The organism is Caulobacter sp. CCG-8, assembly GCF_037402475.1.
In the GTDB taxonomy this organism is placed as follows: domain Bacteria; phylum Pseudomonadota; class Alphaproteobacteria; order Caulobacterales; family Caulobacteraceae; genus Caulobacter.
In genome coordinates, this window is sequence record NZ_JBBEUD010000012.1 from 1 (window position 1) to 56,776 (window position 56,776).

Sequence of the window (56,776 nt, forward strand, 5' to 3'; positions counted from 1 at the left end):
TATCGGCATGACCACGACGTCGACCTTCACGACCGCCGCGGCCGCCAAGACCATGATCGACACCGTCGGCAAGGCCATCGGCACCGCCACCAACAAGCTGGCTTCGCTGGGCACCAGCTCGACCGGCCTGGACACCCACCTGACCTTCGTCGGCAAGCTGCAGGACAGCCTCGACGCCGGCGTGGGCAACCTGGTCGACGCCGACCTGGCCAAGGAAAGCGCCAAGCTGCAGTCGCTGCAAACCAAGCAGCAGCTGGGCATCCAGGCGCTCTCGATCGCCAACCAGTCGACCGGCTCGATCCTGAGCCTGTTCCGATAGGGACACCTGGGGGCGGGCCTTCGGGCCCGTCCCCGCCTTCCGTCGGCCTTGAGCCGGGAGGAGGGTTCACCAGAGGCGCCGCCGTGACCCGGCGACGATAGGAGTAATGGAAACCAAAGCCGCACTGACACAGCCGATACCAGAACCGACCGCGCCGTCTTCGGCCGCCAATGCCTACACCGTCCCGGGCCAACCCGCGGGCGGTCCTGTCGTTTCGGAGGCTCCGGAGAAGCCGGCCGCCGCCGCGGGCCCCCAACCGGGCGACCTGCGACTGGTGATCGAGCAGGATCCCGTTTCGGGTTCGTACGTCTACAAGACGGTCGATCGCCGGACCGGCGACGTCCTGCAGCAGTTTCCCCGCGAGGACGTGCTCCGCTTCAAGCAGGCCGAGCACTACGACCCGGGCGAGGTTTTCGACGGCCTGACCTGAGAGGGCGCTCCGCCCCCTAGGACCGTGTTCGCCGCGACCTGGCGTCGCAGGCGGAACATGGTTTACGCGCGTTAACCATATTCTTACTCCCTGAGCCTCAAGTTCACGGTCGACCTGCTCGGCCGCCGAATCGCGTTCCGAGCCACATTGGCAAGAACCGCCGTTCGGAGACCGTGATGACGCTGAGCGTGAACACCAATCAGCCTGCGCTGATCGCCCTGCAGAATCTGAACAAGACCAACGACGAGATGGGCGGCGTGCAGTCGCGCATCAACACCGGTCTCGCGATCTCCAGCGCCAAGGACAACGCCGCGGTCTGGTCGATCGCCCAGGATCAGCGCGCCGACCGCTCGGCCCTGAACGCGGTGAAGATGAGCCTGGACCGCGCCACCTCGATCACCGACGTGGCCCTGGCCGCGGGGGAATCGGTCTCGGATCTGCTGACCCAGATGCGCGAGAAGGTGGTCGCCGCCAAGGACACCTCGCTGTCGACCCAGTCGCGCAACTCGCTGAACGCCGACTTCCAGAGCCTGCTGAAGAACATGACGCAGGTGATCAACAGCGCCACGTTCGACGGCGCCAACATCCTGAACGGCAGCGAGCCGAGCAACATCACGTTCCTGGCCGACGCCGACGCCGCCACCGTGATCACGCTGAACCTGCAGAACCTGTCGCTGAGCAGCACGATCAACACGCTGTCGCTGAACGACAAGATCAACACCCAGACCCTGGCCGCCAGCGTCCTGTCGCGCCTGGACGCGACGATGACGGCGGTGAACCAGGCCGTCGGCTCGATCGGCTCGCAAGCCAAGCAGATCGAAGCCCACAACACCTTCGTCTCCAAGCTCAACGACGTGCTCGAGACCGGCGTGGGCAACCTCGTCGACGCCGACATGGCCAAGGAAAGCGCGCGCCTGCAGGCCTTGCAGGTCAAGCAACAGCTCGGCGCCCAGGCGCTGTCGATCGCCAACCAGGCGCCGCAGATCATCCTGTCGCTGTTCAACGGCGGCAGCTAGGCCTGAGGCCCCGCGCGGGGTAGACTCTCCGCCACGCTAGTTGGGAGAATCGACCCGGTATGATCGAGCTTCGCGATTTGACGGACGGCGACGAGGCGGTCCTGTTCCAATGGCGGGGCGAACCGGAAGTCGACCGGTGGATGTCCGACGCGGCCTTTCCGAGCCGCGAGGCCCACGCCGCCTGGTTCCAGGCCCTGCGTTCCGATCCCGACATGCGCGGCTGGATGATCGTCCGAGCCGGCGAGCCGTCGGGCCTGCTGACCTTGACCGGCCTGCTCAGCCACCATCGTCGCGCCGGCTGGAACTGGTTCCTCGGTTCGGCCGAGGCGCGGGGCAGGGGCGTGGGACGCGCCGCCCAGGTGCTGGGACTGGACCGCGCCTTCGGCGAGCTGGGCCTGCACAAGGTCTTCGCCGAGGTCATGGCCGACAACGACGCGGCGCTGAAGGCCCAGGCGGCCTCCGGCTTCCGTCGCGAAGGCTATCTGCGCGGCCACGTGCTGAAGGACGGCGAGCCCCGGGACGTGGTCCTGCTGGGCATCCTGGCCGAGGAATGGCGCGAGCTGCGGGGCGAGGTCCGGCGCTCGCTGACCGACGCCCACCTGATCGCGGCCTGATCCCGACTTCGATTCATACGTCTTAACGAAACGTCAGCGATCATCGCGGACAATCGAATCGTGGGGCGTAGTGCGTCCCGATGGGACCCGCTGTGATCACTTTCGATTCCAGTCTGCTGCTCGGGTATTATCAGGCCAAGAACGCTGGCCTGGCCGCGAACGCGACCGCGTCGACCAACCAGTCCTCGTCGTCCGCTCCGTCCTCCTCGGGCGGCAAGACGGTGCCCAGCTCGCCCTGGACGACGATGACCAGCGAGCCCAGCGACCTGGTCAAAGCGGCCCTGAACGGCCGTAAGTTCGTCGACGAGGCCGCGGCCGTCGCCGCGTCCCCGACGATCTCGGGCGACTACAAGAAGCTGTTCGCCGCCTATCAGGCGCTCAACACCCTGTCGGCGATCGCCAACCGCTCGGCCGAGAAGGGCGTCACCGACAGCGAGATCAAGCGGCTGCAGGCCGTGTTCAGCAAGGGGCTGAACGAGGTCAACAGCTACGTCCAGAACCTCAGCACCGACGGCATGCGCCTGACGACCGGCACGGTCATGACCAGCGACAAGTCGACCGTCGGGGTGCCGAAGAACAACTACAACTACGTCACCAACACGATCTACAGCGGCCAGGTCGACGACGAGGTGCCCACGTTCAAGGGCAACGTCAGCTTCACGATGAACGTCAAGAAGTTCGGCGTGGCGACGGACGTGACGATGGACCTGTCGGAGATGGGTTCGACGCCGCGGACGATGGCCAACGTCGTCTCGTTCTTCAACCAGAAGCTCTCGGACGCCGGTTTCGACACCCAGTTCGCGGTCAACCGCACGGTGGGCCAGGAGCGCACCACCACGGTCAACGGCCAGACCGTCAAGCTGCCGGCCACCGGCGACGACTTCGCCCTGCAGATCAAGGGCGACCTGACCGAGACCCTGACCTTCTCGGCCCCGGCCGCCAAGCCGGCGGTCTACATCACCACGGCCGCCGGCAATCCGGATCCTGACAAGGACACCACCACCGACGACGCGGTGATCGAGAACACCCTGACGAAGTACGGCCCCGGCACGGCCGGCCAGCCGGGCACCAAGGTGTTCTCCGACACGCTGGAAGGCACGATCAGCACGGTCCACAAGACGATGACGGGCCCCGATGGCTCGCTCTACGTCCTGGCCGATGTCGACGGCACGACCAGCACCCAGACGATCAAGGGCGACCAGGACGTCGCCCTGCTGAAGTACGATTCGTCGGGCAAGCTGCTCTACGCCCGCACCCTGGGCGCCTCGAACACCGCCACCGGCTACAACATGGCCATCTCGGACGACGGCCAGGTGGCCATCGCCGGTTCGGTGGCGGGCAGCCTGGCCGGCGCCACCAACGGCCCGATCAATTCGGACTCGGCCGGCACGCTCACCGACAGCTTCGTGACCCTCTACGACGCCAAGGGCGACGAGACCTGGACGGTCCGCCGCGGCGGCATGCTGGAGGACGAGGCCACGGCCGTGGCCTTCGGCGAGGACGGCGTGGTCTATGTGGGCGGCCGCACCAAGTCCGACATCCCGGGCTCGGCGACCGGCGCGACGGAAGGCGGCTACGACAGCTATCTGAGCGCCTTCGCCACCGACATCGCCGGCACGCCCAAGGCGCTGTTCACAACCCATTTCGGCAGCGAGAACGACGACACCGTCTCCGGCATCGTGGTCAACGGCACGCAGGTGGTGGTGGCCAGCAAGGAAGGCAGCGAGGCGATGCTTCGCAGCTTCGACGTCTCGACCACCATCGTCACCGAGCCGCGCACCTATCTGAACGACAAGGAAGTCTGGGTCACCGAACCGACGACCTACACCAAGGCCGTGACGTTCACCGAGGGCGCGACGCGCGACCTGGGTTCGCTGAAGGGCGGCAACATCGCCGGCCTGACCATCGACAACGGCCAGCTCTACATCGGCGGCTCGACCACCAACGGCGCGCTGGACGTCGACAACAAGACCAAGGCCGCCTCGGGCGGTTCGGACGGGTTCGTGGCCCGCCTGTCGCTGGACCTGGCCGACAAGAGCCAGGACACCCTGGCCTATTACGGCGGGACGGGCGACGACACGGTCACCGGCATGGCGGTCTCCAACGGCCAGGCCTGGCTGGTGGGTTCGGCCGGCAAGGACCTGGCGGGCGAGGCCACGGTCGGCACGAAGGACGGCTACGTCGCCCAGATCAACGTCGCCACCGGTCAGGCCTCCTGGGAGCAGCGGCTGACCGGCAAGGACGGTTACGCCACGCCGACCTCGATCGCGGTCGACGCGTCGGGCTCCAGCACCCTGGACGTCTTCGGCATCCCGCGCGGCAAGATGGACTTCACCCAGTCCGACAAGATCGTCTCGGCGACCTCGGCGCGGGCGGGGGACACCTTCCAGGTCCGCACCCGGGCGCGCGGCACCCTGACCACGATCAAGATCGAGCAGGACGATACGCTCGACACCCTGGCCGACAAGATCCGCAAGGCCACGGGCTACGCGGCCAAGGTCGAGTTCAGCAGCGTCGGCAACAACCGCACCCTGCGGATCAGCCCGTCCCAGACCACCTCGACCGTCGAGATCCTGCCCGGCAAGGGCGGCACCGACGTGCTGGAATCGCTGGGGCTGAAGCCGGGGATCGTCCGCAACACCAAGACCGATCACGGCCAGACGGTCTCGGCCGACGGCAAGGGGCCGATCTACGGCTTCGCGCTGGACACGGGCCTGGACCTGACCACCGACGTCGGCCGCAACGCTGCGGTGTCGGCCATGACCAAGGCCCTGTCGGCGGTCCGCAACGCCTATCGCGAGATGGCCGACACCGCCAACGGCGTGAAGCGCACCGACGCGACCGCCTCCTCGAACAACAACGCCACCGGCACGGTGCCGACCTATCTGACCAACCAGATCGCCAACTACCAGGCGGCGTTGGATCGCCTGACCGGCGGCGGCTAGGGCGCGCGCCGCGACGGCCCTGGAAGCCGTCTTGAGCCTTGGACTTGAAAGCGTCATCACCGCGTCGTAGCCAGGGATCATGGAACTTCTCAAAGATCGACGCGTGTTGCTGGGCGGCGGAGCCGCCCTGGCCCTGATCGCGGGCCTCGGCATCGCCCTGACCGTGATGCACGGCAACAAGTCGCCGACCGCCGATCCGCCGGCCTCGCGCGCCGGCCTGATCGTCGAGACCGGCCGCGCCGACGACAACAAGCTGGACGCCAACCGCCCGCTGCGCTGCTTTGTCGGCGGCCAGTTCGTCGGCGAGATCACCCTGGCCGAGTGCGCCAAGAAGAACGGCGTGGCCACCGGCGCCCTGGACGTGGGCGTCGACGAGACCGGCGCCCTGGCCGCCGCCGACCAGGCCGGCACGGTCCTGACCCCGCTGCCGCCGCCGCCCGAGGCCCTGACCGTGCCCGCGCCGGCCGCGACGCCGGCCGCCCCGACGCCGACCGCGGCCAGCACGCCCCTGGCGGTCTGCTGGCGCTACGCCGGCGGCGAATGGCGCAAGCTGCCGGGCGAGATCACCGTCAACGCCTGCGCCCAGCAGATCTCGGGCGGCAAGTGCGAGAAAGCGGGCGGGGCCACCTACGGCCGCTGGGGCGACGAAACCCTGCGCATCGTGCCGGGCAAGGTCGAATCCTCGTCCGACAACCGCACCTTCCATTCGATCATCGACCTGGGGCAGGGCTGCTCCATCCCGTCGGCCTAGAGAGAGTCCAAGACCCATGCGCCTTCCCGTCGTCGCCCTCTCGCTCGTCGCCGCCGCCGCCGTTGTCGGCCTGAGCGGTTGCGAGAAGCAGACCAAGGCCCCGTTCGAGGCCGGCGTCTGCATGCACGTGATCGAACAGAAGGACGGGACGCTGAAGTTCAACCCGGTGGCCCGCAACGTGCCCAGTCTCGAGCTCTGCGCGGCCGAGTTGGAGGGCATGCGCCTGCGCTTCGTGCGCCTGGGCAGCCCCAGCCGCGAGATGACCGGCGCCTACCAGGGCAAGTTCATCTTCCTGCAGAAGGAAGGCATCTATCTGGGCGACACCTACGAAGGCGCCCGGTTCATGTCGCTGGTCCGCACGGGCGATGGCCGCCTGGCGGTCCCGGGGGCCATGCCGCCCCAGTAACGGGGAGGGCCGGAGGAAGAGGGCGGTGGATAACCGCTCTTGTTCCACAGGAACATTTGTGGAACAAACCTTGCGTTCGGCGTTGATAGGTCGTTAACGTCCGGGCCAGATTCCGGCGCGTTGGGTCGCCGGGCGAGAACGAAGGTCTTCCCATGGCGGGCAGCGTCAACAAGGTCATTCTGGTCGGCAACCTCGGCGCCGACCCCGAAATCCGCTCCCTCGGCTCCGGCGACCGCGTCGCCAACCTGCGCATCGCCACCTCGGAGAGCTGGCGCGACCGCACCAGCGGCGAGCGCAAGGAAAAGACCGAGTGGCACCGCGTCGTGATCTTCAACGACAACCTGGTGAAGGTGGCCGAGAGCTACCTGCGTAAGGGCTCGACGGTCTATATCGAGGGCTCGCTGCAGACCCGCAAGTGGACCGACCAGTCGGGCCAGGAGAAGTACTCCACCGAGATCGTGCTGCAGAAATTCCGCGGCGAACTGACCATGCTGGGCGGTCGCGGCGACGGCGCCGGCGCGTCGGCGGGCGGCGGCTATGACGAAGGCTACGCCGCCGGCGGCGGCGGCGGCGGTGGGTTCGGCGGCGGCGCGCCGCGCAGCCAGCCCAGCGGCCCGCGCGAAAGCTTCTCGGCCGACCTGGACGACGAAATCCCCTTCTAGGCGTCGTCGCGACGCCAGAGCTCGAACAGCGGCCGGTTCCCGGGAGCCGGCCGCTTTTTCTTGTGCGCTTTCTCACGACCGCGCGGTGGGCTGGGCCACTGCTGGAACCGGTCCCCCTGGTGATCCTGGCTTCCGGGGACGCGCCAGGCCTGTCGGCCTGACCCGCGGGCTCCCCTTGCGAGGAGATCAGGGATGGCCGAGTCCGCGGGGCCCACCGACGAGGAGGTCCTCGTCGTCGGCGTCGCCCTCTTCGTGCGCGCGCGCGACCTTCGGGAGGATCCGCCGGGCCCTGACGAGACGCTGGCTCAGATCGGCGTGGGGGCCAACAGCCTGGACCTCGCGATCCGCGACTGGATCAACGACCGGTTCCGCGCGCCGCCCAAGCGCAAGCTGATGAGCGGCGATCTCGAGCCCTCCATGACCTGGGCGGCCTTCGTCCTCAAGGCGCTGGGCTGACCAAGCCTTCAAACCGGGCGATCGGCGCCGCGTCCGGCTGCGACAACGGTCGGCGTTTCGGCGCCGGCCGTTTTGGTTTATCCCTGGCGGACGCCTTTCGTCCGTATGGCCATTGAATTTCGAAGGGCGGCGCGCCACCTCGGGGGCGCGGAAGGCAAGCGCGTCGAGGCGCTCGAGTCGGAATCGGGGATTGAGAAGACCGTGGGACAACCCCAGAAAGACGAGGGCGGCCTGGTGCGCCAGGCCCACGGCCTGACCGCCGACCTGACGGCGCCCGACCGCCGGATCTACTGGCTGGACCTGGCCCTGACCGCGACCGCCGCCTGGGGCGGCCTGTGGATCGCCGCCACGGCCGGCCACCCCGGGATCGTCCTCGCCGCCGGCCTGGTCGGCCTGCTGGCCATCTATCGCGGCCTGTCGTTCATCCACGAGATAAGCCACCTGCGGCCCAAGGACGTGCCGGGCTTCCGCCTGGGCTGGAACCTGCTGGTCGGCGTGCCGCTGATGACGCCGTCGATGATGTACGAGGGCGTGCACAACCTGCACCACGCCAAGCATCGCTTCGGCACCGCCAAGGACCCGGAATACCTGCCGCTGGGCCGCTATTCGCCGTTCAAGCTGGGCCTGTTCACGGCGATCTCGCTGCTGGCCCCGCTGGGCGTGATCCTGCGCTCGGGCGTCCTGGTCCCGCTGTCGTTCGTGATCCCGCCCGTGCGCCGCTTCGTCAGGACCAAGCTGTCGGCCCTGGTGATCAATCCCGACTTCGTGCGCGAGGACAACGATAGGACGCGGCCCGACTGGCTGGCCCAGGAGATCGGCTGCTGGCTGTGGTGCTGGGGCGTGGCCGCCGCGACGGTCGCCGGTTTCGTGCCGGTCCGCGTGGTCGCGACCTGGTTCGTGCTGTTCTCGCTGGCCACCTTCGTCAACCAGCTGCGGACCCTGGCGGCCCACTACTGGCACAACGACGGCGAGATGATGAGCTTCGAGGAGCAGTTCCTGGACTCGGTCAACGTGCCGCCGCCGGCCCTGCTGCCGTTCCTTTGGGCGCCGGTCGGCCTGCGCTACCACGCCCTGCACCACCTGCTGCCGCGCCTGCCGTACCACAACTTGGGCAAGGCCCATGCGCGGCTGTCGGCCCGGCTGGCGGCGACCTCGCCCTATCACCGGGTCGAGGAGAAGGGCCTGTTCGTGGCCCTGGCCAAGCTGTTCGCCCGCGCCGGCGGCGCGCCGGTCCTAGCGGTCGAGGCCGACACGGTCGAACGCAAGAGCGCCTGACGGCTGCGACGGCGGCAAGGCCTGGCGCAGGGCCCAGGCCGCGCCGGTCAGCGACAGGGCGACCGCCGTCATCGTCCATTCCAGATGGCTGCCGGGCGAGGCCATGACGCGCGGGATGTGCAGCATCACCACGAAGCACGCCATCATCGCCGTCAGCGCGGTGGCCGCGGGCCGCGACGCCACCCCGAACAGGATCGCCAGCCCGGCCGCCAGGTGGCCTGTCCCCGTCGCATAGGCCCAGAACAGCGGGTAGGGGATCCAGCCCGGCACCATCTTGGCGGTGAAATCGGCATAAGCGAAATGGCTCAGGCCGAAGATCAGCGGACAGACGCCGTAGATCAGCCGCACGGCCAGCCGCAGCCGCAGCCGCAGCCGGGCGTCCGGCGTCCCGCCCGACATCGCGAACAGGGCCAGGCCGCCGGCCGACAGCGACAGGGTCTCGGCCACGCCCAGCCACGAGGCGACCCGGGCCGGGGCGGCGGCCACCTCGGGGCCGTGCAGGGCGACCCAGCCCAGATAGACAACGGCCAGGGCCGCCGAGGCGAGACGGGCGGTGCGCGACCACAGGACGCCGGCGCCCAGGACCAGCATCAGCGCCGCGCTGGCCAGGGCCAGGACATGCCGGCCGGGCGCGCCCTCGGGCACGGGTTGCCATTGCAGGGCGAAGTCGCCGAAGGCCAGGCCGATGATCCCCAGCGCCATGGCGCCCGAGCCGTAGAGTACGCCGTCGCGGTTCATGATCCCTCCCGTTGAACGTTCCGAACTTGGCTCCGCCGCCGGCGCGTGGCTTGGGGTTTGTTGCGCTTCGGCCTCCGGACGGGTTCTATGGCCGCGCATTCCGACGGAGGCGCCTGCATGTTTCGTGTCGAGTCCCACGGCCCCGCCTTGCCCGCCCGCTCGCCGCTGTACGGCGCCGGCGAGGCGCGCTGCGCCACCGACGCCAGGGCCCCGATCGGCAAGTGCTATGCGGGTCCGGTCATCGGCGTTGTGGTGGCGGGGACCTTCGACTACGCCGGCCGCCATGGCCGCGCCCAGGCCAAGCCCGGCGCGATCCTGCTGGGCAACGCCGGCGAGGCCTTCGACTGCCGCCACCTGGACGCCGCCGGCAATCGCCGGGCGGTGATCGCCCTGCATCCGGACCTCCTGGCCGAGGTCGCCAACGACTGCGGCCTGGACGACGCCGACTTCGCGATCTCGGCCCTGGCCCCGTCGCGCGAGACCGCGCCGCTGTACGGCGCGGTGCGCCGCGCGGCCGGCGGGCTGCGCCTGGGCGAGGAGGAGGTGATCGACCTGGCCGCCCGCGCCCTGGCCCTGGGCCGCGACACGCGTCCCGTCGCGCCCACCGGGACCGAGCGGCGGCGCATCCGCGAGGTGATCCGGCACCTGGACGAGGCCTATGCCGAGCCCTGCGAACTGGACAGCCTGGCGGCCATGGGCCAGGTCAGCCGCTTCCACTTCATCCGGTTGTTCCGGGCCATGACCGGCGAGAGCCCGCGCCAGTACCTGATCGGCGCGCGCCTGCGGGCCGCCGCCGACCGCCTGACCGACACCGCCGAGCCCGTCACCGGCATCGCCTTCGACGTGGGCTTCAACGACATCTCGCACTTCAACGCCACGTTCCGGCGGGCCTTCGGCCTGTCGCCGACGGCATGGCGGAAGACGGCTTAGGATGGGTTCAGCCACCGAACCGAAGCGCCGCTGGCCGGACGCCCTGTACGCCTATCTGCGATACGGCTGGGGCGAATGGTTGGCCGTTCTCGCCGTCTGCGGCCTGTCGATCGGCTGGTGTGCGTGGAACTTCGCATCGCTGGCCAGCAGCGGGTTCCTCTTCGTCTGGGGAGGACGATATGGCCCGCCAGGTCACTGGGCCGCGTTCGCCGCGGAGCCGCTGAGCGTTGCGGTCTACGGCGCCGTCGATCTCATCTGGCTGGCGGCGGCGTCGCTCGGGTTCGTGGCGGCAGCCCTGTGGATAGGCCGACGGCTTCAGTCCCGTTAGGCGCGGCGCGCGAAGCCTACGATCCCAGTTCCCGCACCACCGTCTCGCACAACCGATGCGTCTCCAGCGCATCCAACGCCGACAGGCGGCGCCCCTCGCGCACGGCGCCCAGGAAGTGCTCGCACAGGCCCTCGAAACCGCGCTGGCGGCCCACCGAGGTCCAGTCGCCGCGCCGCGCCAGGTGATCCTGCGCGCCCTGGTCGATCACCTGGGCCATGTCGACGATCCGCCGCTTGGCGCCGGCGCCCGAGACCTCGAGGGTCTCCTCGTTCGACCCGCTGGTGCGATTCATGATCCCCAAGGCGTCGCGCCCGCCGCCCGACAGCGACAGGGCCACGTGTTCCAGCAGGCCGTCCACGACCCGCCCGTGCACCCGCGCCTCGCCGGCGCCCGGCGCCAGGAACCGCAGGGTGTCGATCACGTGGATGAAGTCGTCGAACACCACGCGGCGCGTCTCGTCGGCCTGATCGGCGCGGTTCTTCTGCATCACCGCCAGCGGCAGCTTCAGGGCGGCGGCGTCGCGATAGACCGGGGCGAAGCGGCGGTTGAAGCCGACCATCAGCGAGACGCCTTGCGTCTCGGCCAGGTCGACCAGGGCCTCGCTGTCGGCGGCGTTGTCGGCCAGGGGCTTGTCGACCATCGTCGGCACGCCGGCCTCCAGCAGGCGGCGGACGATCTGGGGATGGGCGGCCGTGGCCGCGTGGACCAGGGCGCCGTCCAGCCCCTCGGCCAGGGCCGTGTCGAGCTCGGCGTGCAGTCGCGCGACCCGCCAGGCCGCGCCCAGCTCGACCAGGGTCCGGGCGTCGCGGGTGACGAAGACCGGGTCGAGGTCGGGACGCGGGCCCAGCACGGGCAGGTAGGCCTTCCGGGCGATGTCGCCCAGGCCGATCATGGCGATGCGGAGCGGGGCGATGCGCGAGGTCATGAGGTCCCCAGGGCGTTGAGCAGGTGGTCGGCCAGGGCGCCGGCGTCCCAGGCGTCGCCGCGCGGGGCCAGGAACAGCGGCGCGCCGTCCAGGAACGGCGTCAGGGCCTGGGCGGTCTGGACCAGGTCGGGTGCGTCGAGGCTCTCGCTCATCACCACGGCGGCGACCGGGACCTTGGCGGCGCGCAGGGCGACCAGGGCGGTCAGGACGTGGCTGATCGTGCCCAGGTACGAGCCGGCCACCAGCAGCACCGGCGCGCCCAGGGCGGCGATCATGTCCAGGTTGGTCTCGCCGTCGGTCAGGGGCGACATGACCCCGCCGGCCCCCTCGACCAGCAGCAGGCCGTCGCGGACCTCGGCGGCGCGGGCCACCGCGTCGATGACCATGTCGTCCAGGCTGAGCGTGTCGCCCTCCAGCCGCGCGGCGATGTTGGGCGACAGCGGAGCGCGGTAGCGGCGCGGGGCGATGCGGAAGACGTCGCCGGGCGCGCCCAGGGCGGCGGCAAGGCGGGCCGGGTCGCTGGCCGCCGCGTCCTTGGGATCGAAGCCGCTGACCACCGGCTTGAAGGCGTCGACGACCGCGCCCTTGGCCCGGAGCGCCCGGATCAGGGCGCAGCTGACATAGGTCTTGCCGATGTCGGTGCCCGTGCCGGTGACGAACAGGGCGGACATCAGGCGGCCGCCCTGACGTAGGGCTTCACCAGCTCGGCCAGGCGGACGATCTCGTCGTCGGGATGCTCGGCGCTGAAGGCGATGCGCAGGCGGGCCATGCCGGCCGGCACGGTGGGCGGGCGGATGGCGACGACCAGGAAGCCCTCGGCCTCCAGGGCGCGCGAGGCGTCCAGGGCGTCCTGGGCCTCGCCGATGATCACCGGCACGATGGGGCTGGCGGCGCGCGGTAGGCCGACCGCCTCGGTGAAGGCGCGGGCCTTGGCCAGGGGCAGGGCGGTCAGGGCCGGATCGGCCTCGATGATGTCCAGCGCCGCCAGGGCGGCGGCGGCGGCGGCCGGCGGCAGGCCGGTGGTGTAGACCAGGGTGCGGGCCCGGGTCTTCAGGAGGTCGACCACGGCCTGGGAGGCGCAGACATAGCCGCCGTACGAGCCCAGGGCCTTGGACAGGGTGCCCATCTGCAGCGGGATCTGGGCTTCGGGGAACAGGGCGGCCGAACCCTTGCCCTCGGCCAGGACGCCGACGCCGTGGGCGTCGTCCGACAGCAGCCAGGCGTCGTTGGCCTCGCAGACCGCCGACAGCCAGTCCAGCGGGGCGATGTCGCCGTCCATCGAGAACACCCCGTCGGTGGCGACGATGGCGTGGCGCGCGCTCGAGCGGTGCTCGGCCAGCAGGGCGGCCAGGTGGTCGCTGTCGTTGTGGGCGAACGGGACGATCCGGGCGCCCGACAGCTGGGCCCCGGCCCAGATGCAGGCGTGGGCCAGCTCGTCGACGAAGACGATGTCGCCCTTGCCGGCGAAGGTGGGGATGACGCCGGTGTTGGCCAGGTAGCCCGAACCGAACACCACGCAGGCCTCGGTTCCCTTCAGCCGCGCCAGCCGGCCTTCCAGGTCCGACAGCAGCGGATGGTCGCCGGTCACCAGCCGCGAGGCGCCCGAGCCGGCCCCGTGGGTCTCGATGGCGGCCTGGGCGGCGGCCTTGACCGCCGGGTGATGGGCCAGGCCCAGATAGTCGTTGCACGAGAAGGACAGCAGCTTGCGGCCGTCGCGCTCGACGAACGCCCCGGCCGAGCGCCGGGTGGGCTTGAGGCGGCGCAGCAGGCTGGCGGCCTCCAGGCGCTCGATCTTGTCGGCGGCGTAGGTGTCCAGACTGTGCATCACGGTTCCTGTTTGCCCCCCGCAGCGGGAGGGCATAGGCAGTGCGCCCGCTCTAGGCAACGAAGGATCGCGCCATGACCGCCGAAAGTCCCGACTGGCTCGTCGCCGGCGCGGCCCACGTCTGGCGGCCCTATTGCCAGATGAAGACGGCGCGTCCGCCGCTGCCCGTCGTGGCGACCCGGGGCTCGCGGCTGATTCTGGACGACGGGCGCGAGCTGGTCGACGGCCTGGCCTCGTGGTGGACCGCCTGCCACGGCTACAACCACCCCCACATCGCCGCCGCCGTCCGCGATCAGCTGGAGCGCATGCCGCACGTGATGTTCGGCGGCCTGGCCCACGAACCGGCCTATCGCCTGGCCAAGCGCCTGGCCGACCTGCTGCCGGGCGACCTGGACCACGTGTTCTTCGCCGAGTCCGGCTCGGTGTCGGTCGAGATCGCCATGAAGATGGCCTTGCAGTTCCACATCAACCAGGGGCGGGCGGGGCGTACGAAGTTCCTGTCGTTCCGGGGCGGCTATCACGGCGACACCCTGGCGACGATGACGGTCTGCGACCCGGAAGAGGGCATGCACAGCCTGTTCTCCGGCGTCATGCCCCGCCAGGTGATCGGCGACCTGCCGGTGGACGCCGCGTCCGAGGCCGCCCTCGACGCGCTGCTGGCCGAGCGGGGCGGGGAGATCGCCGCGATCCTGACTGAACCGCTGGTCCAGGGCGCCGGCGGCATGCTGTTCCACGCGCCGGAAGTGTTGCGGACCCTGCGCCGCCTGGCCGACAACCACGGCGTGCTGCTGATCTTCGACGAGATCTTCACGGGCTTCGGCCGCACCGGCGATCTGTTCGCCATGCAGGCGGCGGGCGTCGAGCCCGACATCGTCACCCTGTCCAAGGCCCTGACCGGCGGGACCCTGCCGCTGTCGGCCGCCGTGGCCTCGCGCCGGGTGTTCGAGGCCTTCTGGTCCGACGACGCCGGCGCGGCCCTGATGCACGGCCCGACCTATATGGGCAACGCCCTGGCCTGCGCGGCCGCCAACGCCTCGCTGGACCTGTTCGAGGCCGGCGCCTGGCGGGCGGACGTGGCGCGGGTGTCGGCGGCCCTGGCCGAGGGATTGGAACCGGTCCGGACCGCGCCGGGCGTGGTCGACGTGCGGGTGCTGGGCGCCATCGGCGTGGTGGAGTTCGACGCGCCGGTGGCCGTCGGCGCCCTGTGCGACGCCTTCGCCGCCGAGGGCGCGTGGATCCGGCCGATGGGCAAGACCGTGTACCTGACGCCGGCCTTCACGACGCCGGACGCCGACCTGGCGCTCCTGACGGCGGCCATCCGCAAGGTTGTGGGCGCCGGCGGGGTTGAAGGATCAGGCGGCGTCTGATCCAAGCGGGGGCATGTCGTCGAACACGCCCCAAACCGCGGCTTTGACCGGCCTCGAGCGCCTGGCCATCGCGGCCATCATCCTGACCTGGGGCCTGAACAACGCCGCGGCCAAGGTGGCGACCGCCGAGCTGCCGCCAATGATGGTCGGGGCCCTGCGCTTCGGCCTGGCGTTCGCGTTCCTGGTCCCGTTCCTGAAGCCGCCGTTCCCGTGGTCGCGGCGGCTGGCGGCCATCTGCCTGCTGTCGGGGCCGATCCACTTCGGGATCATCTACATCGCCTTCGGCCTGGCCAAGTCGCTGAGCCCGCTGGTGGTGGCCACCCAGCTGTGGATCCCGTTCACGGCCCTGTTCGCCTGGAAGATGCTGGGCGAGAGCATGAAGCCCATGGCCGTCGCCGGCCTAGTCGTGGCCTTCGTCGGGGTGGCCTGGATGAGTCTGGACCCGCACGGCGCGGCCGACCTGCCGGCCATCGTGCTGGGCGTGGTGGCCAGCGCCTGCTGGGCCCTGGCCACGGTGTTCGTGCGCCAGACGCCGGGCGCCAAGCCGCTGCAGGTCCAGGCCCTGACCGCCGCCATCGCCGCGCCGGTGCTGCTGGCCATGTCGTTCGGCTTCGAGGACAACGTGGTCGAGCGCGTGAAGACCGCCGCCCCGATCGCCTGGGCCTGCGTGGCCTTCGCCGGGGTGGTCTCGACCATCGGGGCCAGCGCCCTGCTGTTCTGGCTGGTCCAGCGCCGCGAGGCGGGGCGGGTGACGCCCTATTTCCTGCTGACGCCGCTGGTGTCGTGCACGATCGGGGTGCTGTTCATGGGCGACGCCCTGTCGCCGCAGCTGGTGATCGGCGCCGCGGCGACCATGGCCGGCGTGGCGCTGGTGGCGCTGACGGCGAAGAAGGTCGTGCCGGCCGAGGGCGAGGCGACCTAGGACGAAGTAGGGGACACACACTCACGGCACGGCTTATGGCCGTTCGCAAAGGCCTGCGTGTGAGTGTGTGTCCCCTGTTTCCGGCTCTGACCTACTTCACCACCCCGCAAGCCACTCGCGCCCCGGCCCCGCCGATCGGCTGGGTCTTGTAGTCGTCGGGGCTGGCGTGGACGACGATGGACGAGCCGTCGGCGTCGAGCAGGGCGGGGCGGCCGCCGGCGCCGTTCAGCGACACCAGGGGCGAGAACAGTTCGGCCGTCGCCGAGCCGTCGGCGGCGGCGAACAGGTTGGGCAGGTCGCCGTTGTCGTTGCCGTCCGGGTTCAGCAGGCCGTGGACCACGGCGGTCGTGGTGTGGACGTGGGCGCCGGCCGACTTGAAGTCCGGCGCGCCGCAGTCGCCCTTCTCGTGGAAGTGCAGGCCGTGCCAGCCGGGAGTCAGGCCCTTGGCCTCGATCCGCAGCAGTACGCCGTGCGGCGCCTCGGTCAGCGTGGCCGTCCCGAGCGTCTTGCCGTCGGCGCCTTTCAGTTCGGCCGTGGCGCTGGTGGCGGCGGCGGAGGCCTGGGAAGCGACCAGCAGGCCGGCGGACAGGGCGAGGGCGGTCAAACGCATCGAAAACTCCCGGAAAAGCCCAAGAAACTTGGGGGTTGGACCTGCGAAGGTGGCGTCTTGGCTATCGGAATGCTAACTGTTTTTGACGGTTCCGTGTTCGATTCTGACGGCGAAAAATTCCCTTGAGCGACGATCAAAACACCATCCCCGGGTCTCCGGCCTCGCCGGGCGCCCGCGGGGACGTTTCTCCCATCAACATCGAGGACGAACTGCGCCGTTCGTATCTCGACTATGCGATGAGCGTGATCGTCAGCCGGGCCCTGCCTGACGCCCGCGACGGCCTCAAGCCGGTGCACCGCCGGGTGCTGTTCTCGATGCACGAGCAGGGCCAGACGCCCGAGCGGCCCTACGTCAAGTCGGCCCGCGTGGTCGGTGACGTGATGGGTAAGTACCACCCGCACGGCGACGCCTCGATCTACTTCACCCTGGTGCGCATGACCCAGTCGTTCTCGATGGGCCTGGTGCTCATCGACGGCCAGGGCAACTTCGGTTCGGTCGACGGCGATATGCCCGCCGCCATGCGTTACACGGAATGCCGCATGGCCCCGCCGGCCATGGCGCTGCTGGCCGACCTGGACAAGGACACGGTCGACTTCCAGGACAACTACGACGGCAAGGAGCAGGAACCCGTCGTCCTGCCGTCGCGGATCCCCAACCTGCTGGTCAACGGCGCCGGCGGCATCGCCGTCGGCATGGCCACCAACATCCCGCCGCACAATCTGGGCGAGGTGATCGACGCCTGCCTGCTGATGATCGATCAGCCGGACTGCACCACCGACCAGCTGCTGGACCTGGTGCCGGGCCCCGACTTCCCGACCGGCGGCGAGATCATCGGCCGCGCCGGCCCGCGCCAGGCGCTGCTGACCGGCCGCGGCTCGGTGATCATGCGCGGCCTGGCCACGGTGGAGGAGATCCGCTCGGGCCGCGAAGCCATCGTCATCACCGCCATCCCCTATCAGGTGAACAAGGCCAACCTGGTCGAGTACATCGCCGAGATGGTCCGGGATAAGCGGATCGAGGGCGTGTCGGACATCCGCGACGAATCCAACCGCGACGGCATGCGCATCGTGGTCGAGCTGAAGCGCGACGCCTCGGGCGAGGTGATCCTGAACCAGCTCTACCGCTTCACGGCGCTGCAGAGCTCCTTCGGCGTCAACATGCTGGCCCTGAACCGCGGCCGTCCCGAGCAGATGGGCCTGCGCCAGCTGGTCGAGCTGTTCGTGCAGTTCCGCGAGGAGGTCGTGGTCCGGCGCACCAAGTTCGAACTGGGCAAGGCGCGCGACCGCGGCCACGTCCTGGTCGGCCTGACCATCGCCGTCGCCAACATCGACGAATTCATCCACATCATCCGCTCGTCTAAGGACCCGACCGAGGCCCGCGAGCGGCTGGTGGCCAAGTCGTGGCCGGCCGGCGACATGCTGCCGCTGGTCGAGCTGATCGCCGACCCGCGCACCGTGCAGGAAGACGGCGGCATGATCCGCCTGACCGACGAGCAGGCCCGCGCCATCCTGGCCCTGACCCTGTCGCGCCTGACGGGCCTGGGCCGCGACGAGATCGGCAACGAGGCCGCCACCCTGGCCGAGGCCATCAAGGGCTTCCTCGAGCTGCTGTCGGACCGCGCCAACATCATGGCCGTGGTCCGCGAGGAACTGGTCGAGGTGCGCGAGAAGTTCGCCGTGCCGCGCCGCTGCCAGATCGTCGACGGCGACGCCGACGTCGAGGACGAGGACCTGATCGTCCGCGAGGAGATGGTGATCACCGTCACCCTGGGCGGCTATGTGAAGCGCACGCCCCTGGCCGCCTATCGCACCCAGCACCGGGGCGGCAAGGGCAAGGCCGGCATGGCCACCAAGAACGAGGACGCCGTCACCCGCGTGTTCTCGGCCTCGACCCACGCCCCGCTGCTGTTCTTCACCTCGGGCGGCAAGGTCTACAAGATGAAGGTGTGGCGCCTGCCGCTGGGCGTCGCCAACAGCCGCGGCAAGGCGTTCGTCAACCTGCTGCCGATCGAGCCGGGCGAGACCATCACCTCGATCCTGGCCCTGCCGGAGGACGAGGCCACCTGGAACAGCCTGGACGTGATGTTCGCCACCCGCTCGGGCAGCGTGCGCCGCAACAAGCTGAGCGACTTCGTGGACGTCCGCCGCAACGGCAAGATCGCCATGAAGCTGGACGAAGGCGACGGCATCGTCGGCGTGGCGGTCTGCGACAGCGGCAAGGACATCCTGCTCAACACCGCCTCGGGCCGCTGCATCCGCTTCTCGACCGACGAAGTGCGGGTGTTCGCCAGCCGCGACTCCACCGGCGTGCGCGGCGTGCGCCTGGCCGAGGGCGACAGCGTCATCTCGATGAGCGTGCTGCGCAATGTCGACGCCACGCCGGCCGAGCGCGCCGCCTACCTCAAGCACCAGCGGGCCCTGGCCCGGGCCCTGGGCGAAGAGGGCGAGGAGGCTCCGGCCGCCGCGCCCGAAGAGGCCGAGGAAGAGGGCGGCGAGGCCAGCCTGACGCCGGAACGCATCGCCGAACTGGGCGCGGCCGAGGAGATCCTGCTGACCGTGTCGTCGGAAGGCTTCGGCAAGCGCACCAGCGCTTACGACTACCGCCGCACCGGCCGCGGCGGCCAGGGCCTGACGGCCCAGGACCTGTCCAAGCGCGGCGGCAAGCTGGTGGGCTCGTTCCCCGTCGAGGAGGGCGACCAGATCCTGCTGGTCACCGACGCCGGCCAGATGATCCGGGTGCCTGTCTCGCAAATTCGTGTTGCAGCGCGGAATACTCAAGGCGTAACCATCTTCCGCACCGCCGCCGACGAACATGTCGTCAGCGTCGAGCGTCTCGCCGAAGCCGGCGGGGACGACAACACGGGCGACGAAAACGAGGCGGACGAGACCTCGTAAGCGACCCAAGCAAGGGGGCCAGCGGGCGTACGCCCGGGTGAGGGAAAAGCATGCGGATCGGACTCTATCCGGGGACCTTCGACCCGGTCACCAACGGCCACCTCGACATCATCGGTCGAGCGGTCAAGCTGGTCGACAAGCTGGTGATCGGGGTGGCGGTGAACATCGGCAAGGGGCCGCTGTTCAGCCTGGACGAGCGGGTCGCGATCCTGCAGCGCGAGACGGCGCACCTGACCAAGATCGCCCAGATCGAGGTCCTGCCGTTCGACAGCCTGCTGATGCATTTCGCCCGCGAGGTCGGGGCCCAGATGATCGTGCGCGGCCTGCGGGCCGTGGCCGACTTCGAATACGAATTCCAGATGACGGCCATGAACCAGCAGCTCGATCGCGAGATCGAGACCGTGTTCCTGATGGCCGACCCGCGCCACCAGGCCATCGCCTCGCGCCTAGTCAAGGAGATCGCGGCCCTGGGCGGCGACGTGCACAAGTTCGTGCCGCCCGGCGTGGCCGAGCAACTGCTGGGCAAGCTGGCGAAGTAGGGCCGTCCTATCGCGGCGCCGACACGCCCGCTTCGGTCTGCACGACAGGCTGGAGCGTGCCGTCGGCGTTGTAGCGAAGCCGTTCGACCGTCACCGCCCGCCGCCCGATCGCGCCGTTCTGGTCGCCGACCGCCAGGGTCGCGTTGTGCAGGAAGATGTACCAGTCGCCCTTGAACTCCACGATGCCGGGATGGATCGTGAAGCTGTACTTGCCCGACCCGGTGAGCTCGCCGCGATAGGTCCAGGGGCCGTTGATCGAGGGCGCGGTCGCGTAGGAGACGTGCTCGTCCCGCTGGGTCGACCGGTCGAGGGAGGCGTAGGTCAGGTAGTAGAGTCCCCCGCGCTTGTGCAGCCAGGGGCCTTCCTCGAAGTGCGGCGGGGTGATCTCGGTGATCGGACCGTCGATCTCGATCATGTTCGGCTTGAGCTTGGCGATGTAGCACTCGCGATTGCCCCAGGCGATCCAGGTGGTCCCGTCGTCGTCGGTGAACACGGTGGGATCGATGTCCTCCCAGCTGTGCGTGCCCTTGGGCGTCATCTCGTTGGTGATCAGGGCGGACCCGCGTGCGTCGATGAAGGGGCCCGTCGGCCGATCCGAGACCGCCACGCCGATGGCCTTGCCGGGATGGGTGCTGTCGTGCTCGACGGCGGCGTAGAAGTAGAACTTGCCGTTCTTCTCGATCGCCTGCGACGCCCAGGCGTCCTTCTTGGCCCACTTGAAGTCGGTGGCCTTCATGATCGGCGGATACGATGTCCAGCTCTTCATGTCGGTGGTCGAATAGACCAGCCATTCGCGCATGTTGAACATCTCGTCGCGCTGGGCCTCGTCGTGGCCGACGTAGAGATACAGGCGATCGCCGACGACCAGCGGGGCGGGGTCCGCGGTGAACTTGTCCCGGAAGAGGGGGTTGGAACCCGGCGCGGCGCCGGCTCCGTCGCTCGCCCCGGAGGGTGACGCGACGGACATGGCCGTCGCCAGCGCAAGCGCCATCCAGACCGACTTCATGTTCGTGCTCCTCCCGTAGCGATGTCCAAAATTACTCAGACAAAAATGGTCGTCAATCGCTCACCTAACGACGCTACCCACGGGTAGGGGACCCCGTAGCGCCGTTCGAGGCGACTGTTGCCCTCTTGCGTACCACAAATTGTTAGCGTTACCAGTTGTCGGACATAAGTGGCGCTCGCGGTCCTTCCCATGGACCGTGCGGACAAGCCTCGACCAAGCAGGAGGAACGTCGTGAGAAACTTGAATTCCGTGCAGTCCGATCGTGCAGGACGATCCCTTCGCGCCGGCCTGGGCGCCGTGGTCCTGGCGTTGGCCTTGGCCGGCGGGGCGTGGGCGCAGGACGACAAGATGACCCCGATCGCGGTCCCGGCCCAGCCGAACGCGATCGTGCTGGACACCGGACCCTTGCCGGGCGCGACCTCGCCGGAGTCCTGGCATCGCCAGTACAACAGCGTCTTCGCCCGCAACGTCACGGTGGCGACGCTGACGCCCTTCCTGCCGGATCCGGCCAAGGCCACGGGGGCGGCCGTCATCGTCGCGCCCGGCGGCGGCTTTCGCACGCTATCGATGGAGAACGAGGGCTGGGACGTCGCCCGCGCGCTGGCCGACAAGGGCGTGGCCGCCTTCGTGCTCAAGTACAGGCTCAATCCGACGCCGGCGGACATGCCGGGCTTCGAGCGGTCGATGGCCGAGATGTTCTCGGCCACCGCCAACAGGCCGCGGCCCGATCCTCAGGTCGCGATCGCCGGCCTGGCCCCGCAGATCGCCGACTCGCGGGCGGCGTTCGCGCTGGTCCGCGGGAGGGCCGCGGAGTGGCGGATCGACCCCGGCCGCGTGGGCATGGTGGGCTTTTCCGCCGGCGCCATGCTGACCCTGGCGACCACCCTGGCCGGGGACGACGCCAAGCCCGCCTTCATCGGCCTGATCTACGGCCCGCTCACGGCCGTGACCCCGCCGGCCGACGCGCCGCCGATGTTCGTGGCGCTCGCCGCCGACGATCCGTTCTTCGCCCATAGCGGCATAGGGCTGATCGACAGCTGGCGGGCCGCCAAGCGCCCGGTCGAGTTCCACCTCTACGAACAGGGCGGCCACGGGTTCGGCATGTACCCGAAGACCACCACCAGCACCGACTGGTTCGACGCCTATGTGCGCTGGCTCGGCATGCACGGCCTGCTGAAGCCCAAGTCCTAGCATCCGCCGGGGACATGCCCTTGCGGCGTGTCCCCATCAGCTCGCGCTGAGCTCGGTCTTGGGGACACGCCGCAAGGGCGTGTCCCGGCGCGGGGATGAAGCCGTGCCGGAAACTCGCCGGAATCTTCAGCTTAAACGCGGCGCTACTTGTCGTAGGCGCGTCGGCGTTCTACGCCGTCAGACCAGTTCTATCCGGGGATCTCCATGAAGCTTGCGTCCATCGCCGCCGTCCTGGCGCTCACCGCGGCCTCCGCCGCCAGCGCCCAGCAGGCCCCCGGCTGGCGAACGCCCGACCCCGAGAACATCCTGGTGGTCGACACCAACAAGGGCCGGATCATCGTGGAGCTGTCGCCCGAGGTCGCGCCGAACCACGTGGCGCGCGTGCGCGATCTGGCCAAGGCCCACTTCTATGACGGCCTGACCTTCTTCCGGGTCATCGACAGCTTCATGGCCCAGACCGGCGACCCGAAGAACGACGGCACCGGCGGGTCGGACCAGCCGAACCTGGCCGCCGAGTTCCAGTTCCGCCGCGGTCCCGGCTACGTGCAGATCGGCAAGACGGGCTCGACCGAGATGGGCTTCGTCGGCGCCCTGCCGGTCTACAGCCAGAACAGCGCCCTGGCGGCGATGACCGCCGACGGCAAGGTCTCGGCCTGGGGCGCCTTCTGCCCCGGCGTGCTGGGCATGGCCCGCGCCAACGACCCCGACAGCGCCAACAGCCAGTTCTTCTTCATGCGCCAGCACTACGCCTCGCTGGAGAAGACCTACACGCCGTTCGGCCGCGCCCTGACCGGCATCGAGGCCATCCGCGCCATCAAGACCGGCGAGCCGGTGGCCGCGCCGCAGGACCAGATGACCACCGTCCGCGTGCTGTCCGACATCCCGGCCGCCCAGCGCCCCAGCATCCAGGTGATGGACACCCGCTCGCCCGCCTTCACGGCCCTGGTCGAGAAGAAGAAGGCCGAGATGGGCGGGGCGTTCGGCCCCTGCGACGTCGCCGTGCCGGTGCAGGTGAAATAGGCTCGGTCAACCAGCCTCAGGGGGAAATCCGATGATCCGTCCGCTGCTCGCGTCCGTCGCCGTGCTGTCGGCCTTCGCCGGCCAGGTCCAGGCCGCGCCGAAGATCGCGCCGCCCAAGGCCGCCGATTGGCGCACGCCCGCGCCCGAGGACGTGGTGGTCATCGACACCAACAAGGGGCGCATCGTCGTGGAGCTGGTCCCCGAGGTCGCGCCGGGCCACGTGGCGCGCTTCCAGGAACTGACCCGCACCGGGGTCTATGACGGCCGCACCTTCTTCCGGGTGATCGACCGCTTCATGGCCCAGACCGGCGATCCGGACGACACGGGGGAGGGCGGTACGAAGCTGCCCAACCTCAAGGCCGAGTTCACCTTCCGCCGCGACGCCGCGACGCCGTTCGTGGCCGCCGCGGCGCCGGCCGGGACCGAGGTGGGCGTCCTGAAGTCGCTGCCGGTCGTCAGCCAGGCCTGGAGCTGGGCCGAGGTCACCTCGGACAAGAAGGTCTCGGCCTGGGGGACCTATTGCCCCGGCGTGGTCGGCGAGGCGCGCGACGAGGACCCCAACTCGGCCAACAGCCAGTTCTTCCTGATGCGCCAGGCCTATCCCTCGCTGGACAAGCGCTACACCGCCTTCGGCCGGGTGCTGTCGGGCCTGGACGTGGTGCGGGCCATCAAGACCGGCGAGCCGGTCGAGAAGCCGCAGGACAAGATGACCAAGGTGCGGCTGCTGTCCGACATCCCGGCGGCCGAGCGCCCGACGGTCCGGGTGGTCGACACGGGCAGCGCTTGGTTCAAGGCCGAGATCGCCCGCAAGCGGGCGGCGCGGGGCGCCGATTTCTCGGTTTGCGACCTCGATCTGCCGGTCGACGTTCGCTAGCGGGCAAGCTGAGCTGTGACAATTGATCCGCGTTCGGGATGCAACCGGGCGGTTTCCCCCTTGTGGAAAGCGGGATAGAAGCCTTCCCGACTCTCTTCCTCCCCCTCTTCAAGCTTAAGGGATGACCATGTCGGCCGACCTCGAAAACACCCTGCTGCTGACGCTCGAGACCGGGCCTGTCACGATCAAGATGCGTCCCGACCTGGCCCCGGGCCACGTGGACCGCATCAAGGAACTGGTCCGCGAGGGCTTCTACGACGGCGTGGTCTTCCACCGCGTGATTCCCGGCTTCATGGCCCAGGGCGGCGACCCGACCGGCACCGGCCGCGGAGGTTCGGCCAAGCCGGACATCAAGGCCGAGTTCTCCAAGGAGCCGCACGTGCGCGGCGTCTGCTCGATGGCCCGCACCCCCGATCCGAACTCGGCCAACAGCCAGTTCTTCATCGTGTTCGACGACGCCACGTTCCTGGATAACCAGTACACCGTCTGGGGCCAGGTGGTCGAAGGCATGGAGAACGTCGACGCCCTGCCGACCGGCGAGCCGCCGCGCAATCCGGGCAAGATCCTCAGCGCCAAGATCGCCGCCGACGCCTGAGCGCCGCGGCCTTGAGCTGAACTTGAACTGAAAAGGCCCCGGGAGACCGGGGCCTTTTTTCTGCGCGCCTACCGGGTGAGGGTCACGATCACGGCGCGATGGTCCGAACCCAGCTTGGGGCCGCGCGCGACCTTGACGGTCTTCCAGGCCTTGCCGGCGTAGACGTGGTCGATCGGCAGGATGGGGAAGGGCGCGCTGGCGATGCGCGAGAACTCGCCGCTGGGCCAGCTGGCCAGGGCCCGCGTCCGCCGCTTCAGCCCCAGGGCCTTGTCCTGCCGGCGCAGGCTCCACGACCAGGGCGTGGAGTTGAAGTCGCCGGTGACGATCAGGGTGTCCTTGGGGAACGGCGACAGGGTCTTCGCCAGCAGGCGGCTCTGCGCCTGCTGCGGACCGCCCGGGAACGGCCAGATGAAGTGGGTGGCAGCCACGGTGAACGGGCCCTTGGGATGGTCCAGCGTCGCCCACGCCCCGAACAGCGGCAGCTTGTCCTCGGTGAACGAGCGGTGGGCGCGCAAGGGCCAGCGGCTGAAGATCCAGGTGTCGCATCCCTGCCGGTCACGGCAGGTCAGGTGGTTCGGATAGGCCTTGGCCAGGGCCCGGACCACCGGGAAGGCCGTGCCGCCGCCTTCCTCGATCATCACCACGTCGGCGTTCTGGCTCAGGATCCAGTCCGCGGTGGCCTTGGGATTGTTGTTCTCGCCCCAGACGTTGAACTGGACCAGTTTCACGGTCGCGCCGGGGACGGGCTTGGCCGGCGCGTGCAGACCGGAGAGGACCTCCGGGACGATCAGGAGGCCGGTCGACAGCACGCCGACGGCGGCCAGGCCCATGACCGCGCGGCGCTCGGCGTCGCGGGCGAAGATCGCGGCCAGGGCCATGCCGGCCAGGCCCACGGCCAGCCAGACGGGCGCGACGTGGGTCAGGGCGTCGAGCTGCACGCTGAACGCCCCGCCCAGGCACGCCAGGCCCGCCGCCGCCGCCACGAGGCCGAGCATGAGCGCGGTGCCGCGCAGGAACAGGTTGGCGAGGTGCAGGATCAGAGGCATGACCACGCCTTAGCACGACCGCATGACGACCGCGCCAGCCTTACTCGCCGCCGAAGTACAGGAAGGCGACCTTGCTGAAACGCCGGTCGCCCACCTGCAGGTCGCCGGTCAGCACGGACAGGGTTTCGCCCGGCCCGGCGGCCTTGGCGTCGGCCAGGGCCTTGAGGTCGAAGGCGCCGTCGAAGCTCACCTGGCCCAGCCCGGGGGCCACGCCGTGGAAGCTGACCTGCTGGCCGTCGACGCGATAGGCGGTCGGCATCACCCGCAGCGACACCGTGTGGTAGGTCTGGCCCAGCTCGTTCTCCGCCGTCGGGCTGGTGACGTCGTCGAAGGCCAGGAAGATCGGCGCGAAGGTGGCCGGCCGCTTGCCCGCCTCCCAGTCGGCGAAGTCGCTGGGCTGGCCGATGTTCAGCGCGGTCAGCTTCAGGTCGCCCGACCGCACGTCCGCCTCGGTGAAATAGTAGCCGAACGCGTCGAGGGCCGGGTCGTGCGAGAAGGTCACCGGGGCCGGCGGGACGGCGGCCGGCGCGGTGGAGGGCGCGGGCGCCGTCTCGGGCGCCTTGGTCTCGGCGGCTGGCTTGCAGGCGGCCAGCGACAGGCAGGCGCAGGCGGCCAACAGGTGGCGGATCGTGACGGTCATTGGCTCCCCCCGCTGATGCGTCGGACCGCAGGATGACCGCGCGAGGCCGGGTTTGTCCATCCGGCTCGGACCGGCGCGGCGCCAGGACGCTTGACCTTGCCGCCCCGTCGTGGCCTTGAAGCCGCCCCATGCGCCTGTCCGACTTCGATTTCCACCTGCCCGACGAGGCGATCGCCCTGCGGCCGGCCGAGCCGCGGGATTCCGCGCGCCTGCTGGTGGTCCGCCCTGGCGCCCCAAGAGAAGACGGGGGCCTGGAAGACCGGATCGTCCACGAGCTGCCGGACTTCCTGCGGCCCGGCGACGCCCTGGTCTTCAACGACACCCGGGTGATCCCGGCGCGGCTGATGGGCTTGCGGGCCGGCCGTGAGACCGGCGGCGGCGACGGTTCGCCCGTCTCGGTCGAGGCCACCCTGCACAAGCGCGTCGCGCCGGACCGCTGGATCGCCTTCATGCGTCCCGGCAAGCGCCTGAAGGAAGGCGACCGCATCGCTTTCGGCCATGACTGCGATCGCGGGTGCATGGCCGGCCTGCTGGACGCCACCGTCGTGGCCAAGCACGAGGGCGGCGAGATCGAGCTGGCCTTCGACTTTTCCGGCGTCGACCTGGACCTGGCCGTGGCCGCCCACGGCGAGATGCCGCTGCCGCCCTACATCGCCGCCAAGCGCGCCGAGGACGACCGCGACCGCGCCGACTACCAGACCGTCTACGCCCGCGAGGACGGCTCGGTCGCCGCCCCGACCGCCGGCCTGCACTTCACGCCCCAGCTGCTGGAGGCCCTGAAGGCCAAGGGCGTCAGCCTGCACTTCGTCACCCTGCACGTCGGCGCGGGCACCTTCCTGCCGGTCAAGACCGACGACGTCTCCGAGCACAGGATGCACGCCGAGTTCGGCGAGGTCCCGGCCGCGGTCGCCGACGCCCTGAACGCCGCCCGCGCCGCCGGCGGCCGCATCGTCTGCGTCGGCACCACCAGCCTGCGCCTGCTGGAGAGCGCCACGGGCGAGGACGGCGTGATCCGGCCGTTCGCCGACGAGACGGCGATCTTCATCACGCCCGGCTACCGCTTCCGCGCCGCCGACGTGCTGATGACCAACTTCCACCTGCCCAAGTCGACCCTGTTCATGCTGGTCAGCGCCTTCGCCGGCCAGGCGACGATGAAGGCGGCCTATGAACACGCGATCGCCACGGGCTATCGCTTCTATTCCTATGGCGACGGCAGCCTGCTGTTCCGCGCCGATTTCGAGCAAACCTGATGGTCGCCTTTCCCTTCGAGATCTCGGCCACGGACGGCGCGGCCCGGACCGGCGTCCTGAAGACCCCGCGCGGCGACATCCGCACCCCGGCCTTCATGCCGGTCGGCACCGCCGCCACGGTCAAGGCCCTGACGGTCGACCAGGTCCAGGACACGGGCGCCGACATCATCCTGGGCAACACCTACCACCTGATGCTGCGCCCTACGGCCGAGCGGGTGAAGCGCCTGGGCGGGCTGCACAAGTTCATGCGCTGGGACAAGCCGATCCTGACCGACAGCGGCGGCTTCCAGGTGATGAGCCTGTCGGGCATCAGCAAGGTCACCGAGGAGGCCGTCACCTTCTCCAGCCACATCGACGGCTCCAAGCACGTGCTCAGCCCCGAGCGGTCGATGGAGATCCAGGCCGACCTGCTGGGCAGCGACATCGTCATGCAGCTGGACGAGTGCGTGGCCTGGCCGGCCGAGGAGAAGCGGGCCCGCGAGGGCATGGAGCTGTCCGCCCGCTGGGCCAAGCGCTCCAAGGCCGCCTTCGGGACGCGCGACGCCCAGGCCCTGTTCGGCATCCAGCAGGGCTCGACCTTCCGCAACCTGCGCCAGGAGTCCTCCGAGCGGCTGCAGGAGATCGGCTTCGACGGCTACGCCCTGGGCGGGCTGGCGGTCGGGGAGGGGCACGAGGCCATGTGCGAGGTGCTGGACTACGCGCCCGCGATGCTGCCCCAGGATCGTCCGCGCTACCTGATGGGCGTGGGTAAGCCGATCGACCTGGTGGAAGCGGTCTATCGCGGCGTCGACATGTTCGACTGCGTCCTGCCCACCCGCTCGGGCCGCCACGGCCAGGCCTGGACCTGGGACGGGGCGATCAACATCAAGAACGCCCGCTACGCCGAGGACGAGGACCCGCTGGACCCGACCAGCGACTGCCCGGCCAGCCGCGACTATTCCAAGGCCTATCTTCGCCATCTGTTCAAGGCCGAGGAGATCCTGGGTCAGGTGCTGCTGTCCTGGCACAACATCGCCTTCTTCCAGGCCCTGACGGCCGCCATGCGCGGCGCCATCGCCGAAGGCCGGTTCGAGCAGTTCCGCCGGGACTTCCGGGAACGGCACCAGGGCGGGTAGGGCGGCCTAGCTCGACGGGACGGGCATGCGCCGATTCCGCCCCCTGCGCCTCAGCCAGACGCCGAGCGAGCTGGCGATCAAGCAGGCTGGGATCAGGAGCAGCGCCCAGACGATCAGGGCGACCAGTATGTAGGCCGGACCATCGATCGAACGTGGATCGGGCCTGGTCGCCGGGCCGAGCCAGGCGAAGAGGCCGACGCATGCCGGCGCGACAAGGCCGCAGATCAGGGCGACCGCGAGCCCCTTCCATCGGGTGAGGGCCGCCAGGGCGTAGGCTCCCGCGCCCGTGACGGCGAAGGGAACGGCGACCGCGGCGGCGACGCCGTATGTCAGCAGACTTGGCGATTCCACGTGCCCTCCCGAACGTCAGACGTTCTCGACCACAGCCTTCCGACCTACCACACCTTGTAGAACGGCTTTTTCTTCTTCTTGGGCGGCGACGCAGGCTGCTCCGGCGCGTCGACCACGGGTGTGTCGGCCGTGGCGGTCGCGGTATCGGCGGCGGCGTCCGGCGCCGGCTGGTCCTTCTCCCAGGGGAAGCGTTTCTCGACGATGGGCGCGGCGGGCTTGGCCAGGTGCTGGGGCGTGGCCGGCGGGTTGCAGCCGCGCGCCTCGCCCAGGCCCTTCAGATAGGCGCGGCGGATCGCGCCCGAAGCGACCGCGTGCTGCACCAGCTTGTCGTGCTTTTCGGCGCCGCTGAGCTTGCGGACCCAGCCGCGCATCGGGATCAGGTCCTGGGCGGCGCTGGCCATGGCGCCGAAGGCGGCCGAGCCGGCCATACGCTTGCTGCGGTCCAGCAGGTCCTCGTCATCTTCCGGCGGCCGCCGATCGACGTCCTCGCCCAGCGCCAGGTCCAGCGGCGCGACCATCATGATCAGCGTGTCGCAACTGATCTTCTTGCCGGGCGGCCGGGCGTAGGGATCGGCCATGGCCTCCAGCAGCACCGGCGGGATCTTGGTGCGGACGATGTTCATGTCGCGCAGCGGCGCCTGGGCCGCGCCGGTGATGCCATCCTTGTTGGCGTCGGAGGTCGTCTGGATTTTCTGCGGCGGCGGTTCCGAATTGGACGCGCAGGCGGCCAACACGGGAACGGCGACGGCGAGAAGCACGAGACTGCGCATGGACCGACCCTACCGCGCGAAAGATGCGTTCGTCATCTCCTCTCCATGCGAAACCGCGCTTGCGACGCGAGCGCCCCCCGACTATGTTCCGCGCCGCTTCCACCGGCCACCCGCCGTGTCGATGCGGGCCGGTAGCTCAGTGGTAGAGCATTCGACTTTTAATCGAATGGTCCTGGGTTCGAATCCCAGCCGGCCCACCAATCTTCCCTTTGAAATAACGGACGAAATTCGCCACCCCGGAGACGCCCTCCGGCGGTGGGGCGCTCGGGATCGGCGCGGCGCATCCGTGTGCTCCCGGACGATCCGGGGCGCGGTGCGGAACGGACCCCGGCGAATCGAATCCCGGCCGGCGCCACGACCTCGACCGGTCGATGTCGGTAGGAGGCGACACCGAAAGTTGAATCGTCTAGCTGTAGCGACGGGGTTGTCGGGAGTGGGCGTTTGAGGGCGGGGGCTGGTGTGGATCGCAACGCGGCGTCGCCGGGTTTCGACGGCGCGTCGGACGCTTTCGCGCGCGCCCACGGCGCCCTGCTGCGCGGCAAGGACCTGCAGTTCGAACCGACCGCCGCGCCCAAGCCGCCGGACGTGCCCGATTGGCTGCTGGCGATCGGCAAGGCCCTGGCGGCCCTCGCGCCGTATCTGGCCTGGGTGTTCTGGGGCGGGCTGATCCTGGGCGCGGCGCTGATCCTGTATTTCCTGGCCCGCGAGCTGATCGCCACGCGCTGGCCCAGTTTCAAGACGACCAAGGGGCCGCCCCTGCAGGACGACGGCTGGCGCCCCACCGCCGCCAAGGCGCGGACCCTGCTGGAGGACGCCGACAAGCTGGCCGCCGCCGGCCGCTTCGCCGAGGCCGTCCACCTGATCCTGTTCCGCAGCATCGAGGACATCGAGGGCAAGCGCCCGGACCTGATCAAGCCCGCCCTGACCAGCCGCGACATCGCCGAGCTGGAGGGCGTGCCCGAGCGCGTGCGCCGCACCTTCAGCGAGATCGCCCGGGTGGTGGAGCGCAGCTTCTTCGGCGGCCGGTCGGTCGGCGCCGAGGAATTCGCCGCCTGCCGCCGGGCCTATGAGGGCTTCGCCTTCGCCGAGGCCTGGCGATGAGCGACGTCCAGCCCGCCGTCGCGACGGAAAGCCCCGGCGAGGGCGACCGCGGCCTGTTCTCGCCCAAGGTCGTGCTGGGCATGATCCTGGCCGGGGTGTTCGCCTTCTCGGCCTTCGTGGTGCTGTCGACCTACGCGCCCGACCTGCAGTCGGGCGACAACGGCCGGGCCCACGCCCTGTCGAAGTCGGCCGTCGGCTACGGCGGCATGGTGCGCCTGCTGGGCAGGCTGGGCGAGCCGGTGATCGTCAGCCGGCGCGACCTGCGGCGCGACGAGCCCGGGCTGATCATCTTCGCGCCGGACGTCAACGTCACCCGGGACGCCTACGTCAAGGCCGCCCTGCTGTCGTCGCGGACCCTGGTGGTGCTGCCCAAGTGGCGCGGCGGGCTGGACCCCAAGCATCCGGGCTGGGTCATGGGGCTGGAACCCGTGCGCCCGAGCGAGCAGGCCGATCTGCTGAAGGCCGTCGGCATCCCCAAGGCGGTGACGACGCTCGCCAAGGATGCGGGGCCGCGCCGGCTGGTCGGCGCGCCGGGCGGCCTGTTCGACGGGATGTCGGTCGACACCGGTCCGATCAGGAATCTGCAGAGCATATCCGGCCCGAACCTGGTCCCCGTCCTCACCGACGCCCAGGGCCGGGTCGTCCTGGCCCGGCGGATGCCGACCGAGACCTACATCCTGGCCGACCCGGACCTGATCAACACCATGGGCCTGAAGGACATCCGCACGGCGCGCGCCGGGGTCGGGATGCTGCGGGTCCTGCGCGACCGCGCCATCCCGGATGGCGGCTATCGGCCGAAGGAGAGCAAGGTCATCGCCTTCGACGTAACGCTGAACGGCTTCTCCCGCTCGCGCGGCGTGCTGAAACTCGCCTTCGAGGCGCCGTTCGTCGGGGCCACCCTGTGCCTGGTGGCCGCCGCCGCGCTGATGGGGCTGCACGCCGCCGCGCGGTTCCGGGCGGTGCGGCGCGGCGAACGGGCCCTGGCCCTGGGCAAGGACGCCCTGATCGACAATTCCGCCGGCCTGATCCGCATGGCCCGCCGCGAACCGGCCCTGGCCCCACGCTACGCCGAGCTGCAGCGCGCCGCCGCCGTCAAGGCCCTGGGCGGCCTGCGGGCCGGCGGCTCGCGCCTGGAGGGCCTGGCCCTCACCGACTTCCTGGACCGTCAGGGCGAGCGTTTCGGCGCGGCCGACAGCGCCTCGCGCCTGGACGAGGAAACCCGAACGGTCCGTTCGCTCGGCGACCTGATGAAGGTCGCCGCAAAATGGCATCAGTGGAGACTGGAGATGACTCGTGAACGTGGCTGACGTGCAGGCGCTGGCCGGCAGGATCCGGGCGCAGACGGCCAAGGCCGTGGTCGGCCAGAACGACACCATCGACCTGATGCTGACGGCCTTGTTCGCCGGCGGCCACGTGCTGCTGGAAGGTCCGCCCGGCACGGCCAAGACCTTCCTGGCCCAGTGCTTCGCCCAGGCGGTGAACCTGCAGTTCGGGCGCATCCAGTTCACGCCCGACCTGATGCCGGGCGACATCCTGGGCGCCAACCTGTTCAACTTCCAGACCAGCGCCTTCACCCTGGTGAAGGGCCCGATCTTCTGCGAGCTGCTGCTGGCCGACGAGATCAACCGCACGCCGCCCAAGACCCAGGCGGCCCTGCTGGAAGCCATGCAGGAGCGCAACGTCACCCTGGACGGCGAGCGCCATCCGCTCAGCGAGCGCTTCATGGTGGTGGCCACTCAGAACCCGCTGGAGCAGCAGGGCACCTATCCGCTGCCCGAGGCCCAGCTTGACCGCTTCCTGTTCAAGCACGTGCTGGCCTATCCCAGCCTGGCCGAGGAGACCGCCATCGTCGCCAGCCACGGCGGCCGCACCGGCCAGTTCTCGCCGGAAAGCTTCGGCGTCGAGCCGGCCGGCGACACGCGGACCATCTCCGAGGCCGTGGCCGCGGTGGCGTCCGTGCGCCTGACCGACGACATCGTCCGCTACATCGTCGGCGTGGTGCGGGCGACGCGCGACACCGGCGAACTGTCGGGCGGGGCCTCGCCGCGCTGCGCGGCCATGCTGGCCGTGGCCGCCCGGGCTCGCGCCGCCCTGGAAGGCCGCGACTACGTCATCCCCGACGACGTCAAGGCCCTGGCCCTGCCGGCCCTGCGCCACCGCGTGATCCTGTCGCCCGCCGCCGAGATCGAGGGCCGCAAGGTCGACGACGTGGTGCGCGGCCTGGTCGACCAGGTCGAGGCGCCGCGATGATCCTCAAGACGACTTTGGAAGGCTAGGGGCCGACCTTGCGCATCTATCCCACGGCGCGGGCGATCTTCCTGACGGTGCTGGGCGCGCCCCTGGCGCTGGCGGCGGCGCTCGTCTCCGCGCGCCTGTGGCTGGTCGGTCCCGCCTGGATCGCGCTGGCGGCGGCCCTGCTGTTCGTCGACGCGCTGCTGGCCCCGGGCCGGCGGCGCATGCAGCTGAGCCTGACCGCGCCCGGCGCCATGGCCAGCGGCGCGACCAGGCCGGTCCTGCTGCAGGCGACGTTCCCGCGCGGCGTGGCCCCGTGGAGCGTGGAGTTCGCCGTCGACCTAGACGACCGCCTGACCGCCGAACCGGCCCACGGTCGGGCCCGGGTGCGCGACCGCCAGGCCGGCCTGCCCCTGAGCCTGACCGCCGTCCGGCGCGGGGAGGGCAGGGTGCACCGCGTCTCGGCCCGCTGGCGCGGCCCGCTGGGCCTGATGTGGAAGCAGCGCGACGACGCCCTGGAGCAGGTGATCCCGGTCACCCTGGACATCGCCGGCGTCAAGGAGGAGGCCTTGCGCCTGTTCTCGCGCGATCCGTCGGTGGGCCACCGCCTGCAGCTGGACCTGGGCGGCGGCAGCGACTTCCACGCCCTGACCGACTTCCGACCCGGCATGAACCGCCGGGCCATCGACTGGAAGCAGTCGGCCCGCCACGGCGCGCTGCTGGCCAAGGAATTCCACGTCGAGCGCAACCACCACATCGTGGCGGCCATCGACACCGGCCGGCTGATGAGCCAGCCCCTGCTGGGCAAGCCGCGCCTGGACCACGCCCTGAACGCCACCCTGCTGCTGGCCTATGTGGGCCTGAAGATGGGCGACAAGGTCGGGCTGTTCGGCTTCGACGCCAAGCCGCACGTGTCGAGCGGCGTCACCTCGGGCCCCAACGCCTTCGGCGCCCTGCAGCGCCTGGCCGCCTCGATCGACTATTCGACCGAGGAGACCAACTACACCTTGGGCCTGACCCAGCTGTCGGGCCAGCTGTCGCGGCGTTCGCTGATCGTGGTGTTCACCGACATCGCCGACTCCACCAGCGCCGAGCTGATGCTCGAGAACGTCGGCCGCCTGCTGCGCCAGCACCTGGTGCTGTTCGTGATGATGCGCGACGAGGAGCTGGAGGCGATCGAGCGCAAGGCGCCCGTCGAGGCCGACGACGTGTCGCGCGCCGTGGTCGCCGCCTCGCTGCTGCGCGAGCGCGACGTGGTGATCACCCGCCTGCGCCGCATGGGCGTGGAGATCGTCGAGGCGTCGGCCGACCAGGTCGGTCCGGCCCTGCTGGCGAGCTATCTGGACCTCAAGCGCCGGGACCTGCTCTGATGGCCGAACTGCACCTGAAGAGCTACCGCTTCCGCGCCGAGCGCGAGGACGACTGGCGCCGGCTGGAGAAGCTGCTGACCAAGGTCGGCAAGGGTTCGGCCCGGGCGCTGAGCGACGAGGAGCTGCTGGCCATGCCGGTGCTCTACCGCCAGGCCCTGTCATCGCTGTCGGTGGCCCGCGCCACCTCGCTGGACCAGGGGCTGGTCGACTATCTGGAGAGCCTGAGCACCCGGGCCTATTTCCTAGTCTACGGCACGCGGTCGAACCTAGTCGAGCGGGTGGGGGGCTTCTTCACCCGCGCCTGGCCCGAGGCCGCCAAGGCCCTGTGGCGCGAGACCCTGGTCAGCTTCCTGCTCACCCTGGCCGGGGTGCTGGCGGCCTATTTCCTGACCCTGCACGACCCGGACTGGTTCAGCGCCTTCGTGCCCGACAGCCTGGCCGACGGGCGCGGCCCCGCCGCCTCGGCCGAGGCGATGCGCAGCACGCTCTACGACCACGGCGAGCACAAGGGCCTGTCGGTGTTCGCGGCCTTCCTGTTCACCCACAATTCGGGCGTGGCCCTGTTCGCCTTCGCCCTGGGCTTCGCCTTCTGCCTGCCGACCGCCATGCTGATGGCCTACAATGGAGCGATGCTGGGGGCCTTTCTGGCGGTGTTCGGCATGCGCGGCCTGGGCTTCGAGGCCGGGGGCTGGCTGGCCATCCACGGGGTCACCGAGATTTCGGCCGTCATCCTGGCCGGGGCCGCGGGCCTGCGGATCGGCTGGACCCTGGCCTTCCCCGGCGACCTCAGCCGTCCGGCCGCCATGGCCCAGGCGGGACGGCAGTCGGCCACCCTGATGGCCGGGGTCGTGGTCATGCTGTTCTGCGCCGGCATCCTGGAGGGCGTCGGCCGGCAGGTGATCCAGAACGACTGGGCCCGCTACGGCATCGCCCTGGCCACCCTGGCGATCTGGCCGGCCTATCTGTACCTGCCGCGCCGCCGGAGCGCCGCATGAAGCCGGCGACCAAGACGGCCAAGGCCGCGGCGACTACGCCCTACGATCCCGGCGCGCGCGAGGACACCCGGGCTCGGTCGCTGGTCACCCCCGAGGGCGTGGACCTGAAGCTGCGCCTGGGCGACGCGGGCGAGCGCGCCGCCGCCCTGTTCATCGACCTGGCGATCATGCTGGGCGTGCTGATCGCCTTCTTCCTGCTGGCCGTCCTGACGATGGTCGGCACCAAGGGCAAGGGCTGGGAGCTGGTCGGCACCCTGGGGCTGCTGGTGTTCTTCATCCTGCGCAACCTCTACTTCGTGCTGTTCGAGCTGACCCCGGGCGCGGCCACGCCGGGCAAGCGGGCCATGGGCGTGCGGGTGGCGGCGCGCAACGGCGGCCGCCTGACCGCCGACGCCATCTTCGCCCGCAACGCCATGCGCGAGATCGAGCTCTACCTGCCCCTCAGCTTCCTGGCCTCCAGCGGCGACAAGGTCAGCGCCTGGATCAACCTGGCGGGCCTGGTGTGGTGCCTGGTCTTCGTGCTGTTCCCGCTGTTCAACCGCGACCGCCTGCGGGTGGGCGACATGGTCGCCGGGACCTGGGTGGTCAAGGCGCCGACCCGCAAACTGGCGCCCGACCTGGTCGAGACCTCGCGGCCGCCGGTGGGGCGTTTCAAGTTCACCCAGGCCCAGCTGGACGCCTACGGCGTCAAGGAGCTGCACGTGCTGGAGGACGTGCTGCGCCGCTACGAGAGCAAGACCATCGCCCTGGTCGCGGCTCGCATCCGCCTGAAGATCGGCTGGCAGGCCGCGCCCTACGAGTCGGACGGCGACTTCCTGGCGGCCTATTACGCGGCCCTGCGCGGACGGCTGGAATCGCGCCTGCTGCTGGGCAAGCGACGCAAGGACAAGCACGACAAGAGCTGACGCCCAGGTGGCGGGGCGGTCGTTATAACGTTGCGGTAGAGATATATTTGAGCGCAATCTGAGAGGGTGGAAACGTTCTCGGGGAGCGATCGAGCATGGACCTGTCTTGGATGCGGATCGCCAACCGGGTGCTGCTGGGGTTCGTCTGGTTCATCCTCGTCCCGGCGATCTTCGCCTTCTTCTACACCGTCATCGAGACCCAGTCGGCGGCGCGGGTGGCGGTCGGCGCCAATTCGCGCCTCGCCCCGTTCACGATCAGCCGTCTTGCCGATCGCCTGAACGCCCTGGAAGCCGAGATCGAAACCACCAGCCAGGAGCTGACCGCGCTGGACGAGAAAATCCGGGCGGCCAAGGTGAGGGTCGACGAGGCCAAGCAGAAGAGCACTGCCGCCGTCAACTCGGTCTGGATCACCTTCCGCAACGTCCAGCCGACCTGCGAGCTGGAGCAATGCCTGGCCGACATCGTCACCGACAACGACCAGCACGACTGGGCCGAAGGGGCCGAGATCCCCAAGCGGGTCGCGGCCGCCCAACAGCTCTACGACGCCTATCGCAACGCGCAGTTCGTCCGCGACGACCTGGTGGATCGCAACGGCCACGCCGAAACCGCGCTCGCCGCGGCCAAGGCGGAATACAACGGGAGCAAGCCGCCCGCCCCATCGGATCAGGCGGATCAGGCGGATCAGGCGGACCAGCCCGTCACCGGCCCCGTCGGCGCCGACGAGGGCTCCACCGAGGACCAGAAGGCCGTCGCGCTCAGCTTCAACAAGCAACGCCACGCCATTCCGTTGTTCGAGTTCGCCTTCTTCCTGCCGTCGGGCGTGATCGTCGCCAGCTTCACCGGGCTGATGGGGGCGATCGGGGCGGCCGTCTATTCGCTCTATGTCGAGCTCGGCATGCTGGCGGCGCCGAAGGGCGAGCCCGACCGGACCTGGATGGCGTTCGGCGTGCGGCCGCTGCTGGGGGCGCTGGCCGGGTTCACGGTGTTCTTCGTCATCTCGGCGGGCGCCAGCTTCCTGATCCAGCCCCAGGCGACCGAGGCCACCCAGGCGGTAAACCAGCTGTCCCCGCCCGCATTGGCCTCCCTTGGCCTGTTCGCGGGCCTGGCCTCCGAGAACGCGCTGAAGTGGCTGGTCGAGAAGGCCAACAGCTTCTTCAAGTCTTCGGACGACGGGGATGGGGCGGCGGCGACCGGGGCGTGACCGCGATCGCGCGCCGCTAGGCGAAGACCTCGACCAGGCGATCGGCGGGCGAGCCCTCCTGGCTCTCGCGCAGGTCCTGATAGACCGCCACCACGAGGATGGCGTCCACCAGGCCGATCACGGCTTGGATGGCGGAACTGACCACGAGGCTGAGCGCCGGGATTCCCAGCGCGTCGATGGCGAGGCCGCCCACCCAGGCGGCGAGGAAGCTCAAGATCCCGACCCCTACCCACAGTCCGAAGATTTCTCCCCTGACCTCCCGGGTCAGGGCGTTGCTGCGCCGGATCGACTCCATCACGCCCAGGCGTTCGGTCACCATCGCAGGGACCACTACGAACCAGGCAAGCGAGAGAATGATCCCGGGAATGGCCAGAAGGGCGTAGCCGGCGACGATGCCGAGACCCGTGACCAGGCCCAGGGTCGCCAAGGCGAGGTAGTCGCTCAAGCCTCCGAAGACACTCCTGGAGGACGCGCGTCGGTTGCTGTCGTCCAGGGCCGTGCGACGGGCGATCACGGCCTGGAGCGCGGTCATGCCGAACATGGAGGCCAGCATCGTCCCGACCAGGAAGCCCCAGCGCGCCAGCGAGCCGAAGGGCGCGTCCTCGGAGAAACCTTGGTTGGCGTAGGCCATCGCCAGGTCAGGCAGGCCAGTGAAGACCACGGCCCACGCCAGATTGGCGACGATGTTGCGTTTCAGCATGGCGAGGGCGCGCCTGACGGCGCGCCCTGTGTTGAACCGGCCGGGAGCGGCGTCGGCCATGCTCAGTCGAACACAGAGGCCATGGCTTCGGGGCCGACGCCTTCGCGCGTGCCGCGCAGTTCGGAATAGAGGGTCGCGCCGCCGGCCGTGCTGACCAGGGTGGTGATGGTGGCGATCAGGGCGGAGGCGATCATGGTGGCGGCGTTCACGGTGGTGAGGCCGACCGAGTCCGGCGTCGGCAGGCCCTTGGACAGGATGAACGGCATCGCGGCGGCCATGATCAGCGCTTCCACGATCCACAGGGCGATCACGTAGATGACGAACAGGCCGAAGATCGCCCAGCGGCGTCCGCGGGTCAGGTCGCGGCTGCGCTGGAAAGCGTCGGTCACGCCGATCTTCTCCACCACCTTGGCCGGCACGGCGACCGACCACATCACCGCCAGGATGATCCCGGGCACGATCAGCAGCAGGAAGCCGAGCATCAGGCCCAGGCCCATCAGGATGGCCAGGCCGAGCAGCGGCAGCCAGTTGCTGAGCCCCGCCTTGAGGCTCTCGCCCACCACCACGCGGCGGCCGTTCAGGTCCGCCACGGTCGCGTGGACGATCGCGGCCTGCAGCACGAACGCGGCGACCATCATGACGATCAGGCCCACGGCCGAGCCGGCGAACACCTGAGGCGAGAAGGTCTTGACGCCGCCGGCGATCCAGAGCTGGCCGAAACTGACCAGGAGGTTGGGCAGGCCGCCCAGCAGCAGGGCCATCAGCGCGAACGCACCGAAATTGCGGCCGATGACGCCGAAGGTTCCTGAAATCACGCGTCCAATCTCAAATCGGCGCGAAGCGGCGGTCGTGTCGGTCATGTCTGAAGCCCCCTTGAACTGAAGCTTGTTCAACCATGCGACGAACACGCTGTCCATCGCGCGACGCGTCCATCCCCGTCGAATGTGAAATCGAGTCCAACGAAATCAAAGCGATAGAGGAAAATACTCGTTTCCGATCCTTGGGCTTCCGGGCGGCCGCATAATGCTCGTCACCTGAAGGCGGGGGAGGGCGCACGTACGGCGACCGATGCGGCCTTCGGGGGTGGACGAGCGGGAAGGCTTGTCCGTCATGTCTCCTCGGAGACGCCCTGGGTTGGAGTTGGAGCAGGTTCGCCCTAGCCGCGACGAAGCTTCGGCGCTCGGGGAGACGGACCGAGCCGGCAGGCCCGGGCTGAAATCGCCCGGGCGGTCCGGGGTGCAGCCAGCACCCCGCCCGTCGGGGGCGTAAAGCGGGAGCGGGTTAAAACCCCGCGTCCCGAACGCTCACCGGATAACGGCTCCACGCGAAGCGCCTGACTTCGTCGAAACGGTATTCAAAACTGCAAATCATCCGGGCGAGGCCCGGGCGCTTCGCACCCTTCCCACCACCCGCCGGGCTTCCCGGCCGGGGACATGCGCTCGCGCGTGTCCCCATCAGCCTCCACGGAGCCAAGACCCGGGGACACGCCCGAGGGCATGTCGCCGTCGGAGAACGGGCCCCCCACAGTTTTTCTGGCCCCCGCCTTCGACGAACTCAATTGACCCCACTGGCCGTGTAGGGATTTAAGCCGCTCAGCTTCACTACGCCCGTCGCTCTTTTCAGCGCTTGGCGCGTTCTTGTTTTCATGGCTCCGTTGCGGAGCCCCACGCGGATGCTGGACGACGATCACCCGATGACCGCCGAGACGATTCCCGCAGCCGCCCGTCCTTCCGGGATCAAGGAGCCGCGACGACCGCTGTTCCGACGCCGCTCGGCCATTCCCGGCTTCGGCCTGACCCTGGGCGTCACCCTGACGGTCCTGTCGCTGATCGTGCTGATCCCGCTGTCGGCCGTGGCCATCAAGGCCTCCAGCCTGTCGCCGAGCCAGTTCCTGGCCGCCGCCTTTTCCGAGCGCGCCGTCGCCGCCTATCGCCTGACCTTCGGCGCGGCGTTCGTCGCCGCCGTGATCAACGGGGTGTTCGGCGTGCTGACCACCTGGGCCCTGGTCCGCTACGAGTTCCCCGGCAAGGCCGTGGTCAACGCCCTGGTCGACCTGCCGTTCGCCCTGCCCACCGCCGTGGCCGGCATCTCCCTGGCCACCCTCTACGCCCCCAACGGCTGGGTGGGCCAGTACCTGACCCCGCTGGGGATCAAGGCCGCCTACAATCCCGTCGGCGTCACCATCGCCCTGATCTTCATCGGCCTGCCGTTCGTGGTCCGCACCCTGGAGCCGGTGATGCGCGACCTGTCGGCCGATGTCGAGGAAGCCGCCGCCAGTCTGGGCGCCGGGCGCTTCGCCACCATCGGCCGGATCATCCTGCCGGCCCTGGGCCCCGCCTGGCTGACCGGCTTCGCCCTGGCCTTCGCCAGAGGGGTCGGCGAGTACGGCTCGGTGATCTTCATCGCCGGCAACATGCCCTACAAGTCCGAGATCGCGCCGCTGCTGATTATCATCCAGCTGGAGCAGTTCGAATACGCCAACGCCGCGGCCATCGCCCTGGTCATGCTGGGCGTGTCGTTCCTGATGCTGCTGGTCATCAACGCCATCCAGGCCTGGTCGCGGAGGTTCGTCTGATGGCCGCTCCGTCCCGGGCCCACGCCCGCCACCCGACCGACGATCCGCTGTGGGCCAAGGTCGTGGTCATCGGCCTGGTCCTGGCCTTCCTGGGCCTGGTCCTGATCCTTCCGCTGGCCGCGGTGTTCGCCGAAGCGCTGCGCAAGGGGCTGGGCCCCGCGATCGCCGCGGTCTCGACGCCCGACGCCTGGGCCGCAATCAAGCTGACCCTGATCACCGCCGGCATCGCCGTGCCGTTCAACGCCGTGTTCGGCCTGTGCGCCGCCTGGGCGATCGCCAAGCACGACTTCCCCGGCAAGCCGCTGCTGATCACCCTGATCGACCTGCCGTTCTCGGTGTCGCCGGTCGTGGCGGGCCTGATCTATGTGCTGGTCTTCGGCCTGCAGGGCTGGTTCGGCGAGCGCCTGATCGACCACGACATCAAGATCATCTTCGCCATCCCCGGCATCGTGCTGGCCACGATCTTCGTGACCTTCCCGTTCATCGCCCGCGAGCTGATCCCGCTGATGCAGGAGCAGGGCGTGTCGGAGGAGGAGGCGGCCGTCTCGATGGGCGCGTCGGGCCTCTACACCTTCTGGCGGGTGACCGCGCCCAACGTCCGCTGGGGCCTGCTGTACGGCGTGCTGCTGTGCAACGCCCGGGCCATGGGCGAGTTCGGCGCCGTCTCGGTGGTCAGCGGCCACATCCGCGGCCTGACCAACACCATGCCGCTGCACGTCGAGATTCTGTACAACGAGTACGACTTCGTCTCCGCCTTCGCCGTCGCCGCCTTGCTGTGCCTGCTGGCGATCGTGACCCTGGTGCTCAAGAGCGCGCTCGAGATCGCCCAACCCGACGTCAAGCGCGGCGGCGGCCACTAGATCAGACCGGAACGATCAGACCCCATGACCATCTCCATCCGTTCCGTCGAAAAGAAGTTCGGCCGCTACCCGGCCCTGAACCATGTCGACCTCGAGATCGCCGACGGCGAGCTGGTGGCCCTGCTGGGTCCCTCGGGCTCGGGCAAGACGACCCTGCTGCGCACGATCGCCGGCCTGGAATTCCCCGACGCCGGCCAGGTGCTGTTCGAGGGCGAGGACGTCACCTTCGCCTCGGCCGCCGCGCGCCGCGTCGGCTTCGTGTTCCAGCAGTACGCCCTGTTCAAGCACATGACCGTGGCCCGCAACATCGCGTTCGGCCTGGACGTGCGGAAGGGCAAGGACAAGCCGCCGAAGGCCGAGATCGCCCGCCGGGTCGACGAACTGCTGAAGCTGGTCGAGCTGGACGGGCTGGGCAAGCGCTACCCCTCGCAGCTGTCGGGCGGCCAGCGCCAGCGCGTGGCCCTGTCGCGGGCCCTGGCGGTGCAGCCCAGCGTGCTGCTGCTGGACGAGCCGTTCGGCGCCCTGGACGCCACGGTCCGCAAGTCGCTGCGCAAGGAGCTGCGCCGCGTCCACGACGCCACCGGCGTCACCACCATCTTCGTCACCCACGACCAGGAAGAGGCCCTGGGCCTGGCCGACCGCGTGGCCATCCTGAACGCCGGCCGGATCGAGCAGATCGGCACGCCGGACGAGGTGCACGACAACCCCGCCACCCCGTTCGTCTGCGGCTTCGTGGGCGAGGCCAACCGGTTCGAGGGGACGGTCTCGGGCGGACGCTTCACGTCGGGCGCGGTGTCGTTCGCCGCCAACGGCGCCCGCGACGGGGCGGCCGTGGGCTTCGTGCGGCCGCACGACTTCGCCCTGGACGACGGCGGCTTCGAGGTCCGGGTCGACCGGGTCCACGTGCAGGGCGCCCTGGCCTCGGCCTCCGCCGTCACGGCCGACGGCCGCCACATCGAGATCAGCGGCTCGCGCGCCGAGGCCGCCCGCTTCACCGGGACGATCAAGGTCGCTGCCCGCAAGAGCCACGTCTATCCGGCCTAGGCCGGGTAGCTTTCTAGACGGGGCGGGGCTCGGGCTTGCGCCGGAACGGGATGTCGAACGACCGGCGCGTCCCGCACCGCCACAGCCATTCCAGCGGGCCGTAGTGGAAGGCCTTGAACCAGGCCGAGGCCAGCAGCAGCTGCGCCGCCACGGCGATCAGGCCGGCGGTCAGGGCGAGGGCGGGGGTGATCTTCGCGTAGAGGCCCAGGCCCAGCGGGTAGAACAGCGGGATGAACACCAGCGACTGGGCGACATAGAGGGTCAGGGTCATGCGCCCCGCCGGGACCAGGGCGCGCAGCACGGCCTCGCCTCCGGCCCGCCACAGCAGGATGAAGACCAGCACCGAGGCGGCCATGCACGACAGGTCGAACCAGCCGCCGAACAGCATGTTGGCCCAGAACACCGGACCGCTGTGATGGCCGCCGGTCCTGGCCTTCAGGACGTAGCAGACCGCCGCGAACAGGATCACGGCGGCCAGGGCCACGGCGCGGCCCCGGGCGAACCGTCCCAGGTCGGCGAAGAAGCCGATCCGGCCCAGCACCAGCCCGATCAGGAACAGGCCCAGCACCTGCACGCAGCGGCCGGTCTCGATGAAGAACCACCACTTGTTGACCTGACCCTCCCAGAGGTTGGCCCGCAGCACCTGGCCGAGGTCGCCGCTCAGATAGACCGCCATGGCCGGATCGGAGAAGAAGTGCGGCTTGTTCAGCGCCCACGGCGCGCCGGCCGCGCCCGCCGCGATCCACAGCAGGATGTAGGGCTGCAGGAAGCAGACCCCGGCCACGGCCAGCAGCGCGCGGTTGGAGCGGACCTTGTCGAACGGGATCAGGACGAAGCCCGCCAGGGCCAGCACCACGATGATGTCGCCGCGATAGACCAGGCCGTGCAGCAGGCCGATCCCCGCCAGCAGGGTCAGCCGCCAGGCGAAGCGCCCGGCGAACGGCTGGCCCCGCCGCGCGGCGCCGTCCATCATCACGAAGAAGCTGAAGCCGAAGCACAGGGCCAGCAGTGAGAAGGTCTTGCCCATGAACAGGGTGAAGACCGCCGTGGTCACCGGATTGGGCGTCGGGTCGGACCAGTAGAGCTCGAAATATTCCAGCATGTGGACCAGGAATAGGCCCATCAGGGCGTAGCCCCGCAGACCGTCCACGATCGCCAGGCGGGGCGACGCCCCGTTCGGCCCTTCCGACATCCGCGCCCTCCCCAGGTCGTCGCTTTGTTAGCGCTAACCTAGGATGCGTCGGGCCGGGCGGTCTACTGCTGCTGTTGCTGCTGCTGTTGGCGCTGCTGCTGTTCGCGGATGGCGTCGGCGCTGGCCCGGCGGCGGTTGGCCGAACCCAGCGGGGCGGCGGGGCGAGGCAGGCGCAGGAACTCCGGCTCGGCCACCGCCGCCCGCGCCCGGCGCACCGAGACGCCGACGGCCAGGTGGCTCTCGGAATCGCCCTTGTAGACGCCGCGCGACGGGGTGACGTCGCTGTAGTCGCGGCCCACGGCCACGGCGACATGGCGCTCGCCGGTCATGACATTGTTGGTCGGATCGAACCCCACCCAGCGATAGCTGGGCAGGAACACCTCGACCCAGGCGTGGGTGGCGTCGGGATCGGAGCGGTCGCCGGCCTCGCGGTCGGTGAACAGATAGCCGGAGACGTAGCGGGCGGGGATGCCCCAGGCGCGGCAGACGGCCAGCATGACGTGGGCGAAGTCCTGGCAGACGCCCCGGCCGGCGCTCAGCGCCAGGTCGATGGGGCTGTCGGCGTCGGTGACCCCGGGCTGGTACTCGAAGGCCCGGTAGATCGTGTCGCACAGCGCCTGGACGGCCGAGAACGGGTCCTTGCGGCGCAGGGCGTCGAGATCGTGCTCGGCGATGAACGTCTCGAGGGCGGGCGTCACCTGGACGAAGCCGTGGGGCCGCAGATAGTCGAAGCACTCGCCGCGCACGAAGGCGCTCTTCAGCCGTTCCCACTCGCCCATGTCCAGCGGCAGGGGCCATTCATGCACCGGCTCGGTCTCGACGGCGGAGCGGGCGATGATGGTCAGGCCGTCGTGCGGCTGGGGCACGTCGAAATGATAGACGGCGTTGCCGAAGCTGTCGGCGTACGAGAACACCTGGGCCGCCGGCTCGATGTCCAGCTCGAAGCTGACCAGCCGCTGGCGGGCGCCCTTCTGCGGCTGCATCCACAGCTCCATCAGGCTTTCGCGGACGGGCTGTTCGTAATGGTACTGGGTGACGTGGCGGATCTCGAGCAGCACGGCGGGATTCCTAAGCAGGCAGGCGCATTTCCAGGGGATAGGCGACGAAGGTCTCGTAGATCGCCTGGTGGATGCGGGCGCATTCGTTGGCCACGGTGGTCAGCAGTTCGCCGGCGCCCTGGCTCTCCAGTTCGCCGACGTCGGCGAACTCCAGCCGGGCCTTGAGGCGGCCGGCCAGCCGTTCGGGCGCCGCGCGGCCCGTGGCCTCGACATGGCGGGCCAGTTCGCTGAGGTGCTTCTCGATCTGGCTGGTGGCGAAGCGGATCGAGCGCGGGAAGTCCTCGTCGAAGACCATGAACTCCAGGATGTGCCTTGGCTCGATCTCGGCGGTGTAGACCCGCAGATAGGGCTCCAGGGCGCAGCCCATCCGCAGCACGGCGACCAGGGCCAGGTGGTCGTTCACCTTGGGGCTGTCCTCGGCGAAACACGCCTCCAGCAGGCTGGCCATCAGCTGGGCGCGTTCGAGGTACATGCCGACCATCATGAACCGCCAGCTTTCGCCATGGCTCATCGTGGTGTCGGCCGCGCCCTTGAACAGGTGCACGTCGGCGATGATGTCGTGCAGGAACGTCACGGAATTGTCGGCGAATTCCCGGCCGGCGTTGCGGTCCATGACCTTCAGGTACAGCAGGTTCAGCCGCTCCCAGGTCTCGGTCGTGATCTGGTCTCGCACCTGGCGGGCGTTCTCCCGGGCCCGGGACAGCGAGGCGACCACCGAGTTGGGATCGGTGCGGTCCAGCACCAGGCCGTTGGCCGCCTCGAACGCGCCCGACTTGAGCTCGGTCTCGCCGACCGCCGACAGGGCGATCCGCACGGCCTCGGCGCCGGCGTCGGTCTGGTCGAGGGTGGCGTTCAGCATCACCGTCGACAGCCGCGACAGGTGCTCGGCCCGTTCGATGTAGCGTCCCAGCCAGTAGAGGCTGTCGGCGACCCTAGCGAGCATCATGGGCGCCGCCTCCGTTGTGACCGTTGCCGTTGTGGCCGTTCTCCTCGGCCAGCACCCAGGTGTCCTTGCTGCCGCCGCCCTGGCTGGAATTGACGACCAGCGAGCCGCGCTTCAGGGCCACGCGGGTCAGGGCGCCCGGCGTGACCACGGTCTTCTCGCCCGACAGGATGAAGGGCCGCAGATCGACGTGGCGGGGCTCGATGCGGCCGTCCACCAGGCAGGGCGCGGTCGACAGCTGGATAGTCGGCTGGGCGATGTAGTTGGCCGGATCGGCCTTTAGGGCGTCGGCGAACTCGGCCCGCTCCTTGGCCGAGGCGTGCGGCCCCACCAGCATGCCGTAGCCGCCGGAGGCCCCCACGGCCTTGACCACCAGCTTGTCCAGGTTGTCGAGCACGTGGCTCAGCTGGGCCGGTTCGCGGCAGAGGAAGGTCTCGATGTTGGGCAGGATCGGGTCCTCGCCCAGATAGTAGCGGATGATGTCGGGCACGAAGGCGTAGACGGCCTTGTCGTCGGCCACCCCGGTGCCGGGCGCGTTGCACATCACCACGTTGCCGGCCCGATAGGCGTTGAACAGCCCGGCCGCGCCCAGCGACGAATCCCGGCGGAAGGTGAGGGGGTCGATGAAGTCGTCGTCCACCCGGCGGTAGATCACGTCCACCCGGCGCAGGCCCGTGGTGGTGCGCATGTAGACCATGTTGTCGTGGACCACGAGGTCGCGCCCCTCGACCAGCGGCACGCCCATCAGCCGCGCCAGATAGGCGTGCTCGTAATAGGCCGAGTTGTAGACCCCGGGGGTCAGGACCACGACCTGCGGGTTGGGCCGCCAGTCGGCGCTCATGCTCTTCAGCGTGGCCAGCAGCAGGTCGGGATAGCGCTCCACCGGCCGCACTCCGGCCTCGCGATAGGCGCTGGGGAAGGTGCGCTTGGAAGCGTCGCGGTTGGCCAGCATGTAGGACACGCCGGACGGCACCCGCAGATTGTCCTCCAGCACCGCGAACTCGCCGTCCTGGCCGCGGATCAGGTCGCTGCCGCAGACATTGGCGTAGGCCTTGTGCGGCACGTAGAGGTTCTGCATCTCGCGCCGGTACGACGGCGCGCCCAGCACCAGTTCGCGCGGCACCACGCCGTCCATCAGGATCTGCTGCTCGCCGTAGATGTCGGCCAGGAACATGTTCAGGGCCTGCAGACGCTGGGTCAGGCCGGCCTCGATCTTGGCCCACTCCTGGGCGGGCAGGATGCGGGGGAACAGGTCGGTGGGGATGATCCGCTCGGTGGCGCTGTCGGCGCCGTAGACGGTGAAGGTGATGCCCTGCAGCAGGAACGACCGCTCGAGCGTGCGCTGTCGGTCGGCCAGCTCGCCGGCGCCCAGGGTGGAGATTCGGGTCTGCAGCGCCGCGTAGTGGGCCCGCACGTCGCCGCCGGGGGCGATCATCTCGTCATAGGCCGCGCCGGGCAGATAGGCCGCGCCGGTCATCGGCAGGCTGGGAGTATCGTCGAGGTCCTGGATTTTCGCCGCCACGCCCGTGTCCATTTCGTCCGCCCTGCGCGCCGGATCTGAGGGGGCGCGTCCCGATCCAGCCTAGAACGCGCGAACACGGCGAGCGGTGCTTTTCGCCCCGCAAAGACCCGATGGTGGAGACTGCCCAACATTTGGGCGCCCTCCGATCACCGACGGAACCTGGCGTTGAAGCGTTTCCGAAGATTTCACCGCGTGACAGCCGGCGGGGGGGCGACTACAGGGGTTCGGGGGCGCTCGCGCGGAGACTCGGAAGGCTTGGTGCGTAAGAGATTTGCCCTTGGCGTGACCGCGGCGGCCCTGATGGTCGCCAGCCATGCCGATGCGGCCGAGCCCGCGGCCAGCATCACCGGCGTCGAGGACAAGGCGCTGCGCGAAGCGATCCAGCGCGCCATGGTCGAGGCCAAGGCTCCGCCGCGCAGCCGCTCGGAGGCCCGCCGCCGCGCCCGCGACGCCGGCGACGACGCCGCCCAGGTGCTGCGGTCGGAAGGCTATTATGCCTATGTGGTCGAGCCGGACGTCTCCGAAGCCGATCCGCCCCGCGCGATCCTCAAGATCACCCCTGGTCCGGTCTTCGTGATCGCCGATCCCAGGCTGGCCTGGAGCGGACCCGAGCCGGACGAGGGTGTGGTCCAGCGCGCCGAGGGCGTCATCCGCCTGACCCCCGGCGCCCCGGGCCGCGCCGTCGACGTCCTGGCGGCCGAGGGGCGCGTCGTCTCGCAGGTCCAGCAGCTTGGCTACGCCGACGCCGTGGCCGAGCCGCGCGAGGTCGTGGTCGATCACGCCGACCACACCCTGCGCCCGGTGTTCCACATCGCCGCGGGCGACCTGACCCATGTCGATGGGATCGAGGTGGTGACCCAGGGGCGCTCGAACCCCGCCTGGATCAAGCAGCTGGCACCCTGGAAATCGGGGGACATCTACGAGCCCGACGACATCGCCGAGCTGGAGCGCCGGCTGCGCGACACCGGCGTCTACGACACGGTCTCGGTCTCGCTGGCTCCCAAGGACAAGGCGCTGGCCGATGGCTTGCGCCCGGTGATCGTGACCGTGTCCGACCGCAAGTCCCGGACGGTCGAACTGGCCGCCAACTATTCCAGCACCGACGGGCCGGGCGCCGACGCCAAGTGGATCCACTACAACCGCTTCCATCGGGCCGACACCACCACCCTGACGGCGCGGCTGGGAAGGCTGGACAGCCGGCTGGAAGCCGAACTGGCCCTGCCGCACTGGCGGCGCAGCCAGCAGACCCTGAAGCTGAACACCGCCATCTTCCGCGAAGACACCGACGCCTATGTGGAAACCGGCCTCCACCTCGGCGCGGACCTGACCCGCAAGCTTCAGACGACCGTCTATCGCACCTACGGCGTCTCGCTGGACCTGTCGCAGGTCGACTCGCCCACGACGGTCAACGGCGTCACCACCGACGTCCAGCAGAACTTCGCCACCTTCACCCTGCTGGGCGCCCAGGCCTGGGACCATTCCGACAGCGTGCTGGACCCGACCAAGGGCTGGCGGCTGGACGCGCGGGCCGAGCCCACCGCCATCACCGGCGACCTGACCATGGCCTTCCTGAAGATCCAGGCCCAGACCACGGCCTATCTCCCGTTCGGCCAGGGGGCGCGCACCGTGCTGGCGGGTCGCTTCAAGGCCGGCCAGATCCTGGGCGGCACCATGCCCGAGGTCCCGGCCTCGAACCGCTTCTACGCCGGCGGCGGCGGCTCGGTCCGCGGCTACTCCTACCAGGCCATCGGCCCGCGCATCGACAACACCACCACGCCGCAGGGCGGCCTGTCGCTGCTGGAGAGCTCGCTGGAGCTGCGCCACAAGTTCACCGACAAGTGGGGCGCCGTGGCCTTCGTCGACGCCGGCGGGGTCGGCGTGGACAAGTGGCCCAACGGCGACGACTTCGGAGTCGGCGTGGGCGTCGGCATCCGCTACGACCTGGGCTTCGGACCGATCCGCGCCGACATCGCCATGCCGATCAGCAAGCGCGAGGGCGATCCGTCGTTCCAGATCTATATCAGCATCGGGCAGGCCTTTTGACCAACGCCCAGACCCCCTCCGGCGGACCGCCGCCCGAAGACGTTCCGGAAGTCGTCGCCGAGGCGGCGACCAAGGTCGCGCGCAAGATCGGCTGGCCGGGCCTGATCATCATCGTCTCGGTGAGCCTGGTGGTGCTGGTCGCCCTGTTGCTGGGCGGCGTGCGCTTCGGCGCGGTCACCCCGCAGGGCCGCGCCTTCCTGGAAGCCCGCACCAGCGGCCTGAAGCTGGGCCGCATCGGCCGCCTGAAGATCGAGGGCTTGACCGGCGACATCTGGAACGCCTTCGGCGTGCGCCGCCTGACGATCAGCGACGAGAAGGGCGTCTGGCTTGAGGCCGCCGACCTGTACGTCGACTGGCGGCCGGCCGAGCTGTTCTACCGTCGCTTCCACGCCGACGAGATCAAGGCCCGCCAGGTCGTGGTGCTGCGCCGCCCGACCCTGACCCCGAAGGGCAAGTCCAGCGCCGCGCCGCTGTCGGTGGACCTGGACCACGTGGCCCTGCGCCTGATCACCCGTCCCGAGTTCAGCCGCCGGGCCGGCGACTTCGACCTCAGCGGCGACTACGAATCCCAGCGGCTGGGCGGCCAGAAGGGCGCGATCACCGCGCTGAGCCGCATGCACGCCGGCGACCACCTGAAGCTCGTCTTCGACCTGGGGCGCGACAAGACCTTGCTGCTCGACGCCGAGGGGCGCGAGGCCAACGGCGGGGCTCTGGCCGGGGCGCTGGGCCTGTCGCCCGACCGGCCGTTCGACCTGGACGCCAAGGCCCACGGCACCACCAGCCAGGGCGCCTTCACGGTCCTGGCCCGCTCGGGAACGGCCACGCCGCTGAAGGCGGGCGGCGCCTGGACGCCGCAGGGCGGATCGGCGGCGGGCCACATCGACCTGGCGGCCTCGACCCTGACCGACCGCGAGGAGAAGATGTTCGGGGCCGACGCGGCCTTCTCGATCGTCGGGCGCAAGGCCGGCGCCTTCAACGTCCTGGATCTGAAGATCGACAGCCAGAACCTGAACCTGACCGCCCACGGCCCCGCCGACCTGGGCAAGCGGATCACCGCGCCCGAGGGCTTGAAGTTCAACGCCCGGGTCGCCAACCTCTCGCGCCTGACGCCGCTGCCCACCCTGGGCGCGGGCGTCGCCGACGGCGTCTTCCACCTGGACGGCGACGGCTTCCTGGTCGACGGCCGCGTCGACGTCCGCGACCTGTCGTGGCTGGGCTACAAGCTGGCCCGCGCCAAGGGCCCGGCCACCGTCGGCTGGAAGCGCGGCGAGCTGAGCATCCGGGCGGACGCCACCACCGAGGGCGGGGGCGGGCAAGGCCTGCTGGCGGTGCTGGGGCGCTCGCCTTCGGCCCAGTTCGAGGGCGCGAGGCTGAAGGACGGCCGCTTCCTGATCCGGTCCGCCAAGGTCCAGGCCCCGAACCTGAAGATCGACGCCCAGGGCGAGCGCGGCATCCTCGGCGGCCTGTCCTTCAAGGGCGAGGCCAAGGTCGCCTCCCTGGCTCCCGTTCGCGCGGGGATGGCGGGGCAGGTCACCGCCAAGTGGTCCGCCAGCCAGGGCGTCAACAAGCCCTGGATGCTCAACGTCGATGCGCGCGGCGGCAACTTCGCCACCGGCCTGGCCGAGCTGGACCGCCTGCTGGGCAAGACCCCGCGGCTGGAGGCGCGCGCCTCGTGGGCCAACGAGCGGCTGTCGGTGGCCGACGCCAAGCTGGACGGCTCGGCCGCCTCGGTCCGAAGCGCCGGCGTGCTGGGTCCGGGCGCGGCCTTGGCCTTCAAGCTGGACTGGACCGCCACGGGGCCGTTCGTGGCCGGCCCCATCGAGGTGGCGGGCAAGGCCAAGGGCACGGGGGCGGTGACCGGGACCCTGGCCGCGCCCAAGGCCGACCTGATCGCCGACTTCGACTCCATCGACATGCCGCGCCTGCCGCTGAAGGACGCCCACGTGGTGCTGTCCTTCGCCAAGCGCCCGGACGGCGGCGACGGCACGGCCTCGATCGAGGCCGGCAGCCAGTATGGCCCGGCCAAGGGGCACGCGGCGTTCAGCTTCGCGCCGGGCGGGCTGGAGCTTTCCGACCTGGACGTCGACGCCGGCGGGGCCAAGGCCAAGGGCGCGATCTCGCTGCGCAGCGGCCGTCCGGCCACGGCCGACCTGACGGTGGCCGTCGGGCCCGGAGCCTTCCTGCCCCAGGGACGGGTCAGCGGCACGGCCAAGATCACCGACGGCGCGGCGGGCGCCCTGGCCCAGCTGGACCTCGCCGCCGACGACATCACCAGCGGGGCCTGGAAAGTCCGGCACGCGGCCATCAAGGCCGCCGGCCCGATGGCGCGCCTGCCGCTGACGATCGACGCCCGGGGCGAGTCGCCGTCCGGCCGGTGGAAGCTGAACGGCTCCGGCGTGCTGACCGAGGGGGAGGGGGACTACCATCTGGCCCTCGACGCCGCCGGCGCCATGGCGCGCACCGAGGTCAAGACCCGCGAGACGGCCCAGATCCGCTTCGGCGGTCCGCGCACCAGCGCCCGGTTGCGGCTGTCGGTGGGCGACGGCGCGGCCGATCTCGACGCGGACGTCGGGGGCGACCTGGCCTCGCTCCGGGCGCAGCTCACCGGCGTCAGCCTGACCGCGATCAATCCCGACATGGCCGGCAAGGTGGACGCCCGCCTGTCGCTCAACGGTTCGGGCCCGACCCTGACCGGCGACTTCGACGCCCATCTGGTCGACGCCCGGGAACGCGGCCCGCGGACCGACCGGTCGCTGAACGCCGAGATCCGGGGCGTGCTGCGCGACAACCTGATGACCATCAACGCCACCAGCTCCAACAGCCAGGGCCTGCAGGCCAAGGCCGAGGTGACCCTGCCGACCGAGGCCTCGGCCAAGCCGTTCCACCTGGCGATCAGCCGCGAGCGGCCGGTGCGCGGGCAGTTCACGGCCCAGGGCGAGATCAAGCCGCTGTGGGACCTGCTGGGCAGCTCGGAGCGCAGCGTATCGGGCAAGGTCGACGCCGAGGGCGAGCTGGCCGGCACCCTGGCCGACCCGCGCCTCACCGGCCGCGCCAGCCTGGAAGGCGGCCGGGTGGACGACGGCCAGACGGGCCTGAGCCTGCGCGACGTCATCGTGCGGGTGGCCCTGGCCGACAACGCCATCGACGTCAGCCAGGTCTCGGCCGGCGACGGCCAGGGCGGGACCATGTCGGGCTCGGGCCGGATCAGCCTGGCCCGCGACGGGCTGGGCAGCTTCAAGCTGGACCTGAAGGGCTTCCGCGTCATCGACAACGAACTGGCCACGGCGACGGCCAGCGGCCAGACCACGGTCAATCGCGGCGCCGACGGCAAGGTCAAGATGGTCGGCGCCCTGACCATCGACCGCGCCGACGTCTCGGCCCAGACCAAGACCCCCGCCGGCGTGGTCTCGCTGGACGTGATCGAGCGCAACCGGCCGGACGAACTGGACCAGGGCGTCGAGGTCCGCAAGGTCGCGCCCGGCAGCGGCATGCTGTTGGACGTCACCCTGACCGCGCCCCGGCGGATTTTCGTGCGGGGCCGGGGCCTGGACGTGGAGCTGTCGCTGAACGCCCACGTCGGCGGCTCGACCAACAGCCCCACCCTGGACGGCGAGGCGCGGATGGTGCGGGGCGAGTACGACTTCGCCGGCAAGCGCTTCGAGTTCGAGGAGAGCGGCACGGTGCGCCTGGCCACCCAGCTGGACCGCATCCGGCTGGACCTGACCGCCGTGCGCGAGGACCCGACCCTGACGGCCGTCGTCAAGGTGCAGGGCACGGCCGCCAAGCCGGAGATCACCCTGACCTCCAAGCCCGAGTTGCCGCAGGACGAGGTGCTGTCCCAGGTGCTGTTCGGGTCGTCGGCCGCCAACCTGCAGCCGATCGAAGCCGCCCAGCTGGCCTCGGCCCTGGCGGCCCTGGCCGGCGGCGGCGGCTTCGACGTGATCGGCAACCTGCGCAGCCTGGCCGGCCTGGACCGGCTGTCCTTCGCCGACAGCGCCACGGGCATGACCGTGGCCGGCGGCAAGTACGTCACCGACGACGTCTATATCGAGATCATCGGCGGCGGCCGGGAAGGGCCCTCGGCCCAGGTCGAATGGCGCGTGCGGCGGGCCCTGTCGCTGGTCTCCAAGCTGGGCAGCCAGGGCGACGCCCAGCTTTCGGTGCGCTGGCGGAAGGACTACAACTAGCCGGCTTCCCCGTCCTGGCCCCGGCCGGGACCCGACCTGTTCGAAGCAAGGCTGTTGCGCGGGCCACCGGTTTCCCCTGGCGAGGAAGCACGAATTGCCCGCGGCCCTTGGTTTAGTTTGAACTGAGGGAGACAGTGGATTCATGCGACTCAACGACGAGGATCGCGCCGTCCTTCGACATCTGGCCGACCAAGGGCCGGTGATCATCGACCGGGCGATAGGCTGGTGCGCGATCAACTCTGGAAGCCGCCACCTGGGCGGGCTGGAGCGCCAGCGGCAAGTTTTGCTCGACGCCTTCGGGAACCTGCCGGCCGCGCCGACCGACATCCCGCTGGGCGCCTCGCCGGAAGTCGGCGCCGATGGCCGGATCGGCGAACAGGCCCATCCGGCGGCGATCGCCGTGGTCGTCCGGCCCGAGGCGCCGGTTCAGGTCGTGCTGACCGGCCACTACGACACCGTCTATCCCGAGACCTCCGGCTTCCGGACCGTCACCACGCGGCCCGACGGCGCACTGCACGGCCCGGGGATCGCCGACATGAAGGGCGGCATCTCGGTGATGCTGGCGGCGCTGGAGGCGTTCGAGCGCCATCCGCTGGCGAACAACGTCGGCTATCGCGTGCTGCTGTCGCCCGACGAGGAGATCGGTTCGGTCGCCTCGGCCCCGATCCTGGCCCAGTTCGCCCGCCAGGGTCACGTAGGCCTGACCTACGAGCCGGCCCTGGCCGACGGCGCCCTGGCCAGCGCCCGCAAGGGCTCGGGCAACTTCCACATCGTGGTCCACGGCAAGGCGGCTCACGCCGGGCGCGACTTCGCCGCCGGCCGCAACGCGGTCATGGAGGCCGCGCGGATCGCCCAGGCCCTGCACGCCCTGAACGAGCTGCGCGACGGGGTGACCTGCAACATCGCCAAGATCGACGGCGGCTCGCCCCTGAACATGGTGCCCGACGTGGCCGTGGTGCGGTTCAACGTCCGCTTCCCGGCCGCCGAGGACGCGGCCTGGTTCGAGGGCGAGGTCGACAAGATCGTGGCCGCAACCGGGGAGGGGCTGCACGCCCACCTGCACGGCCGCATCACCCGCGGCGCCAAGCCGTTCAACGCCGCCCAGCAACGGCTGTTCGGGGCGGTGAAGGAGGCCGGGGCGCTGCTGGGCCAGGACATCGCCTGGAAGCCGTCCGGCGGGGTCTGCGAGGGCAACAACCTGTTCGCCTCGGGCCTGCCCAATGTCGACACCCTGGGGGTGCGCGGCGGCGACATCCACAGCGAGGCCGAGCACGCCTGGCCCGACAGCTTCGTCGAGCGGGCCCAGCTGTCGGCCGTGATCCTGATGAAGCTGGCGAGCGGCGAGATCGACGGTCCCGCCCTGCGCGCCGCCATGACCGACCTCGCGGAGACCCATTGAGCATGCTTGTCGTCCGTCCCGCGCTGCCCGCCGATTTCGACAGCCTGATGGAGCTGGCCGTCCTGTCGGGCCGCGGCTTCACCAGCCTGCCGGAAGACGAGGTCACCCTGCGGGCCCGCCTGGAGCTGTCGCAGAAGAGCTTCCACTCCGAAGTCGCCGCGCCCGAGGCCTGGTACACCCTGATGCTCGAGGACCTGGAGGCCGGGGACATCGTCGGCGTGGCCGGGGTCAAGGCCGGGGTGGGGCTGAAGCGCCCGCATTTCTCGTTCCGCGTCGTGACCCTGGCCCAATCTTCTCCCACGCTGGACAAGCGGTTCGACCACCGGGCCCTGGTGCTGGTCAACGAATGCGCCGGGTGGTCCGAGGTGGGGTCGCTGTTCCTCAAGCCCGAGCGCCGCAAGGGCGGGGCGGGCAGGCTGCTGGCGCAGTCGCGCTACATGCTGATCGGCCTGGAGCCGCAGCGCTTCGCCGAGATGGTGCTGGCCGAGCTGCGCGGCTGGTTCGACGAGGACGGCAGCTGTCCGTTCTGGGACCACGTGGCCAGCAAGTTCTTCCGGCTGGAGTTCGACGAGGCCGACATGATGAGCGCCTCGACCGACGGCCAGTTCATCCTCGACCTGGCCCCGCGCCATCCGATCTATGCCGAGCTGCTGCCCCAGGTGGCGTCCCAGACCATCGGCCGGGTGCACCGCGAGGGCGAGGCGGCGCGGGCCATGCTGGAGACCGAGGGCTTCCGCTTCTCGGGCCTGATCGACATCTTCGACGCCGGCCCGACCGTGGCGGCGCGACGAGACGACATCAAGACGGTGCGCGAGGGCCGGCGGCTCCGGGTCCGGCTGGGCGAGGACGCCTACGGCGAGGAGGCCCTGATCTGCTCGGGCGCGGTGGCCCGCTTCCGGGCGGTGCGCGCGCCGGTGCTGGTCGACGGCGAGAGCGCGATCATCGGCCGGGACGCCGCGGCGGCCCTGGGCGTCAAGGATGGCGAAATGGTGCGGGTGAAGGCATGAGCGGCGTGTTCATCGACGGCGTCTGGCGGACGGGCGCGGGTTCCGAGGCGACCTCGGTCGACCCCACCACCGGCGAGGTGATCTGGCGCCAGGCGACGGCGGGTCCGGCCGACGTGGCTTCGGCGGTCGCGGCGGCCCGCAAGGCCTTCCCGGCCTGGGCCGACCTGCCGCGCGAGGAGCGGATCGCGGTCCTGCGCCGCTACAAGGACGTGCTGGTGGCCCGCACGGCGATTTTCGCCGAGGCCCTGAGCCGCGAGACCGGCAAGGCGCTGTGGGAGACCAAGGCCGAGCTGGGCTCGATGGCCGGCAAGGTCGAGGCCTCGATCAAGGCCTATGACGAGCGCACCGGCGAGCACGCCAGCGACATGGCGTTCGGCCGCGCCGTGCTGCGCCATCGCCCCCACGGCGTGATGGCCGTGCTGGGCCCGTTCAACTTCCCCGGCCACCTGCCCAACGGCCACATCGTGCCGGCCCTGCTGGCGGGCGACACCGTGGTGTTCAAGCCATCGGAAGAGACGCCCCTGGCCGGCCAGCTTCTGGTCGAGGCGCTGGAGGCGGCCGACGCGCCGCCCGGCGTCGTCAACCTGGTGCAGGGCGGTCGCGAGGTGGGCCAGGCCCTGATCGACCAGGA

At 70.1% G+C, this 56,776-nt stretch carries 53 protein-coding genes and 1 tRNA gene (1 of these 54 cut by a window edge); 38 read left to right on the plus strand and 16 right to left on the minus strand.

The annotated features are described in order from the left end of the window. The 10 genes from WAE60_RS12975 to WAE60_RS13020 form a co-directional block, all read left to right on the plus strand. Positions 1-319, plus strand: a 319-nt coding sequence (locus WAE60_RS12975) for a flagellin (RefSeq protein ID WP_337686899.1), incomplete at its 5' end; no start/stop codon positions are given. 106 nt (positions 320-425) lie between these two features. Then, on the plus strand, positions 426-749 hold the full coding sequence (locus WAE60_RS12980) for a hypothetical protein (protein ID WP_029914845.1): 324 nt from the start codon (positions 426-428) through the stop codon (positions 747-749). A gap of 176 nt (positions 750-925) precedes the next feature. Next, complete coding sequence (locus WAE60_RS12985) at positions 926-1,765, plus strand: flagellin (protein WP_029914843.1); 840 nt, start codon at positions 926-928, stop codon at positions 1,763-1,765. A 59-nt stretch (positions 1,766-1,824) separates the two neighbouring features. Further along, positions 1,825-2,379 carry a UDP-4-amino-4,6-dideoxy-N-acetyl-beta-L-altrosamine N-acetyltransferase gene (pseH, locus tag WAE60_RS12990; RefSeq protein WP_029914841.1) on the plus strand — a complete coding sequence of 185 codons (555 nt, stop codon included), beginning with the start codon at positions 1,825-1,827 and terminating at the stop codon, positions 2,377-2,379. A 92-nt stretch (positions 2,380-2,471) separates the two neighbouring features. Then, on the plus strand, positions 2,472-5,324 hold the full coding sequence (locus WAE60_RS12995; RefSeq protein ID WP_337686904.1) for a hypothetical protein: 2,853 nt from the start codon (positions 2,472-2,474) through the stop codon (positions 5,322-5,324). A 79-nt stretch (positions 5,325-5,403) separates the two neighbouring features. Beyond that, positions 5,404-6,075 carry a hypothetical protein gene (locus WAE60_RS13000; RefSeq protein ID WP_029914837.1) on the plus strand — a complete coding sequence of 224 codons (672 nt, stop codon included), beginning with the start codon at positions 5,404-5,406 and terminating at the stop codon, positions 6,073-6,075. 16 nt (positions 6,076-6,091) lie between these two features. Beyond that, positions 6,092-6,481 carry a hypothetical protein gene (locus tag WAE60_RS13005; protein ID WP_029914835.1) on the plus strand — a complete coding sequence of 130 codons (390 nt, stop codon included), beginning with the start codon at positions 6,092-6,094 and terminating at the stop codon, positions 6,479-6,481. 152 nt (positions 6,482-6,633) lie between these two features. After that, positions 6,634-7,143 carry a single-stranded DNA-binding protein gene (gene ssb / locus WAE60_RS13010; RefSeq protein WP_337686905.1) on the plus strand — a complete coding sequence of 170 codons (510 nt, stop codon included), beginning with the start codon at positions 6,634-6,636 and terminating at the stop codon, positions 7,141-7,143. Between the two features lie 192 nt (positions 7,144-7,335). Continuing rightward, complete coding sequence (locus WAE60_RS13015) at positions 7,336-7,599, plus strand: hypothetical protein (RefSeq protein WP_029914831.1); 264 nt, start codon at positions 7,336-7,338, stop codon at positions 7,597-7,599. A gap of 201 nt (positions 7,600-7,800) precedes the next feature. After that, entirely contained in the window at positions 7,801-8,874 is a 1,074-nt protein-coding gene (locus WAE60_RS13020) for a fatty acid desaturase (RefSeq protein ID WP_337686906.1), read from the plus strand. On the opposite strand, the gene WAE60_RS13025 is transcribed toward WAE60_RS13020, so the two are convergent. After that, positions 8,833-9,612, minus strand: a complete 780-nt coding sequence (locus WAE60_RS13025) for a DoxX family membrane protein (RefSeq protein ID WP_337686907.1) — start codon at positions 9,610-9,612, stop codon at positions 8,833-8,835. The genes WAE60_RS13020 and WAE60_RS13025 overlap by 42 nt on opposite strands. A 117-nt stretch (positions 9,613-9,729) precedes the next feature. Here WAE60_RS13025 and WAE60_RS13030 point away from each other — a divergent pair, with 117 nt between their 5' ends. Then, positions 9,730-10,542 (plus strand): AraC family transcriptional regulator, encoded by an 813-nt coding sequence (locus tag WAE60_RS13030; protein ID WP_337686908.1) that lies wholly within the window; start codon positions 9,730-9,732, stop codon positions 10,540-10,542. Position 10,543: 1 nt separating this feature from the next. Continuing rightward, positions 10,544-10,870: a hypothetical protein gene (locus WAE60_RS13035; RefSeq protein WP_029914823.1), complete on the plus strand. Its 327-nt coding sequence runs from the start codon at positions 10,544-10,546 to the stop codon at positions 10,868-10,870. A gap of 16 nt (positions 10,871-10,886) precedes the next feature. Here the strand turns inward: WAE60_RS13035 and WAE60_RS13040 are convergent, their stop codons facing one another. From WAE60_RS13040 to bioF, 3 genes are read right to left on the minus strand one after another with little or no spacing between them, the layout of a single operon-like run. Further along, positions 10,887-11,795, minus strand: a complete 909-nt coding sequence (locus WAE60_RS13040; RefSeq protein ID WP_337686909.1) for a Gfo/Idh/MocA family oxidoreductase — start codon at positions 11,793-11,795, stop codon at positions 10,887-10,889. Then, positions 11,792-12,466 carry a dethiobiotin synthase gene (bioD, locus tag WAE60_RS13045; protein ID WP_337686911.1) on the minus strand — a complete coding sequence of 225 codons (675 nt, stop codon included), beginning with the start codon at positions 12,464-12,466 and terminating at the stop codon, positions 11,792-11,794. The genes WAE60_RS13040 and bioD overlap by 4 nt, the downstream gene beginning before the upstream one ends. Then, positions 12,466-13,620 carry an 8-amino-7-oxononanoate synthase gene (gene bioF / locus WAE60_RS13050; RefSeq protein ID WP_337686913.1) on the minus strand — a complete coding sequence of 385 codons (1,155 nt, stop codon included), beginning with the start codon at positions 13,618-13,620 and terminating at the stop codon, positions 12,466-12,468. Before bioF ends, bioD begins: the two co-directional genes overlap by 1 nt. A 74-nt stretch (positions 13,621-13,694) precedes the next feature. Here bioF and WAE60_RS13055 point away from each other — a divergent pair, with 74 nt between their 5' ends. Together WAE60_RS13055 and WAE60_RS13060 are read left to right on the plus strand one after the other, a co-directional pair. Beyond that, positions 13,695-14,987 carry an adenosylmethionine--8-amino-7-oxononanoate transaminase gene (locus tag WAE60_RS13055; RefSeq protein ID WP_337686914.1) on the plus strand — a complete coding sequence of 431 codons (1,293 nt, stop codon included), beginning with the start codon at positions 13,695-13,697 and terminating at the stop codon, positions 14,985-14,987. 13 nt (positions 14,988-15,000) lie between these two features. Continuing rightward, the gene (locus WAE60_RS13060; RefSeq protein WP_337686916.1) at positions 15,001-15,909 is read left to right on the plus strand and encodes a DMT family transporter; all 909 of its coding nucleotides are present in this window, start codon (positions 15,001-15,003) and stop codon (positions 15,907-15,909) included. A 91-nt stretch (positions 15,910-16,000) separates the two neighbouring features. On the opposite strand, the gene WAE60_RS13065 is transcribed toward WAE60_RS13060, so the two are convergent. Then, on the minus strand, positions 16,001-16,519 hold the full coding sequence (locus WAE60_RS13065) for a superoxide dismutase family protein (RefSeq protein WP_029914816.1): 519 nt from the start codon (positions 16,517-16,519) through the stop codon (positions 16,001-16,003). A 122-nt stretch (positions 16,520-16,641) separates the two neighbouring features. On the opposite strand from WAE60_RS13065, the gene gyrA reads away from it, so the two are divergent. After that, entirely contained in the window at positions 16,642-19,413 is a 2,772-nt protein-coding gene (gyrA, locus tag WAE60_RS13070; RefSeq protein ID WP_029914814.1) for a DNA gyrase subunit A, read from the plus strand. A gap of 50 nt (positions 19,414-19,463) precedes the next feature. Continuing rightward, positions 19,464-19,952, plus strand: coding sequence for a pantetheine-phosphate adenylyltransferase (gene coaD / locus WAE60_RS13075; protein WP_029914812.1), 489 nt, complete (start codon positions 19,464-19,466; stop codon positions 19,950-19,952). Positions 19,953-19,959: 7 nt separating this feature from the next. Here the strand turns inward: coaD and WAE60_RS13080 are convergent, their stop codons facing one another. After that, positions 19,960-20,958 carry a glycoside hydrolase family 43 protein gene (locus WAE60_RS13080; protein ID WP_337686918.1) on the minus strand — a complete coding sequence of 333 codons (999 nt, stop codon included), beginning with the start codon at positions 20,956-20,958 and terminating at the stop codon, positions 19,960-19,962. A 249-nt stretch (positions 20,959-21,207) separates the two neighbouring features. On the opposite strand from WAE60_RS13080, the gene WAE60_RS13085 reads away from it, so the two are divergent. The 4 genes from WAE60_RS13085 (at position 21,208) to WAE60_RS13100 (ending at position 24,638) form a co-directional block, all read left to right on the plus strand. Next, a complete protein-coding gene (locus WAE60_RS13085; RefSeq protein ID WP_337686920.1) occupies positions 21,208-22,149 on the plus strand; it encodes an alpha/beta hydrolase in 942 nt (313 codons plus the stop codon). 204 nt (positions 22,150-22,353) lie between these two features. Then, entirely contained in the window at positions 22,354-23,169 is an 816-nt protein-coding gene (locus tag WAE60_RS13090) for a peptidylprolyl isomerase (protein ID WP_337686921.1), read from the plus strand. Between the two features lie 31 nt (positions 23,170-23,200). Continuing rightward, positions 23,201-24,043: a peptidylprolyl isomerase gene (locus WAE60_RS13095; protein ID WP_029914806.1), complete on the plus strand. Its 843-nt coding sequence runs from the start codon at positions 23,201-23,203 to the stop codon at positions 24,041-24,043. A 127-nt stretch (positions 24,044-24,170) separates the two neighbouring features. Next, entirely contained in the window at positions 24,171-24,638 is a 468-nt protein-coding gene (locus WAE60_RS13100) for a peptidylprolyl isomerase (RefSeq protein ID WP_029914804.1), read from the plus strand. 68 nt (positions 24,639-24,706) lie between these two features. On the opposite strand, the gene WAE60_RS13105 is transcribed toward WAE60_RS13100, so the two are convergent. Both WAE60_RS13105 and WAE60_RS13110 read right to left on the minus strand, forming a co-directional pair. Beyond that, positions 24,707-25,684, minus strand: coding sequence for an endonuclease/exonuclease/phosphatase family protein (locus WAE60_RS13105; RefSeq protein ID WP_337686924.1), 978 nt, complete (start codon positions 25,682-25,684; stop codon positions 24,707-24,709). A 40-nt stretch (positions 25,685-25,724) separates the two neighbouring features. Then, complete coding sequence (locus tag WAE60_RS13110; protein WP_337686925.1) at positions 25,725-26,324, minus strand: hypothetical protein; 600 nt, start codon at positions 26,322-26,324, stop codon at positions 25,725-25,727. 128 nt (positions 26,325-26,452) lie between these two features. Here WAE60_RS13110 and queA point away from each other — a divergent pair, with 128 nt between their 5' ends. Beyond that, a complete protein-coding gene (gene queA / locus WAE60_RS13115) occupies positions 26,453-27,574 on the plus strand; it encodes a tRNA preQ1(34) S-adenosylmethionine ribosyltransferase-isomerase QueA (RefSeq protein ID WP_029914799.1) in 1,122 nt (373 codons plus the stop codon). After that, positions 27,574-28,689: a tRNA guanosine(34) transglycosylase Tgt gene (gene tgt, locus WAE60_RS13120; RefSeq protein WP_337686927.1), complete on the plus strand. Its 1,116-nt coding sequence runs from the start codon at positions 27,574-27,576 to the stop codon at positions 28,687-28,689. The genes queA and tgt overlap by 1 nt, the downstream gene beginning before the upstream one ends. Positions 28,690-28,695: 6 nt before the next feature. Here the strand turns inward: tgt and WAE60_RS13125 are convergent, their stop codons facing one another. Together WAE60_RS13125 and WAE60_RS13130 are read right to left on the minus strand one after the other, a co-directional pair. After that, the gene (locus WAE60_RS13125; protein ID WP_337686929.1) at positions 28,696-29,040 is read right to left on the minus strand and encodes a hypothetical protein; all 345 of its coding nucleotides are present in this window, start codon (positions 29,038-29,040) and stop codon (positions 28,696-28,698) included. Positions 29,041-29,084: 44 nt separating this feature from the next. After that, positions 29,085-29,810, minus strand: coding sequence for a hypothetical protein (locus tag WAE60_RS13130; protein ID WP_337686930.1), 726 nt, complete (start codon positions 29,808-29,810; stop codon positions 29,085-29,087). 125 nt (positions 29,811-29,935) lie between these two features. Between WAE60_RS13130 and WAE60_RS13135 the strand changes: the two genes are divergently transcribed. The 8 genes from WAE60_RS13135 to WAE60_RS13170 all read left to right on the plus strand — a co-directional run bounded on the left by WAE60_RS13135 (position 29,936) and on the right by WAE60_RS13170 (position 37,615). Next, positions 29,936-30,010: transfer RNA gene (locus WAE60_RS13135), tRNA-Lys, on the plus strand. Between the two features lie 259 nt (positions 30,011-30,269). Next, complete coding sequence (locus WAE60_RS13140) at positions 30,270-30,911, plus strand: hypothetical protein (protein WP_029914789.1); 642 nt, start codon at positions 30,270-30,272, stop codon at positions 30,909-30,911. After that, complete coding sequence (locus WAE60_RS13145) at positions 30,908-32,218, plus strand: hypothetical protein (RefSeq protein WP_337686931.1); 1,311 nt, start codon at positions 30,908-30,910, stop codon at positions 32,216-32,218. The genes WAE60_RS13140 and WAE60_RS13145 overlap by 4 nt, the downstream gene beginning before the upstream one ends. Further along, on the plus strand, positions 32,205-33,161 hold the full coding sequence (locus tag WAE60_RS13150; protein ID WP_029914785.1) for a MoxR family ATPase: 957 nt from the start codon (positions 32,205-32,207) through the stop codon (positions 33,159-33,161). Before WAE60_RS13145 ends, WAE60_RS13150 begins: the two co-directional genes overlap by 14 nt. A 35-nt stretch (positions 33,162-33,196) precedes the next feature. Then, on the plus strand, positions 33,197-34,513 hold the full coding sequence (locus tag WAE60_RS13155; RefSeq protein ID WP_231499503.1) for a DUF58 domain-containing protein: 1,317 nt from the start codon (positions 33,197-33,199) through the stop codon (positions 34,511-34,513). Next, positions 34,513-35,508 (plus strand): stage II sporulation protein M, encoded by a 996-nt coding sequence (locus WAE60_RS13160; protein WP_029914781.1) that lies wholly within the window; start codon positions 34,513-34,515, stop codon positions 35,506-35,508. The genes WAE60_RS13155 and WAE60_RS13160 overlap by 1 nt, the downstream gene beginning before the upstream one ends. Further along, complete coding sequence (locus WAE60_RS13165; RefSeq protein ID WP_337686935.1) at positions 35,505-36,413, plus strand: RDD family protein; 909 nt, start codon at positions 35,505-35,507, stop codon at positions 36,411-36,413. Before WAE60_RS13160 ends, WAE60_RS13165 begins: the two co-directional genes overlap by 4 nt. A 95-nt stretch (positions 36,414-36,508) precedes the next feature. Next, a complete protein-coding gene (locus WAE60_RS13170; protein ID WP_337686937.1) occupies positions 36,509-37,615 on the plus strand; it encodes a hypothetical protein in 1,107 nt (368 codons plus the stop codon). Positions 37,616-37,631: 16 nt separating this feature from the next. Here WAE60_RS13170 and WAE60_RS13175 read toward each other — a convergent pair whose 3' ends face one another. Continuing rightward, complete coding sequence (locus WAE60_RS13175) at positions 37,632-38,375, minus strand: hypothetical protein (protein ID WP_337686938.1); 744 nt, start codon at positions 38,373-38,375, stop codon at positions 37,632-37,634. 2 nt (positions 38,376-38,377) lie between these two features. After that, positions 38,378-39,130 carry a hypothetical protein gene (locus WAE60_RS13180; RefSeq protein WP_337686940.1) on the minus strand — a complete coding sequence of 251 codons (753 nt, stop codon included), beginning with the start codon at positions 39,128-39,130 and terminating at the stop codon, positions 38,378-38,380. A gap of 878 nt (positions 39,131-40,008) precedes the next feature. Between WAE60_RS13180 and cysT the strand changes: the two genes are divergently transcribed. The 3 genes from cysT to WAE60_RS13195 are packed head-to-tail and all read left to right on the plus strand — an operon-like array spanning position 40,009 to position 42,794. Beyond that, a complete protein-coding gene (gene cysT, locus WAE60_RS13185) occupies positions 40,009-40,890 on the plus strand; it encodes a sulfate ABC transporter permease subunit CysT (RefSeq protein ID WP_337687080.1) in 882 nt (293 codons plus the stop codon). Then, complete coding sequence (gene cysW / locus WAE60_RS13190) at positions 40,890-41,750, plus strand: sulfate ABC transporter permease subunit CysW (RefSeq protein ID WP_029914768.1); 861 nt, start codon at positions 40,890-40,892, stop codon at positions 41,748-41,750. The genes cysT and cysW overlap by 1 nt, the downstream gene beginning before the upstream one ends. A 24-nt stretch (positions 41,751-41,774) precedes the next feature. Continuing rightward, a complete protein-coding gene (locus tag WAE60_RS13195) occupies positions 41,775-42,794 on the plus strand; it encodes a sulfate/molybdate ABC transporter ATP-binding protein (RefSeq protein WP_337686943.1) in 1,020 nt (339 codons plus the stop codon). A 13-nt stretch (positions 42,795-42,807) separates the two neighbouring features. Here WAE60_RS13195 and WAE60_RS13200 read toward each other — a convergent pair whose 3' ends face one another. From WAE60_RS13200 to WAE60_RS13215, 4 genes are all read right to left on the minus strand, one after another. Continuing rightward, on the minus strand, positions 42,808-43,986 hold the full coding sequence (locus WAE60_RS13200; protein ID WP_337686945.1) for a DUF418 domain-containing protein: 1,179 nt from the start codon (positions 43,984-43,986) through the stop codon (positions 42,808-42,810). A gap of 62 nt (positions 43,987-44,048) precedes the next feature. Further along, complete coding sequence (locus tag WAE60_RS13205) at positions 44,049-45,044, minus strand: transglutaminase family protein (protein WP_029914764.1); 996 nt, start codon at positions 45,042-45,044, stop codon at positions 44,049-44,051. Positions 45,045-45,054: 10 nt separating this feature from the next. Next, positions 45,055-45,990, minus strand: a complete 936-nt coding sequence (locus WAE60_RS13210; protein ID WP_029914763.1) for an alpha-E domain-containing protein — start codon at positions 45,988-45,990, stop codon at positions 45,055-45,057. Next, positions 45,977-47,509 carry a circularly permuted type 2 ATP-grasp protein gene (locus WAE60_RS13215; RefSeq protein ID WP_156035824.1) on the minus strand — a complete coding sequence of 511 codons (1,533 nt, stop codon included), beginning with the start codon at positions 47,507-47,509 and terminating at the stop codon, positions 45,977-45,979. The genes WAE60_RS13210 and WAE60_RS13215 overlap by 14 nt, the downstream gene beginning before the upstream one ends. 255 nt (positions 47,510-47,764) lie before the next feature. Here WAE60_RS13215 and WAE60_RS13220 point away from each other — a divergent pair, with 255 nt between their 5' ends. The 5 genes from WAE60_RS13220 to astD all read left to right on the plus strand — a co-directional run. Continuing rightward, positions 47,765-49,552: an autotransporter assembly complex family protein gene (locus WAE60_RS13220; RefSeq protein WP_029914761.1), complete on the plus strand. Its 1,788-nt coding sequence runs from the start codon at positions 47,765-47,767 to the stop codon at positions 49,550-49,552. After that, complete coding sequence (locus WAE60_RS13225; protein WP_337686950.1) at positions 49,549-53,739, plus strand: translocation/assembly module TamB domain-containing protein; 4,191 nt, start codon at positions 49,549-49,551, stop codon at positions 53,737-53,739. Before WAE60_RS13220 ends, WAE60_RS13225 begins: the two co-directional genes overlap by 4 nt. A gap of 142 nt (positions 53,740-53,881) precedes the next feature. Continuing rightward, complete coding sequence (locus WAE60_RS13230; protein ID WP_029914758.1) at positions 53,882-55,138, plus strand: hydrolase; 1,257 nt, start codon at positions 53,882-53,884, stop codon at positions 55,136-55,138. Positions 55,139-55,140: 2 nt separating this feature from the next. Next, the gene (locus WAE60_RS13235; protein ID WP_029914756.1) at positions 55,141-56,145 is read left to right on the plus strand and encodes an arginine N-succinyltransferase; all 1,005 of its coding nucleotides are present in this window, start codon (positions 55,141-55,143) and stop codon (positions 56,143-56,145) included. Continuing rightward, a protein-coding gene (astD, locus tag WAE60_RS13240) for a succinylglutamate-semialdehyde dehydrogenase (protein ID WP_337686952.1) crosses the window boundary here: on the plus strand, positions 56,142-56,776 show its start. 817 nt of this gene lie beyond the right edge of the window; 635 of the gene's 1,452 nt are visible here — the first part of the coding sequence; its start codon is at positions 56,142-56,144; its stop codon lies off the right edge, out of view. The genes WAE60_RS13235 and astD overlap by 4 nt, the downstream gene beginning before the upstream one ends.

Coding starts and splice junctions, on each gene's coding strand:
- bioF (WP_337686913.1), bottom strand. CDS start 13,620: ATGCACAGTCTGGACACCTACGCCGCCGACAAGATCGAGCGCCTGGAG.
- WAE60_RS12980 (WP_029914845.1), top strand. CDS start 426: ATGGAAACCAAAGCCGCACTGACACAGCCGATACCAGAACCGACCGCG.
- queA (WP_029914799.1), top strand. CDS start 26,453: ATGCGCCTGTCCGACTTCGATTTCCACCTGCCCGACGAGGCGATCGCC.
- WAE60_RS13145 (WP_337686931.1), top strand. CDS start 30,908: ATGAGCGACGTCCAGCCCGCCGTCGCGACGGAAAGCCCCGGCGAGGGC.
- WAE60_RS13160 (WP_029914781.1), top strand. CDS start 34,513: ATGGCCGAACTGCACCTGAAGAGCTACCGCTTCCGCGCCGAGCGCGAG.
- WAE60_RS13230 (WP_029914758.1), top strand. CDS start 53,882: ATGCGACTCAACGACGAGGATCGCGCCGTCCTTCGACATCTGGCCGAC.
- WAE60_RS13090 (WP_337686921.1), top strand. CDS start 22,354: ATGAAGCTTGCGTCCATCGCCGCCGTCCTGGCGCTCACCGCGGCCTCC.
- WAE60_RS13000 (WP_029914837.1), top strand. CDS start 5,404: ATGGAACTTCTCAAAGATCGACGCGTGTTGCTGGGCGGCGGAGCCGCC.
- tgt (WP_337686927.1), top strand. CDS start 27,574: ATGGTCGCCTTTCCCTTCGAGATCTCGGCCACGGACGGCGCGGCCCGG.
- WAE60_RS13060 (WP_337686916.1), top strand. CDS start 15,001: ATGTCGTCGAACACGCCCCAAACCGCGGCTTTGACCGGCCTCGAGCGC.
- WAE60_RS13175 (WP_337686938.1), bottom strand. CDS start 38,375: ATGGCCGACGCCGCTCCCGGCCGGTTCAACACAGGGCGCGCCGTCAGG.
- cysW (WP_029914768.1), top strand. CDS start 40,890: ATGGCCGCTCCGTCCCGGGCCCACGCCCGCCACCCGACCGACGATCCG.
- WAE60_RS13210 (WP_029914763.1), bottom strand. CDS start 45,990: ATGATGCTCGCTAGGGTCGCCGACAGCCTCTACTGGCTGGGACGCTAC.
- coaD (WP_029914812.1), top strand. CDS start 19,464: ATGCGGATCGGACTCTATCCGGGGACCTTCGACCCGGTCACCAACGGC.
- WAE60_RS12985 (WP_029914843.1), top strand. CDS start 926: ATGACGCTGAGCGTGAACACCAATCAGCCTGCGCTGATCGCCCTGCAG.
- WAE60_RS13005 (WP_029914835.1), top strand. CDS start 6,092: ATGCGCCTTCCCGTCGTCGCCCTCTCGCTCGTCGCCGCCGCCGCCGTT.
- WAE60_RS13080 (WP_337686918.1), bottom strand. CDS start 20,958: ATGAAGTCGGTCTGGATGGCGCTTGCGCTGGCGACGGCCATGTCCGTC.
- WAE60_RS13065 (WP_029914816.1), bottom strand. CDS start 16,519: ATGCGTTTGACCGCCCTCGCCCTGTCCGCCGGCCTGCTGGTCGCTTCC.
- bioD (WP_337686911.1), bottom strand. CDS start 12,466: ATGTCCGCCCTGTTCGTCACCGGCACGGGCACCGACATCGGCAAGACC.
- WAE60_RS13200 (WP_337686945.1), bottom strand. CDS start 43,986: ATGTCGGAAGGGCCGAACGGGGCGTCGCCCCGCCTGGCGATCGTGGAC.
- WAE60_RS13235 (WP_029914756.1), top strand. CDS start 55,141: ATGCTTGTCGTCCGTCCCGCGCTGCCCGCCGATTTCGACAGCCTGATG.
- cysT (WP_337687080.1), top strand. CDS start 40,009: ATGACCGCCGAGACGATTCCCGCAGCCGCCCGTCCTTCCGGGATCAAG.
- WAE60_RS13170 (WP_337686937.1), top strand. CDS start 36,509: ATGGACCTGTCTTGGATGCGGATCGCCAACCGGGTGCTGCTGGGGTTC.
- WAE60_RS13030 (WP_337686908.1), top strand. CDS start 9,730: ATGTTTCGTGTCGAGTCCCACGGCCCCGCCTTGCCCGCCCGCTCGCCG.
- WAE60_RS13040 (WP_337686909.1), bottom strand. CDS start 11,795: ATGACCTCGCGCATCGCCCCGCTCCGCATCGCCATGATCGGCCTGGGC.
- WAE60_RS13015 (WP_029914831.1), top strand. CDS start 7,336: ATGGCCGAGTCCGCGGGGCCCACCGACGAGGAGGTCCTCGTCGTCGGC.
- ssb (WP_337686905.1), top strand. CDS start 6,634: ATGGCGGGCAGCGTCAACAAGGTCATTCTGGTCGGCAACCTCGGCGCC.
- WAE60_RS13025 (WP_337686907.1), bottom strand. CDS start 9,612: ATGAACCGCGACGGCGTACTCTACGGCTCGGGCGCCATGGCGCTGGGG.
- WAE60_RS13100 (WP_029914804.1), top strand. CDS start 24,171: ATGTCGGCCGACCTCGAAAACACCCTGCTGCTGACGCTCGAGACCGGG.
- WAE60_RS13035 (WP_029914823.1), top strand. CDS start 10,544: ATGGGTTCAGCCACCGAACCGAAGCGCCGCTGGCCGGACGCCCTGTAC.
- WAE60_RS13110 (WP_337686925.1), bottom strand. CDS start 26,324: ATGACCGTCACGATCCGCCACCTGTTGGCCGCCTGCGCCTGCCTGTCG.
- pseH (WP_029914841.1), top strand. CDS start 1,825: ATGATCGAGCTTCGCGATTTGACGGACGGCGACGAGGCGGTCCTGTTC.
- WAE60_RS13165 (WP_337686935.1), top strand. CDS start 35,505: ATGAAGCCGGCGACCAAGACGGCCAAGGCCGCGGCGACTACGCCCTAC.
- WAE60_RS13130 (WP_337686930.1), bottom strand. CDS start 29,810: ATGCGCAGTCTCGTGCTTCTCGCCGTCGCCGTTCCCGTGTTGGCCGCC.
- WAE60_RS13095 (WP_029914806.1), top strand. CDS start 23,201: ATGATCCGTCCGCTGCTCGCGTCCGTCGCCGTGCTGTCGGCCTTCGCC.
- WAE60_RS13105 (WP_337686924.1), bottom strand. CDS start 25,684: ATGCCTCTGATCCTGCACCTCGCCAACCTGTTCCTGCGCGGCACCGCG.
- WAE60_RS13195 (WP_337686943.1), top strand. CDS start 41,775: ATGACCATCTCCATCCGTTCCGTCGAAAAGAAGTTCGGCCGCTACCCG.
- WAE60_RS13055 (WP_337686914.1), top strand. CDS start 13,695: ATGACCGCCGAAAGTCCCGACTGGCTCGTCGCCGGCGCGGCCCACGTC.